The following is a 57,671-nucleotide window of genomic DNA, read 5'->3' as shown; positions in this document are numbered from 1 at the left end:
AATGTTTTCGAACTGCGCGAGCAGGCTCTGGCCCAATGTTTCGGCTGTGATGCCGGTGCCGTCGGAGATAAAGAAAGCAGATCGTTTCATTTGAGCCCTGGGCCTTAAGCTGATGGCGAATCTTGGATATGATAGGCGCGATTTTGCCGTCCCGCGGTGGGCCGCATTCTCACTTATTTTCCAGGTCCAGGCCACAAGCGCTGGCGAACGCTCCTACTGAGCAGCCGGCGTCCTGAGCTTTTCCAACACAGAAAGTGGAGAGATCACCTTGGTAGAGTACGTAGTTTCCCTCGATAAGCTCGGCGTCCATGATGTAGAGCACGTGGGGGGCAAGAACGCATCCCTCGGCGAGATGATCAGTAATCTTGCAGGCGCAGGTGTATCGGTGCCCGGTGGTTTCGCCACCACGGCCCAGGCTTACCGCGATTTCCTCGAACTGAGCGGCCTCAATGCTCAGATCCACGCCGCGCTGGACGCTCTGGACGTCGATGACGTCAATGCCCTCGCCAAGACCGGTGCCCAGATCCGCCAATGGATCATGGACGCCGAGTTCCCCGAGAAGCTCAACGAAGAAATCCGCACCGCCTTCGCCACCCTGTCGGCCGGCAACCCGGACATGGCTGTTGCCGTGCGCTCCTCGGCCACCGCCGAAGACTTGCCGGACGCCTCCTTCGCCGGCCAGCAAGAGACCTTCCTGAACATCCGCGGCGTCGAAAACGTGATTCGCGCAGCCAAGGAAGTCTTCGCCTCGCTGTTTAACGATCGCGCGATTTCCTACCGTGTGCACCAGGGTTTCGACCATAAGCTGGTGGCTTTGTCTGCCGGTGTACAGCGCATGGTGCGTTCGGAAACCGGCACTGCCGGCGTCATGTTCACCCTCGATACCGAATCGGGCTTCCGTGACGTGGTGTTTATCACCGGCGCCTACGGCCTGGGCGAAACCGTCGTACAAGGCGCGGTCAACCCGGACGAATTCTACGTACACAAACATACCCTTGAGGCCGGTCGCCCGGCCATCTTGCGCCGCAACCTGGGCAGCAAGGCCATCAAGATGATCTACGGTGACGAGGCCAAAGCCGGTCGCTCGGTTAAAACCGTTGAGGTGGACAAGGCCGAACGCGCCCGTTTCTGCCTGAGCGACGCGGAAGTCAGCGAGTTGGCCAAGCAAGCGATGATCATCGAAAAGCACTACAAGTGCCCGATGGACATCGAATGGGCCAAGGACGGTGACGACGGCAAGCTGTACATCGTGCAGGCCCGTCCGGAAACCGTGAAGAGCCGTACTTCGGCCAACGTCATGGAACGCTACCTGTTGAAAGAGACCGGCACCGTGCTGGTGGAAGGTCGTGCCATCGGCCAGCGCATCGGCGCGGGCAAGGTGCGGATCATCAAGGACGTGTCCGAAATGGACAAAGTCCAGCCAGGCGACGTTCTGGTCTCCGACATGACCGACCCGGATTGGGAACCGGTGATGAAACGCGCCAGCGCCATCGTCACTAATCGTGGCGGGCGTACCTGCCACGCGGCGATCATCGCCCGTGAGCTGGGGATTCCGGCCGTAGTGGGTTGCGGCAACGCCACCCAACTGCTCAAGGATGGCCAGGGCGTGACCGTGTCCTGCGCCGAAGGCGACACCGGCTTCATCTTCGAAGGCGAGTTGGGCTTCGACATCAAGCAAAACTCCATCGACGCCATGCCGGACCTGCCGTTCAAGATCATGATGAACGTCGGCAACCCGGACCGCGCCTTTGACTTCGCGCAGTTGCCGAACGCCGGTGTGGGCCTGGCCCGCCTGGAGTTCATCATCAACCGCATGATCGGCGTGCACCCCAAGGCCCTGTTGAACTACGACGGCCTGCCGCTGGATATCAAGGAAAGCGTCGACAAGCGCATCGCCGGCTACAACGACCCGGTCGGCTTCTATGTCGAGAAGCTGGTGGAAGGCATCAGCACCTTGGCGGCGGCGTTCTACCCGAAAAAAGTCATCGTGCGCCTGTCGGACTTCAAGTCCAACGAATACGCGAACTTGATCGGCGGCAAGCTCTACGAGCCGGAAGAAGAAAACCCGATGCTGGGCTTCCGTGGCGCCTCGCGTTACATCAGCGAAGCGTTCCGTGATTGCTTCGAACTCGAATGCCGCGCCCTCAAGCGCGTGCGCAACGAGATGGGCCTGACCAACGTCGAGATCATGGTGCCGTTCGTGCGCACTCTGGGCGAGGCGAGCCAGGTGGTCGACCTGCTGGCTGAAAACGGTCTGTCGCGTGGCGAAAACGGTCTGCGCGTGATCATGATGTGCGAACTGCCGTCCAACGCCATCCTGGCCGAAGAGTTCCTGGAATTCTTCGACGGTTTCTCCATCGGTTCCAACGACCTGACCCAGCTGACCCTGGGCCTGGACCGCGACTCCGGGATCATCGCGCACCTGTTCGATGAGCGTAACCCTGCGGTCAAGAAGCTGCTGGCCAATGCCATCCAGGCGTGTAACAAGGCCGGCAAGTACATCGGTATCTGTGGACAAGGCCCTTCCGACCACCCTGACCTGGCCAAATGGCTGATGGAGCAGGGCATCGAAAGCGTCTCGCTGAACCCCGATTCCGTGCTGGAAACCTGGTTCTTCCTGGCGGAAGGCCAAGCGTCCGTCTAAGGTCGTTACGTCAAAAGTGCCGGTCACCTCTCGAGGGTGACCGGCATTCTTATCTGTGCAGGGCGGAATTCCTTCCGGACGCCGCCCTTTTTTGTGCAAGAGCATTATGCAAAGCAGCAGCAACCTGTTTCCCGTCGCCCTGATCAGCGCTGAACGTCGTGGCGACCTGAGTGAAGATGTGTACCGCCTCAAACCCGGTAACAGCCCCGACGGTACCGTCGAACTGGCCGTTACTCGTTTGGGCTTGGCCGATGTCCCGGAAAACCGGGGCATCCCGGTTATTTTGTTGCATGGCAGTTTTTCCAACCGGCGCTTCTGGTACTCACCCAAGGGCATTGGCCTGGGGGCTTATCTGGCACGCCAGGGGTTTGATGTGTGGATCCCGGAAATGCGCGGCCATGGTTTGTCCAAGCGCAATCATGACTACGCCCGCAATCGCGTCGCTGACTATGCACGCTATGACTTGCCGGCGATTGGCGCGTTTGTGCGTGAGCAAAGTGCGCAGATTCCCCACTGGATCGGCCACTCCCTGGGTGGCACAAGCCTGGCTGCAGCGCTGGGTGGGCAACACCTTGGCGCGCCGGCAGTGGCTTCGGTGGCCTTGTTTGGTTGCCAGGTGAGCCGCACCCACTGGCCGTTGAAATTGCCACCGGTGGAGTGGACTGGCCGCTTGCTGCTGAAACGCTTCGGCGAACTGTCCGGCTCACGGTTCAAGCGTGGCCCGGAGGACGAGCCCGCGGGCGTGTTGATCGAAGCCATGCGTTGGAATGGTCTGTTCGGCCGCTTTGGCGAGGGTAAAAACGACTGGTGGAAAGGCTTGGCAAGTGTCGATGTGCCGTTGTTGGCGGTCAGCGCCGCCGGCGACCATCAGGACCCTGACTGGGCGTGTCGCAAACTGTTCGAGCAAGTCGGATCCGAGCACCGTCAATACCTGTGCCTGGGCCGCCAGCAAGGGTTTACCGAGGATTTCGGGCACGTGGAAATGCTGGTCAGCAAAGCCGCACAGGTTCAAGTGTGGCCATTGGTGGAGCAATGGTTGAAAGATCCGCTCACACCCTTGTTCGGTGTACAGGCCGAGGTGCTGGCCACGGTTTGAGGCAACGCTCTGCCAAGGGCGTTTCACTCGTGTGTGGTTGCGGCTAAGATATGACGCGTTAAACGCTTCTGGTCATATTCAGTCGCGCAGTGGCTATTGCGTTGCGGCGATGCGGATGGGATGTTTCGCCCCTGCTTGGGCTGGCGCTTCTTTCGAAAGACACCTCTTTGACAGAAAGGAATTTTTCAATGAACCATTACGTGACCCCTGACCTGTGCGACGCCTACCCGGACCTGGTGCAGGTGCTTGAGCCGATGTTCAGCAATTTCGGCGGCCGAGATTCCTTTGGTGGTGAAATTGTCACCCTCAAATGCTTCGAAGATAACTCCTTGGTCAAGGAACAGGCCGACCAGCCTGGCGCCGGCAAGGTGCTGGTGGTCGATGGGGGTGGTTCCCTGCGCCGCGCGCTGCTGGGCGACATGATCGCCGAGAAAGCCGCGAAAAATGGCTGGGAAGGCCTGGTGATCTACGGCTGCATCCGTGACGTCGATGTGATCGCCCAGACCGACCTGGGAGTGCAGGCCTTGGCGAGTCACCCGATGAAGACCGACAAACGCGGCATCGGTGACTTGAACGTGGTGGTCACGTTTGCGGGGGTGACGTTCCGTCCGGGTGAGTACATCTACGCCGACAACAACGGCGTGATCGTGTCGCCCAGCCCGCTGAAAATGCCTGAATAAACCGCAATAACCGACGGGGTGAGGATGTTCGAGGAAGAAAACGCGCAATGGGGGCTGGTGCATGCCCTGGTGCTGGACGGTAAAGGCGGTGCGCGTTCGATTGCCCGGACAGAGCTCGACGACTTGCAACTGCAACCTCAGGAAAGCCTGTGGTTGCATTGGGATCGCAGCCATCCGCAGACCCAGACCTGGCTGCGTAAATCCAGTGGGTTGAGCGAGTTCGCCTGTGACCTGTTGCTGGAGGAGAACACCCGTCCGCGTCTGTTGCCGTTGCCGGACGCGGAACTGCTGTTGTTTCTGCGTGGGGTCAACCTCAACCCAGGGGCTGAGCCGGAAGACATGGTGTCGGTGCGTATCTTCGCCGCAGCCAGTCGTGTGATTTCCCTGCGTTTGCGCCCGTTGCGCGCCACCGACGAGCTGCTGGTGCAGTTGGCGGACGGCAAGGGCCCGAAAACGGCCTCGGAACTTATCCTTTATATGGCGCAGTACCTGACCAATAAAGTGCAGGATCTGGTCACGGACTTGTCTGAAGTCGTCGATGCAGAGGAAGAAAAACTCGATACCGACGAACGGTATACGCCGGAACATGGCAGCGTTTTGCAGATCCGTCGACGCGCCGCTGGGCTGAAGCGATTCCTCGCACCGCAGCGGGATATTTTTGCCCAGCTCACGCGGATCAAATTGCCGTGGTTTTGTGACGACGATGCCGACTATTGGAACGAATTGAACAACAGCCTGACCCGCTACCTTGAAGAACTCGAATTGACCCGGGAGCGCGTGGGGCTTGTGCTTGAGGCCGAAGACCGGCGCTTGAGCGTACGCATGAACCGCACCATGTACCGGTTCGGGATCATCACCGGGATCTTCCTGCCGATGAGTTTTCTCACCGGGCTGCTGGGTATAAATGTGGGCGGGATTCCGTTCTCTGCCAGCCCCTATGGATTCATGATTGCGTGCCTGTTGATGGTCTCGGTCGCGCTTGGACAATGGTGGCTTTTTCGACGGTTGCGCTGGGTTTGAGCTGAATATGACCTGAACGTATGAAGGGTCCTATGTGACCTCAAGAATTTTACCCTCGTCTTTTAAATCACTTGCGAGAGGTCTTTATGCACGATCCGTTCGAACAGTCTTTGCGTGACATGCTCAATGCCTCGCCGTCCAACCGGGACGACGATGCCTGCCTGGGCCGCGTGTTGAAAACCGCCAACCGCCAGGTGGGTGCGGGTGACCTGTTCGGTCTGCTCGGCCGCTGGATGCCGGCGCTGATGATGGCGCTGAACAATGGTTCGGCCCACGTATCGCCTGTTTCCCGTCGTAAACCTCTTGCTCGCACTGCTGATAAGGCTGATTGAATATGGAACTTGATCTCTGGACGCAGAGCCTGGTCACCGCGATGACCGCATTGTGGACCAAGGTGGCGAATTTCATTCCCAACCTGTTTGGTGCGCTGGTGCTGGTGCTGTTGGGTTTTGTCGTAGCCAAGCTGCTCGACACCCTGCTGTCCAAATTGCTGGCAAAACTGGGCCTGGACCGGCTGATGGCAGGCACCGGCCTGACCAAGCTATTGGGCCGTGCCGGGCTGCAAGTACCGATTTCAACATTGATCGGCAAGATCGTTTATTGGTTTGTTTTGCTGATTTTTCTGGTTTCTGCGGCTCAATCCCTTGGACTTGAGCGAGTTTCAGCTACGCTCGACATGCTGGCGCTGTATTTGCCGAAGGTTTTTGGCGGCGCGCTGGTACTGCTGGTAGGCGTTTTGCTGGCGCAATTGGCCAATGGGCTGGTGCGCGGCGCCGCTGAAGGTGTGGGACTGGATTACGCCGCCGGCCTGGGGCGAATCGCTCAAGGGCTGGTGATCATCATCAGTATTTCGGTCGCGATCAGCCAGTTGGAGGTCAAGACTGACCTGCTCAACCATGTGATTGTGATCGTTTTGATTACCGTTGGTCTGGCAGTTGCGCTGGCCATGGGCTTGGGAAGCCGGGAAATTGCCGGTCAGATTCTTGCGGGAATCTATGTGCGTGAGCTGTATCAGGTTGGGCAACAGGTGCGTGTGGGCGAGGTCGAAGGGCAAATCGAGGAGATCGGCACAGTCAAGACAACGGTGCTGACCGATGACGGCGACCTGGTGTCGCTGTCCAATCGGATTCTCCTGGAGCAGCAGGTCAGTAGCCGCTAACCCGGCAAACCCTGCTAATGTACGCCGCCGCGAACCCGGCTGATCGGGCTGTGGCGGACATTGACCTGACTGTCGGCACGACTTGTTTTGAATAAAGCCCAAACGCTGTCCACGCGCTATGACCCCCGTGAGCTCTCTGATGAGGAGTTGGTCGCGCGTGCGCACACGGAGCTGTTTCACGTAACTCGCGCGTACGAAGAATTGATGCGCAGATATCAACGCACTTTGTTCAACGTTTGTTCAAGGTATTTAGGGAACGATAGAGATGCGGATGATGTCTGTCAGGAAGTGATGCTCAAGGTGTTGTACGGCCTGAAGAACTTCGAGGGCAAATCGAAGTTCAAGACCTGGCTGTACAGCATCACGTACAACGAGTGCATCACGCAGTATCGGAAGGAACGGCGAAAGCGTCGCTTGATGGACGCTTTGAGTCTGGACCCCCTTGAGGAGGCGTCTGAAGAAAAGGCGCCGGCACCCGAGGAGAAGGGCGGACTCGATCGCTGGCTGGTGTATGTGAATCCGATTGACCGGGAAATTCTGGTGCTACGATTTGTCGCAGAGCTGGAATTTCAGGAAATCGCCGACATCATGCACATGGGTTTGAGTGCTACAAAAATGCGTTACAAACGTGCTCTTGATAAATTACGTGAGAAATTTGCGGGCGAGACTGAAACTTAGTGCGTGGCAAATATCTCTTACGTGTAGGCAAGTTCTGTTAGACTTGTCGCCGAGTTGTCCCCCGGTTTGTGGGACTGCTTTACAATCACCAGATGGGGATTTAACGGATGAAACTGAAAAACACCTTGGGCTTGGCCATTGGTTCTCTTATTGCCGCTACTTCTTTCGGCGTTCTGGCACAAGGCCAAGGCGCAGTTGAAGGCGAGCTGTTCTACAAGAAGCAGTACAACGATAGCGTCAAGCACATCGAAGACGGCTTCAATCCTGGCGCTCGCATCGGTTACTTCCTGACCGACGACCTGTCCTTGAACCTGTCCTACGACAAAACCAACCACACCCGTTCGAACGACGGTACTGGTAACCAGAAGATCAAAGGCGATACCGGCAGCCTGGTTGCCCAGTATCACTTCGGTCAAGCTGGCGTAGACAGCCTGCGTCCATACGTAGAAGGCGGTTTCGGCCACCAGAGCCGTACCAACGTTCAGGCTGACGGCCACAGCGGTCGCGACCAGACTACCTTCGCTACCGTTGGTACTGGCGTGAAGTACTACTTCACCAACAACCTGTACGCTCGTGCCGGTGTTGAAGCTGACTACGGTCTGGACAACGGCAAGTGGGACTACTCCGCACTGGTCGGCCTGGGCGTGAACTTCGGCGGTAACGCTGGCGCAGCTGCTCCAGCTCCTACCCCAGCACCAGCTCCAGAGCCAACTCCAGAGCCAGAAGCTCCAGTTGCTCAGGTTGTTCGTGTTGAGCTGGACGTTAAGTTCGACTTCGACAAGTCGGTTGTTAAGCCTAACAGCTACGGCGACGTGAAAAACCTGGCCGACTTCATGGCTCAGTACCCAGCTACCAACGTAGAAGTTGCTGGTCACACTGACTCCGTAGGTCCAGACGCTTACAACCAGAAGCTGTCCCAGCGTCGTGCTGACGCTGTTAAGCAAGTCCTGGTTAAAGATGGCGTTGCTCCAAGCCGCATCACCGCAGTAGGTTACGGCGAATCCCGCCCAGTTGCTGACAACGCAACTGAAGCTGGTCGTGCTGTTAACCGTCGCGTAGAAGCGTCGGTTGAAGCTCAAGCTCAGTAATTACTGAGTGGTAGAAAAAAGCCCGGCTTAGGCCGGGCTTTTTTTCGCCTGCGATTTGCCTCAGGCGCGTACGGCTTCTGCGAGGTAGGCGGCCTGTTCGGCGGCGGCAACACGGCCGATCACCAGGATCGCGGGGCTCTTCAGGGCAAATGCCTGTGCATCTTCATACATCCGGGACAGCTCGCTGCGGCATTCCCTTTGTTGGGGCAGCGATGCGTTTTCGATCATCGCCACCGGCATATCCGCCGCCATCCCGCCGTCGAGCAATTGCTGACGGATCTCCTCCAGCTTCGCTACGCCCATGTACACCACCAAGGTGGTCCCGCCCTCTGCCAGTGCGCGCCAATTCAGGCTGCTGTCGTCCTGGGTGTGCGCTGTGACCAGGGTCACGCCGCGACTCACGCCGCGCAACGTCAACGGAACCGCGCAATTCGTCGCGCCCGCCAGCCCCGCCGTAATCCCGTTGACCAACTCCACTTCGACACCTCGTTCACGCAGCCAAACAGCTTCTTCGCCACCGCGCCCGAAAATGCATGGGTCGCCGCCCTTCAGGCGCACCACGCACTTGCCTTGACGGGCATAGCGCAGCATCAGGCGGTGAATAAAGTCTTGCGGCGTTGAGCGGCAGCCGCCGCGTTTGCCGACGGTGATCACTCGTGCCCCGGCGCAATGCTCCAGCACGGCCGGGTTGACCAGATCATCGATCAGCACCACGTCGGCTTCGTGCATGGCCCGTACGGCCTTGAGGGTCAACAGTTCTGGGTCACCGGGACCTGCGCCTACCAGCCAGACTTTCGCGTTCATGTGTTTTCCCTCGTGTAGAGATGACGTCAGCGGTGAAAGAGTGAATACAGCAGCACCAGATTGATCAGCAGCGAAGCCAGCGCCAGGGTCCGCCAGACTTTCAATGGCTCGCGCTCCAGCAAAGGCCTGGGCCGGATGCTCAGTTCCTGGCGGTCTGCCTGTTCCAGCACCCGCAACCATTCCTCGGCGGTTTCATATCGATGCTCAGGCTGGGCGGCCACGGCTCGCTCCAGGCTGAGCGGCAGCCAATCCGGCAAGTCGGGGCGATAACGGCTGGCGCTGACCGGCTGGGTAAACTTGGGGCGTTGGAAGGCCTCGATCTCACCGTAGGGGTAATGCCCGGTCAGCAGGTAATAGAGGGTGACGCCGACGCTATATAAATCCTGTTGAGCGGTAGGAGGGTCACCATTGAATGCCTCGGGTGCGATAAAGCTCGGCGTACCAGGCAGTACGTGAGCGCGGTCCTCCGAAAGGCCGGGGCAGTAGGCCAGGCCGAAATCCAGCACCCGCAGTTCACCGTCGTCCCCTTGCAGCAGGTTTTCCGGCTTAATGTCGCGGTGCAGGATTTGCCGTCGATGCAGCATGCCCACCGCCCGCAGCAAGCGCTCGGCAATGGACTGCCACTGCGCCAGGGGCAACGTACCCTGTTGCTTGAACACTTCAGCGAGGGTTTGCCCTGGGTATTCACGCATGACGTAGTACAAATGCTGACGCCCGCTGGCGGGATGGACTTCAGGAAAGGACCGCCCGGCGACGCGTCGTAAAAACCACTCCTCCGACAACAACGCCTGGCCGGCGTCGCTGTCATCGTCGCGGCTCAACGGCAGGGTTTTCAGCAGCCAGGGTTGCTGTTGGGCATCCCGCACTCGGTACAGCAACGACTGTCGGCTTTGCGCCAGCACGGTTTCTACCTGCCAGCCTTCAAAACGTTGTCCGGCCCTCAAGGCTGGCGGCAGTGGCCATTGCTGTAATTGCACCAGCGCATCGCCCAACGTGGCCGCGCCGAGGGTGTCCACGCGCACCAGCAGGGCGCTGGCGTTGTCCTGGCTGCCCGCCAGGTGCGCGGCGTTCACTAGCGTGTTGACCGCCAGATCCAAGTCCGTTTGTTCGCGCAGGATGGCGCTGATGCTGTGATCGCCCAGGGTTGCCCACACGCCGTCACTAAGCAGCAGGAAGCACTCGCCTTCGCGCAATTGGCCATCCAGGAAGTCCAGCACCAGGTGCTGGTCCAGGCCCAATGCGCGCTTCAGCACGTGTTGCATGCCCGGCTGTTCCCAGACGTGATCCTCGCTGATGCGCTGCAACTCACCGTCCAGCCAGCGATACGCCCGGCAATCCCCGACATGTGCCAGGGTAAAGCGCTGGCCGCGAAACACCAGGGCGCTGAGGGTGGTCAGCAAAGGCTGGCCACCCCCATTGGCTTGCAACCAGCGATTCTGTGCCAGCAGCAAACGTTCCAGGGCCTGGGCCACGCCCCAGGTTTGCGGCGTGGCGTAGTAATCCAAGGCCAGCGCCTGCAAGGTCGAGCGCGCGGCCAAGCCACCATCGGCACACTGGCTTACGCCGTCGGCGATGGCGCACAGGTAGCCTTTGCTGGCCGCCAGTTCGGCCACGGGCGTCACCACCCGCAGCGCGTCCTGGTTTTCCGTGCGTGGACCGATGGCACTGGCCTGGGCGACGCTCAGTTGCAGGCTCATCAGACGCGGGCAGCCGTCACAGCGGCCGAACCCCAGGTGGTTCTCCAGCGACGTTTCACGCCATGCAGGCCAAACCAGGCCAACACGCCCAGGCTGGCAAACAGCCACAGCGCCATTTGATAGCTGCCGGTGCTTTGTTTGATCGCACCCATGCCCGCCGCTAGCGCGAAGCCGCCGATGCCGCCGGCCATGCCGATCAGGCCGGTCATCACGCCGATCTCACGCCGAAAACGCTGTGGCACCAGTTGGAACACCGCGCCATTACCTGCCCCCAGGCCGAGCATGGTGCAGACGAACAGGGCCAGCGCCGCGTAGGAACTCGGCAGGTTGAAGCCCACCGCCGCGATGCAGATCGCCGCTACGCTGTACATGCCCAACAGGGTCCGGATCCCGCCGAAACGGTCCGCCAGGGCGCCGCCCAGTGGGCGCATCAGGCTGCCGCCGAACACGCACGCGGCGGTGTAGTAGCCGGCGGTCACCGGGCTCAGGCCGTACTGGTCGTTGAAATAGCCGGGCAGAGCGCTCGCCAGGCCGATAAAGCCGCCGAAGGTCACGCTGTAGAAAAACATGAACCACCAGCTGTCACGGTCGCCCAGCGCCTTGAAGTAGTCGGCCATGGACTTGGCTTTGGGCCGTTCAGGGGCGTTGCGGGCGAGCCAGGCAAAGACGATCAGGGTCAGCACCAGTGGGATCAATGCGAAGCCGAAGACGTTGCTCCAGCCAAATGCGGCGGCCAATACCGGCGCCAGCAATGCGGCGAACACCGTGCCGGAGTTACCTGCACCGGCGATGCCCATGGCTTTGCCCTGATGCTCGGCCGGGTACCACTGGGACGCCAGCGGCAGTGCAACCGCAAACGACGCGCCGGCCATGCCCAGGAACACGCCCAGCAACAAGGCTTGCTCGTAACTGTGGATGCCCAGTTTCCAGGCGCCGAACAAGGCGCAGATGACTATCACCTGTCCAATCATGCCGGCGGTCTTGGGCGAAAGTTTGTCCGCGAGCATGCCCATCAAGAAGCGCAGCACCGCACCGGCGAGAATCGGCGTCGCCACCATCAGGCCGCGCTGCTGGGTGGTGAGGTGCAGGTCGGCGGCAATTTGGATTGCCAGTGGGCCAAGCAGGTACCAGACCATGAAACTCAGGTCGAAATACAGGAAGGCGGCAAACAGGGTCGGGGTGTGCCCGGATTTCCAGAAGCTTGATTTCATCACGCACCTCAACGGTTGGGAGTCTTGTAAGAAGGCCTGGTGATGGAACAGCCGGCTAAGGCCGCCCCACCGGCCCCGTTTCCGGGGCCAAAACAAAAAAACGCCGCCACCGGGTTCGCGAGGGCAAACCGGGTGTGCGACGTCTTTGTCGTGGAGGGGCAACCGCCGTTGGCTACCTGTGATGTTTACTTAGCAAGAGCTGCGCCAAATCAGCCAAGCAACTCACTCATGGCGATAATCTGCTCCGCTACCTGGATCAGCTTCTGCTGGCGGCTCATGGCCTGGCGGCGCATCAGCGTGTATGCCTCTTCCTCGTTGCAGTCCTTCATTTTCATCAGCATGCCCTTGGCCAGCTCGATGCGCTTGCGCTCGGCGAGCTGTTGGTCCCGCGCCTGGAGTTGGGCGCGCAAGGCCTGGTCGCTTTCGAAGCGGGCCATGGCCACGTCGAGGATCGGCTGCAGGCGCTGGGCCTGGATACCTTCGACGATGTAGGCGCTGACGCCGGACTTGATCGCCTGGCGCATCACGTTCGGGTCGTGTTCGTCGGTAAACATCACGATGGGCCGAGGTTGATCGCGGCTGACCAGCACCACTTGCTCCATCACATCGCGGCCCGGTGACTCGGTATCGATCAGGATGACATCCGGGCGCACCGTTTCGACGCGCGCGGGCAGGTCGATGGTCAGGCCGGACTCATCGATCACCTCAAAACCGGCTTCGATCAGCGCTGCCCTGAGACGGCCGACCTTGCGCGGGGTGTCGTTGATTAACAGGATTCGCAGCATGGACGTCCTCCTGTCAGCGCAAGGCTTGGCGGTGGGTGTGATCGGCCAGGGCATGCAGGCGGAAGCTGCGGGCATAGCTGGCGGGGTCGGAGCCGTCCCAGATTTTGCCGTCGATCAGTTGGCTGCTGCGCATGTCCTGGTCTTTCGTGGTGATACCCAGCGCCTCGGCGGCCTGGCGATAGAGCCCAAGTTGCTGCACCTGGCGTGCGACACCGAGGTAGTCGGGGTCTTCGCGCAAGAGGCCCCAGCGTCGGAATTGGGTCATGAACCACATGCCGTCGGAGAGGTAGGGCAGGTTGACGTCACCACCGGCGAAAAACCTCAGGGCGTGCGGATCCTGCCACCGGTTGCCCAGGCCGTCGTCATAGGCGCCCAGCAGGCGCGGTTCGATGCAATCGAGCGGGGCGTCGAGGTACTCGCGGCCACTGAGCAATTGCGCGGTGGAGCGGCGGTTTTCGCTGCTCGCTTCGATAAACCGACTGGCTTCCAGAATCGCCATCACCAGTACACGCGCGGTGTTGGGGTACTGTTCGACAAACGCCTGGGTGCAACCGAGCACTTTTTCCGGATGATCCGGCCAGATCGTCTGGGTGGTTGCCAAGGTAAATCCTTGGTTTTGCTTTACCGCGCTGGCACACCAGGGTTCGCCGACGCAAAACCCATCGATGCGCCCGGCTTGCAGGTGCGCCAGCATTTGCGGTGGCGGCACCACCACGCTGTCCACATCCTGTAATGGATGAATCCCTTGGCTCGCCAGCCAGTAATAGAGCCACATGGCGTGGGTGCCCGTAGGAAAGGTCTGGGCGAAGGTCAGTTTTGTTCGGCTTTGGTGCACGTGACGGTCCAGCGCCTCAGGAGTGATCACCCCTTGCTGCTGCAAACCGTGGGACAGGTTGATGCTCTGGCCGTTCTGGTTGAGTCCCATCAGTACAGCCATGTCGGTGGGCGCGACGCCGCCGATGCCCAGGTGCACGGCATAGATCAACCCGTACAGGCTGTGGGCGGCATCCAGTTCGCCGCTGACCAGTTTGTCGCGCAGGTTGGCCCAGGACGATTGACGCTTGAGGTTCAGGGTCAGGCCGTAAGGTTGAGCGAACCCTTGGGTGGCTGCCACCACCATCGAGGCGCAGTCGCTCAGGGCCATGAAGCCGAGGTCGAGGCTGCTCTTTTCCGGGGCATCACTGCCGTTGACCCAGGCCAGCGGGTCGTTCATCGGGCTGTTGCCAACCGAATCGTTCATCTACACCTACCTTTTCATTCAAAAAAAAGCGTCGTTCCCCCAGATGGCGATGTAAGCCACTGCGAGTAACGACGCCTTTGTCTGTCAGCTCGCGCCGCCGTTGGTGCGTGCTCTGATACCGAGTTCATAGCAAGGCACATGCCACGGGCGGTGCGCCTCGGGCAGCCATCAACTTTCCATCAAGATTGAAACCGGGGGGCCTTTCAGTATGGCGGCACTCTCAATGCCAGACTGCCCAGGAATCCCCCCGGTGTACGCCGACTTCATTGCAACGATGCCCCGTCTCTGGCTGTGCCGTCGGTTGTTGTTTACCGTGCTGCTTGCCGTGCTGGTGTCGGAAAGTGCGCTCGTCTGGGGCGAGCTTTACCAGGCGCAGGACGAAAGCCTGCATACCGTGTTCACCGCCCTGTCGGAGCCGCTGGGGTTGCCCATCGTTGTCAGCGCCGCGGTGGCGCGCAAACGCGTCAGCGCAGCGCTTGATTTCGAGACGCCGCAGCCGGCCCTGGAGGCGCTTGCACTGCAACAAGGGTTGATCTGGTACAGCGACGGTCAAGCGCTCTATGTCTATGACGCTGACGAGGCGAAAAGCTCTGCGGTGACCTTGCGGCATATTTCCGTCGACAGGCTGCGTAGCCTCATGCGCCGATCGGGTCTCGATGAGTCACGCTATCCCTTGCGTGAAAGTGGAGTGCGCACATTTTATGTGTCCGGCCCACCAAACTATGTCGACCAAGTGCTGCGCCTGACCCAATTGATGGACCGGCAAAGGGCCGATCTGCGGGTGGGCAAGCAGGCTTTTGGCGTGGTGCAGGTGCTCAATACCGATGTGGCCGACCGACAGTACGGCACGAGCGACAGCCCGGTCACCCTACCGGGGATGGCGTCGATGATCGAAACCCTGCTGGCCACTGAGCACCAGGGGATGCTGGCCGACAAGAGCCTTGGCGTGATTGCCTACCCGGATAGCAACAGCCTACTGATCAAGGGCAAGCCGGCGCAGGTGAGTTTCATCCAGAAACTGGTGGCGGAACTCGACATACCCAAGCGATCGATCGAAGTCTCGCTGTGGCTGGTGGATCTGGAGCGCGACGAACTGAAGAAGCTGGGCATGGACTGGGGCGACGACACCAACACTTCGACCACGCGTGTCCTGGCGCCCGTGGACGACAGTCACTTGATGGCCAGCATCGGCGCATTGGAGCGTCGGCGGCGGGCGACGGTGGCGACATTGCCGGTGATTCTCACCCAGGAGAACGTACCCGCGGTGTTTCAAGATAACCACACGTTCTATATGCCACCTCCCGGAAGTGACCGAACTGACTGGAAACCTGTGCGTTATGGCACCCAGGTCAGCGTACTGCCGCGTTTTGCCGAGGCTAACCAGATCGAGATGCGCCTTGAGGTTCAGGACGGACGCCAGATGAGTGAGGCGCCGGGGCGTGAAAAAAACACGGCGGTGGGGCGAGTGGGTGTCAACAGTGTGGTGCGTTTACCTCCAGGCAGGCGCCTATGGCTGGGCGCGTTTAACCGCAAGTCAGAAGGGCGAGGGCGTCCGGCCCAAGTGCGGCTATTTGTGGTCCAGGCCAGAGCCGTGGGCGGCGAGTTGAAGGACGCGGTCGAGCGCGCAGGCCCACCCCCCTTGACGGCTGCGCAATACGACCGTGTTCAACGTGCATTTGTACGGCCGGAGCGTGATCTCGCACCTGCATCAGGTGAATAGCGAAACGTCTTACAACATGACTTTGAAAAGCGCTGCGCGTATGAGCCTTTTCCTAACGTGAGCGGCGAGGCAGGCTCTATATAGTCGTGACATCGGTACTTGAGCCAGAAATGGAAATGGGGACTTCAATGTCATTCGTCGGAGGTCGAGGTGGTAATGGCCGTCATGGATAATGGAGGGACGGCCATTACCCTGTTTTTTTCGCATTGGGCCTTGTATGACGATGGTCGCCTGATCGGCGAGGGGTCGGACGACCAGTTACCGCCCAAGGAACTGCAGGTGTTGCGATTGCTGCTGGAGTCCGAGGGCGTTTTGATGACCAAGGATCGGTTGTTGGAGCTGGCCTGGCCCCAGGGGGAGGTCGCCGAGGAGTCACTGACACGCTGCATATACTCGCTGCGCAAGTACCTTGGCGCCGACAAGGGGTTTATCAAGACGATATACGGTCGTGGCTACCGTTTTACCTGCCCGGTGAGCGTCGAAGGGCATGCGCCGGGTCATAGGGCGCATGTGTGCTCGGTATGCGGCCAAGTCAGCCATGGCGGGTTAAAGCGTGGTTCGGTAACCCGTGGCTAGGTTCTGGAGCAAGGGCTGGGTGTTGAGTGTGATGATGACCAGCAACCAGGCGCTGGCCTATTGCTGGGAGGAGGCGGCCAGTCACTACAATATCGAGCCGGAGTTACTGCAAGCGATCGCCGCCGTAGAGTCGGGTTATCGGGCGCAAGCGATGAATCATGCCAACCGTAATGGCACCCGAGACATCGGTCTGATGCAGATCAACAGTATCCACTTGCCTCGCCTGCTCAAGCAGGGCATTACCGAGGATCGGTTGCTCAATGAGCCCTGCCTGTCGGTGGAGGTGGGGGCTTCGATTCTCGCCGAGTTCATCCAGCGCTTTGGCTACAACTGGACAGCGGTAGGGTCATATAACGCAGGGACGGGGGCCGGGCCCGAGCGTGAGGCGTTGCGCATGCAGTATGCACAGAAAATCTGGGCGTATTATGAGCAACTGGTTGCGCATCGCTACTGACGATTGAGGTTCACGCCTCGCACGCTCCCTATCACCCCGGCTATAATCGCCGCCACCTTTCGCCGCCATCCGAGTCTAGCCCGCCCATGTATACCCTGGCCCGCCAGCTGTTGTTCAAACTCTCCCCGGAAACCTCCCACGATCTGTCCCTGGACCTGATCGGTGCCGGTGGTCGCCTGGGGCTCAATGGCCTGGTTTGCAAGGCACCGGCAAAGGTGCCGGTATCGGTGATGGGGCTCGATTTCCCCAACCCGGTCGGGCTCGCGGCTGGCTTGGATAAAAACGGTGCGGCCATCGATGGTTTTGCACAGTTGGGTTTCGGCTTTGTCGAGATCGGCACCGTGACCCCGCGACCACAACCGGGCAACCCCAAGCCGCGTATCTTCCGCCTGCCGGAAGCCGAGGCGATCATCAACCGCATGGGGTTCAACAACCTGGGCGTTGATCATCTGTTGTCGCGGGTTCAAGCGGCAAAGTACCAGGGCATCCTGGGCATCAATATCGGCAAGAATTTCGATACCCCGGTTGAGCGTGCAGTGGATGATTACCTGATTTGCCTGGACAAGGTTTACGCCCACGCCAGCTATGTCACCGTTAACGTCAGCTCACCCAATACCCCGGGCCTGCGCAGCCTGCAGTTCGGCGACTCGCTCAAGCAATTGCTCGAGGCTCTGCGCCAGCGCCAGGAAGACCTGGCCGTGCGCCATGGCAAGCGCGTGCCGTTGGCAATCAAGATTGCCCCGGACATGAGCGACGAAGAAACCGTACTGGTGGCCCAGGCCCTGGTCGATTCCGGCATGGATGCAGTCATCGCCACCAACACCACCCTCAGCCGCGTCGGTGTCGAAGGCCTGGCCCATGGCGACGAAGCGGGCGGCCTGTCGGGTGCGCCAGTGCGTGACAAGAGCACGCATATTGTCAAGGTACTGGCTGCCGAGCTGGCCGGGCGCTTGCCGATCATCGCGGTCGGCGGCATTACCGAAGGCAAGCACGCGGCGGAGAAGATTGCTGCCGGCGCGAGCCTGGTGCAGTTGTACTCCGGCTTTATCTACAAGGGGCCGGCACTGATTCGCCAGTCGGTGGATGCGATTGCAGCCCTGCCCAAAGCCTGAGAAACCCTAAACAGCGCCCATTAAAAAGGGCTCCTCAAAAGGAGCCCCTGGGCCGAAGCCCGCCGCCTGGATAGGGCGTGCGTGGTTAAGTCGTTACATATTCGTGGTGGTGTCGGAATTTATTGCCCTTGATTAGCCGACGGCGTGAAGTTCGTTGAGTCTGTGGATGCCCGCAGTGCCAGTCATACCGTCCCAGTTGTCGCCGCGTCCTTCTCGCCAGCCGTTGATCCAGGCTTGGCGTACCGACGGTAGAGTAAATGGGCAAAGCTCACGGGATTTGCCATGAACGCCATATTGATATCCGCGTAAAAATGCTCTTTCCAACGGATCACGCTTAAGTCTTCTCATAGGGTGTTTCCCTCACTTGTTGACTGTCTTGATATCCTTCGGCCTCGTCTGAGGCCGGGCAGAGTTTTTCTGCCGTTGGTGGGCTCGCTGCCGGCGTGGCGAGCCTAGGTGTCGGCGTCGTTACGGCGCCAACCTGTGTTGAGTTCTAACCAATAGGTCACATGGATTCAATGATCGTTTTGTCATAAGCACGTAACGATAACGATGCTATAGCCATAAGCTGGGATGGCTTTTCGCCCCTTTTATTGGGCAAAGCCAGCTATGATGCACCCTGCAAAGAGGATGGGTTTAATCCTTTAGTGAGAATGTCCGCCCGTTGCGGTCGGTTATTATTCGACGAAGGGTCGGAATATTTCTTTTTGTTGCTGCAAATTCTCTCTCTGCCCCGTCGATAAAGGCCCAAGGGCTCGTTAGACGGGGTGGGACGGCACATTCGTGCCACGCGAGCACTCTTCAAGAAAAGTGCTTGATTGAAAACCGAGCCGGCGATGCGTCGCCCGTTCATTTATTGCTGAAAAGCCTGGATTGCCCCATGTCGGACCGTTTTGAACTCTTCCTCACTTGCCCCAAGGGCCTCGAAGGCCTGCTGATCGAGGAAGCCGTCGGGCTTGGCCTTGAGGAAGCCCGCGAGCACACCTCGGCCGTGCGCGGCATGGCCGACATGGAAACCGCCTACCGCCTGTGCCTCTGGTCGCGACTGGCCAACCGCGTGCTGCTGGTGCTCAAGCGCTTCCCGATGAAGGACGCCGAAGACCTCTACCACGGCGTACTGGATATCGAGTGGGCCGACCACATGGTGCCGGATGGCACCCTGGCGGTTGAGTTCAGCGGCCACGGTTCTGGCATCGACAACACCCACTTCGGTGCGCTGAAGGTCAAGGATGCGATCGTCGACAAGCTGCGCACCCCGGCCGGCGAGCGCCCGTCCATCGACAAGATCAACCCGGACCTGCGCATCCACCTGCGCCTGGACCGTGGCGAAGCCATCCTGTCCCTCGACCTGTCCGGCCACAGCCTGCATCAGCGTGGCTACCGCCTGCAGCAGGGCGCGGCACCGTTGAAGGAAAACCTGGCCGCCGCGATCCTGATTCGTTCGGGCTGGCCGCGCATTGCTGCCGAAGGCGGCGCGCTGACCGACCCGATGTGCGGCGTCGGTACCTTCCTGGTCGAAGGCGCGATGATTGCTGCCGATATGGCGCCCAACCTGAATCGCGAACTGTGGGGCTTCACCACCTGGCTCGGTCACGTCCCGGCGCTGTGGAAGAAGCTGCACACTGAGGCGACTGAGCGCGCGGCCATCGGCATGAACAAGCCGCCGCTGTGGGTGCGTGGCTATGAAGCTGATCCTCGGCTGATCCAACCCGCGCGCAACAACATTGAGCGCGCCGGCCTGAGCCACTGGATCAAGGTGTACCAGGGCGAAGTCGGTACCTTCGAGCCGCGCCCGGACCAGAACCAGAAAGGCCTGGTCATCTGCAACCCACCGTACGGCGAGCGCCTGGGTGACGAAGCCAGCCTGTTGTACCTCTACCAGAACCTCGGCGAGCGTTTGCGCCAAGCGTGCATGGGCTGGGAGGCGGCGGTGTTCACCGGCGCGCCGGACCTGGGCAAGCGCATGGGCATTCGCAGTCACAAACAGTATTCGTTCTGGAACGGCGCGTTGCCGTGCAAATTGCTGCTGATCAAGGTCAACCCTGACCAGTTCGTCACTGGCGAGCGTCGCACCCCGGAGCAGCGCCAGGCCGAGCGTGAGCAAGCCGCTTACGATCAAGCCCCGGTCGAGCCGCAAGAGCGTCAGTACAACAAGAACGGCAACCCGATCAAACCCGCCCCGGCACCGGTGGTCGAGCAGGCGCGCCTGAGCGAAGGCGGGCAGATGTTTGCCAACCGCCTGCAGAAGAACCTCAAGCTGCTGGGTAAGTGGGCCAAGCGTGAAGGCGTGGATTGCTACCGTGTGTACGACGCCGACATGCCGGAATATTCCATGGCCATCGACCTGTACCACGATTGGGTCCATGTACAGGAATACGCCGCACCGAAGTCCATTGACCCGGAAAAAGCCTCCGCGCGTATGTTCGATGCCTTGGCGGCGATTCCCCAGGCGCTGAACATCGACAAGAGCCGTGTGGTGGTCAAGCGTCGCGAGCGTCAGAGCGGCACCAAGCAGTATGAGCGCCAGAGCGCCCAGGGCAAGTTCACTGAAGTCAGCGAAGGCGGCGTGAAGCTGCTGGTCAACCTCACCGACTACCTGGACACCGGCCTGTTCCTCGACCACCGTCCGATGCGCATGCGCATCCAGAAGGAAGCGGCCGGCAAGCGCTTCCTCAACCTGTATTGCTACACCGCCACCGCCAGCGTGCACGCGGCCAAGGGCGGCGCGCGCAGCACTACCAGCGTCGATTTGTCCAAGACTTACCTGGACTGGGCGCGTCGCAACTTCTCCCTCAACGGTTTCTCCGACAAGAACCGTCTGGAGCAGGGTGACGTGATCGCGTGGCTGGAGGCCAGCCGTGATGAGTTCGACCTGATCTTCATCGACCCGCCGACCTTCTCCAACTCCAAGCGCATGGAAGGCATCTTCGACGTACAGCGCGACCACGTGCAGTTGCTCGACTTGGCCATGGCCCGCCTGGCGCCGGGTGGCGTGCTGTACTTCTCGAACAACTTCCGCAAGTTTGTGCTCGAGGACAACCTCAGCGAGCGCTATGCGGTCGAGGAAATCAGCGACAAGACCCTCGACCCGGATTTCGCGCGTAACGCGAAGATCCACCGGGCGTGGAAAATCACCGCGCGCTGATCGCCGTCACCCAAAGCCGCAAGCCTGGATTATTCCGGCCTTGCGGCTTTTTTACGCTGGTCAAACGCTGGGTCGGTAGCTATAACTTAAGGCCTAGCCAAAGTGACACCCCCCCGCAGGCTGGCGTTGTGAGTGTTGCCTATGCCGTTGCAAGCCGTTCGCCCGAAAATCCTAGGCTTTATCAGTGAGCAGGCGTCGGCTTGGCTGGTGGCATTGGTGGTGTTGCTGGCAGGGTTTACCCTGACGGCAATCGTCGCCTGGGCCGCGTCCGACCTTTATCAGCAACAGGTGCGCCAGCGCTTTCAGTTGCTGGTCAACGAGCGTTATACCCGCTTGCAGGAACGCTTCGAAGACCAGGAGCAACGCCTCAACAGCCTACGGCGTTTCTTCGTCAATTCCGACGAGGTGTCCCGTGAAGAATTCGACGGGTTTGCCCTGCCCTTGTTGTTGCGCGCCCGCGCTTACTCCTGGGCGCCCCGCGTGTATCGCGAGCAGCGCGAGCAATTTGAGCAGACGGTGTCCGACCAGCGCGGCACACCCTTTGTTATCCGTGAATTGAATTCGGCCGGTGAACTGGCGCCTGCGCCCGAGCGCGATGAATACGTGCCGGTGCTGTACAGCCAGACTCAAAGCTTGCTGGGGGCGCCGCTGGGCTTTGATCTGCTGGCCCAGCCGGTGCGGCGCTCGGCCCTTGAGCGTGCGCAGAAGACCGGCAAGCTGGCGGTCTCTCAGCCGATGCAATTAGTGGGGGTCGAGCCGGCTTATTCCACCGGGGTTTTACTGGTCGCGCCGGTGAGCCGCCTGCCCACATCCGAACAGTCCCAGAATGAGCCCTATGGCTACGTGATGGCGGTGATCAGCATGCGTCAGCTGGTGGCCGACGGTTTGCCCAAGCCCGACCGGGACAACCTGACGATGCAGATAGTCGATACCTCCGACCTGCAAAAGCGCGTGCTCTTCGAGTCCGGCACGGTTGTGTCCGACAGTGACCTGGTCGGCGCGCGTCGTCTCACCTTGGGCGATCACGTGTACGCCTTGAGCCTGCGTCCGAGCCAGGTGTTCGACCAAGCGAACCACTCTTCGCTGTCCACCGTCTTGACCATGGGCGGCCTGCTCAGCCTGCTGCTCAGCGCCTTGCTCTATATGCTGGTGAGCCAACGCCAGCGCGCGTTGAAATTGGTTGAGCAACGTACCGTACAACTGCGTCTGCGCGAGCAGGAATTGCGCGGTGCCCATGGTCAGTTGCGCAGCGTGCTCAACGCGGCCACGCAGGTGGCGATTATTGCCACCGACCTGCGCGGCATCATCAACACCTTCAATGCCGGTGCGGAACAGATGCTGGGGTTCCAGGCCGAGCACGTGGTGGGGACATATACCCTGGAAAGCCTGCACCTGGCGACGGAGTTGGAAGTGCGTGCGGCCAGCTTGAGTGTGGCCTTGGGCAAGCGTATTCCGGCGAGCCAGGCCATGCTGGTGGAAAGCCCTGACAACCTGCACGAAGCCCGTGAATGGACCCTGATCCGCCAAGACGGCAGCCCGTTGACGGTGAACATGTTGGCCACGGTGTTGCTGGACGACCACGGGTTGTGGATCGGTCACCTGGCGATTTACCTGGACATCACCGAACAAAAGCGCGCTTACGAGGCCTTGGCTGCCAGGGATCGCCTGCTCAAAAAACTCAGCGCCCATGTCCCCGGCGGAATCTTCCAGTTCACCCTGGAGCCCCAGGACAACTGGAAATTCATCTACGCCAGCGATGGCATGCGCGACATCTATGAAATCGAGCCCGGTGTGTTGCAGCAGGATGCGAAGAAGGTCTTCGAGCGTATTCACCCGCTGGACGCGGAACGGGTACGCGCCTCGATTCGCTTGTCGGCATTGCAGTTGAGTCATTGGCGCGAGGAGTACCGGGTGCAGTTGCCGCAACGCGGCCTGCGCTGGATTCGTGGCGAGGCGACGCCGGAAGAGTTACCCGCAGGCGGCACGTTGTGGCATGGCTACGTGTCGGATATTTCCGATCTCAAACGGGTGGAGGAGGAGCTACGCGCGCTGTCCATCACCGACTCATTGACCGGCATCCACAACCGCCGCTATTTCCAGGATCGCCTCAAGGCCGAGATGGTGAGGCTCAACCGCACCTCGGGGGCATTGTCGGTGATCATGCTTGATATCGATCACTTCAAGCGTATCAACGATCAGCACGGGCATGCCGTTGGCGATGGGGTGTTGCAGGAGCTGTGCAAACGCATCAGCCAGCGCCTGCGCCGCACCGATGTGTTCTGCCGCCTGGGCGGTGAGGAATTCATGGTGCTGTGCCCTCACACGGACGGCGACCAGGCCTACAGCCTGGCGACGGAGTTGTGGGCGTCGCTGCGCAGCGCGCCGATGGAGCCGGTCGGCATTGTCACCGCCAGCTTTGGCGTGGCCAGCTGGCGGGTGGATGAAGGTATCGACGGGCTGTTGCTGCGCGCCGACTCGGCGGTGTACGTGGCCAAGCAGGGCGGCCGCGACCGGGTCGAAGCGCCCCCGGTTTGCTGACCGGCCCTGTTGTGTGATGCGCGGGATTGTTGTGGTGCTCGGGATTGTGTGTGATGCACTGGATTGTGGTGGTGAGCGGGCTTGCCCCGCGCTGGGCTGCGCAGCAGCCCCACAACAGGCGCTGAGAAAAACCTGATTCACCGCAGTGTTCTTATTGGGGCCGCTTCGCGCCCCAGCGCGGGGCAAGCCCGCTCACCACAATAAGTCCGCTCACTACAATAAGCGGGCTCACCACAGTTGCTCACTCGGTTTCAGAGGACCGGAGCGGCCGCCACTGCCTTTGGCTGGCGATATAAATCCAGCAGCACCTGATCCAGCACCGACGAAGCACCCCATGGCTTCGGATCGTTGAGGATCGCCACCACGGCCCAGGTGTTGCCGTTGTTGTCACGGCTGAACCCGGCGATGGCGCGCACGGTGTTCAAGGTGCCGGTCTTGACGTGGGCTTCGCCGCGCATGGCGGTGGTTTTCAGGCGTTTGCGCATGGTGCCGTCAGTGCCGGCAATCGGCATCGAGCTGATGTACTCCGCCGCGTAAGGGCTTTTCCACGCCGCTTGCAGCATGGCGGCCATCTCGCGGGCGCTGACCCGTTCGGCACGGGACAGGCCGGAGCCGTTCTCCATCACCAGGTGCGGCGCGGTGATGCCTTTTTTCGCCAGCCACTGGCGCACTACGCGTTGCGCGGCCTTGGCATCGTCGCCGTCGGCATCGTTGCGAAACTGCGCACCCAGGCTCAGGAACAGCTGTTGGGCCATGGTGTTGTTACTGTATTTGTTGATGTCGCGGATGATTTCCGCGAGGTCCGGCGAAAACGCCCGAGCCAGCACTTTGGCATCCTTGGGCACCGGCGCCTGGATGTCACGGCCCTGGATGGTACCGCCCAGTTCCTTCCAGATCGCCCGGACGGCACCGGCCGTGTAGGTGGCGTGATCCAGCAACGACAGATAGGTCTGCGAACTGCAGCCATCGGCCAACTGGCCGCTGACCGTCACCGTCACGCTGCCATCGGCGGCGGTGACCGGGTTGTAACGTACGTCGCCGGTGCACTGCTTGGCGTTGGAGACCTTGACCTGGTTGTCGATGCGAATGCTCGCGATCGGTGGCTCGACCGACACCAGCACCCGGCCGGAATCATTGCGGGTCACAAAGCGCAGGGCCTTGAGGTTGACCAACAGCGCGTCCGGCTTGACCAGGAACGGTTTGTTCTCGTCGTTGCCATCGTCATTGAATTCGGGCAACAGCGGTTGGTTGAAGAAGCTGCGGTCCAGCACCAGGTCACCGGTGACCTGCTGCACGCCGTTGGCGCGCAGGTCGCGCATCAGCAGCCAGAGTTTTTCCATGTTCAGCTTGGGGTCGCCGCCGCCCTTGAGGTACAGGTTGCCGTGCAGCACGCCACCGCTGAGGGTGCCGTCGGTGTAGAACTCGGTTTTCCACTGGTGGTTGGGGCCGAGCATTTCCAGGGCCGCATAGGTGGTAACCAGCTTCATGGTCGAGGCCGGATTCACCGACACGTCGGCATTGAACACGGTCGGCGTGCCGGGGCCGTTCAGGGGGATCATCACCAGGGACAGCGCGGTGTTTTGCAGCTTGGCTTTCGCAAGCGCCTGCTGAACATTCGGTGGCAGGGTGTTATTGACGGGGGCAGCGGAGGTGGAAAAAGCCAGTGGAAGGAGGAAACCGGCGAGTAGTACGGAGCGCAAAGATTTAATCATAAGAAGTAAAACCCTACTGCTGAGGAGGGTGAAAAAGGCGAGGGGTATATAAGAAAATCCCTCAATGGTCATGAAAGTGTCGGCATTATGCCCCAAGGCGTAGCCACTTGTAGCTGAACGATAGCGGGTTATGGGCGTTTTTTTTACCGGTAAATGGCCGCCTGTCCCAGAGAGTCGGGCAATCGCCGCCTTAAACTGCTAAAGTGCCGCCCGTTATTACTTATGAGGATTGTTCCAATGGCGACTAACCGTTCCCAGCGTCTGCGCAAAAAACTGTGCGTTGATGAATTTCAAGAGCTGGGTTTCGAACTGAACCTGGACTTCAACGAAGGCCTGAGTGAAGAAGCTACCGATGCTTTCCTCGAAGCATTCATCAAAGAAGCCATGGAAGCCAATGGTCTGGGCTATGTCGGCGGCGATGACTTCGGTCTGGTTTGCCTGCAGAAGCGTGGCTCGGTCAACGAAGAACAGCGCGCAGCTGTTGAAAGCTGGCTCAAAGGCCGCAGCGAACTGAAAAGCGCTGAAGTCAGCCCGCTGCTGGACGTTTGGTATCCGGAAAAGCCGATCAACGCGGCTAAGTGATACTAAAAAAACGGCGACCTCAGGGTCGCCGTTTTTTTATGCCTTGCGCCCATTCAGAATCAGCAGCGTCAACACCCCCGCCACAATCCCCCAGAACGCCGAGCCGATGGAAAACAGCGTCAAGCCAGACGCCGTGACCATAAAGGTGATCAGCGCCGCTTCCCGTTCCTTCGGCTCATTCATGGCGATACTCAAGCCATTGATGATCGAGCCAAACAACGCCAACGCTGCAATCGACAGCACCAGTTCCTTGGGCAAGGCCGCGAACAAGGCCGCCAAGGTCGCGCCGAACACCCCTGCAATCCCGTAGAACACCCCGCACCACACCGCCGCGGTATAGCGCTTGTTACGGTCCTCATGGGCATGCGGCCCGGTGCAGATCGCCGCGCTGATCGCCGCGAGGTTGATGCCGTGGGAGCCGAAGGGCGCCAGCACCAGGGAGGCCAGGCCCGTGGCGGTGATCAAGGGTGAGGCGGGCACGTTATAGCCGTCGGCCCTGAGCACCGCGACGCCGGGCATGTTCTGCGACGTCATCGCCACCACAAACAACGGGATGCCGATGCTGATGGTCGCCGCCAACGAGAAGTGTGGCGTGGTCCATACCGGCGTCGCCACTTCCAGGTGAAAAGCGCTGAAGTCCAACAGCCCCATCAACCCCGACAAGGCGGTGCCGATCAGCAGCGCGGCCAGCACCGCATAACGCGGCGACAGACGCTTGATCACTAGGTAGGTGAAGAACATCCCCAGCACCAGCCCGGTGCGATGCTGCGCGGCGACGAAGATCTCGCTGCCGATCTTGAACAGAATCCCCGCCAGCAAGGCGGCTGCCAGCGATGCCGGGATGCGCTTGACCAGTTTTTCAAAGCTGCCGGTCAACCCGCAAATCGTCACCAGCACGGCGCAGGTAATGTAGGCACCAATGGCCTCGCCATAACTCACACCGCCCAGGCTGGTGATCAGCAGCGCTGCGCCCGGCGTCGACCAGGCGATGGTGATGGGCGTGCGATAGCGCAGCGAGAGGCCGATGCTGCACACCGCCATGCCGATGGAAATCGCCCAGATCCAGGAAGAAATCTGCGCCGTGGTCAAACCGGCGGCTTGTCCGGCCTGAAACATCAGGACCAGGGAGCTGGTGTAGCCGGTCATCATGGCGATGAAGCCGGCGACGACGGCCGACGCAGAAGTGTCGGCCAGCGGGCGCAAAGGCGCTTGGGTGGCGTCGGTCATGGAGCGGTGTTCCTTTTACCTGGAAGTTTGCCGGTGGCGGCACGGATTCAAGCCTAAACTCAAACCTGACAAGTCATTGCAATACAGCCGGCGCCGCAAACAGCCGTACAGTGTGTTGGCGCATCCGGTTGTGTACAATGTGCCCTGTTTTTAGGTGATACTTGCCAGCGACACGCCGTTGCCGTATTACCGTTAATTCGCCGCCGTTCTCCAAACCCGAGTGCCCATGAACGAACAGTTGCAACCTCTCAAGAAACAACCGCGAGCCGGCAAGGCCGGTCGCAGCGGAACCCAGGACGATATCGTCTACGCGCATATCTTCGAGGCGATCCTCGAACAACGCCTGGCACCCGGTACCAAGTTGAGTGAAGAGGCTCTGGGCGAAATTTTCGGCGTCAGTCGCACCATCATTCGCCGCGCCCTGTCGCGCCTGGCCCATGAAGGCGTGGTGTTGCTGCGGCCCAATCGCGGTGCGGTGGTGGCCAGCCCGAGCGTCGAGGAAGCGCGCCAAGTGTTCCTCGCGCGGCGTCTGGTGGAGCGGGCGATCACTGAATTGGCGGTGCAGCACGCAACGGCCGAACAACTGGCCGAGCTGCGTCAGATGGTCAATGACGAGCGCGACAGCTTCTCCCGTGGCGATCGCGGTGCCGGTATTCGCCTCTCCGGCGAATTCCACCTCAAGCTGGCCGAAGCGGCGAAGAACGCGCCGTTGATCAGCTTCCAGCGCAGCCTGGTGTCCCAGACCTCATTGATCATCGCCCAGTACGAAAGCGGCAACCGCTCGCACTGTTCGTACGATGAACACACCCAATTGATCGATGCGATCGAAGCACGGGATGCGGCGCTGGCGGTGAACCTGATGATGCACCACATGGACCATATCGACAGCAAGCTCAACCTCGATGAGGAAAGTGCGTCGGATGATTTGCATGCGGTGTTCTCGCATTTGTTGCAGACCAAGAAGCCGGGGCGTTCGTCCATAAAGTTGTAAATACGACCAACAATGTGGGAGGGGGCTTGCCCCCGATAGCGGTGCATCAGTCAATTAATCCAGAGACTGACACTCTGCTATCGGGGGCAAGCCCCCTCCCACATTTGTTTTGGGGTGTTTGTGGAATTAGCGCTGGTGCACCAATTGCCCGGCTGCATACGTCTGCAACACCGTCCGATCATCCCCCAGCGTCATCAACACAAACAACGTCTCGGCAATGTTCTTCGCCTGCTTCAGGCGGTAGCTCAGCAGCGGCGTGGCGTTGTAGTCCAGCACCAGAAAGTCCGCATCCGTGCCCGGTTGCAACGTACCGATCTTGTCTTCCAATCGCAGCGCCCGCGCGCCACCCAGGGTGGCCAGGTACAGCGATTTGAACGGGCTCAACCGTGCACCCTGCAACTGCATGACCTTGTACGCTTCGTTCAGGGTTTGCAGCAGCGAAAAACTGGTACCGCCGCCCACGTCAGTGCCCAGGCCCACATTCAGTTTGTGTTTCTCAGCCATCGGCAGGTTGAACAAACCGCTGCCGAGGAAGAAGTTCGAGGTTGGGCAGAACGCGATCGCCGAACCTGTTTCCGCCAGCCGTGCGCATTCGTCATCACACAGGTGCACGCCATGGGCAAACACCGAGCGCTCGCCCAGCAGTTTGTAGTGGTCGTACACATCCAGGTAGCCCGTGCGCTCCGGGAACAGTTCCTTCACCCATTCCACTTCCTGCTTGTTCTCACTGATGTGCGTCTGCATGTACAGATCCGGGTATTCGCCCAGCAGTTGCCCGGCCAGCGCCAGTTGCTCCGGCGTGCTGGTCGGCGCAAAGCGTGGCGTCACCGCATAGTACAGGCGGCCCTTGCCGTGCCAGCGCTCGATCAGTGCTTTGCTTTCCTGGTAGCCGGATTCGGCGGTGTCGGTGAGATAGTCCGGCGCGTTGCGGTCCATCATCACCTTGCCGGCGATCATGCGCAGGTCGAGCTTTTCGGCCGCTTCGAACAACGCATTCACCGATTGCGGATGCACGCTGCCGAATACCAACGCGGTGGTGGTGCCGTTGCGCAGCAGTTCCTTGATGAAAATATCCGCGACTTCTTCGGCGTGCGCCTTGTCGGCGAACTGGCTTTCGCACGGGAAGGTGTAGGTGTTGAGCCAATCCAGCAACTGCTCGCCATACGCGCCGACCATGCCGGTTTGCGGCAGGTGGATATGGGTGTCGATCAGGCCGGGGGTGATCAGCGCGTCCTGGTAATGGGTGATATCGATATCGGCGGGCAGGGTCGGCAGCAAGTCGCTGGCGTGGCCGACGGCGCTGATCTGGCCGTTTTCGATGACCAGCAGGCCGTCTTCGAAATACTCGTAGGAGGCTTCGATGCCCACTTCAGCGGGGTCGGCGAGGCTGTGCAGAAGGGCGGCACGGTAGGCTTTGCGGGTCAAAGGCATGGTCGTCTCAATTCTTGGCAAAAGAAGTCAAAGCTTGGCTTCGGCGCGAAGCCACAAGCAGTTTGGCAATGGGTTCGGCGCCGGCAGTGTGCTGGCCGAAATTCGCGTTATAAGTGGCGATGATTTCGCCGGCGATGGAGATGGCGATCTCCACCGGCAACTTGCCCTTCACCTCGGTGAGGCCCATGGGGCAGCGCATGCGTTGCAATTGCGCGGCGTCGAAGCCACGGTCGCGCAGGCGGTGTTCGAACTTGACGCGTTTGGTCTTCGAACCGATCAGGCCGAAGTAGGCAAAGTCATTGCGCTTGAGCAGGGCGGCGGTCAGTTCGAGGTCCAGCGCGTGATTGTGGGTCATGACGATGCAGTAACTGCCCACCGGCAAGTCGGCAATTTCGTCGACCGGTTCTTCGCTGACGATTTTACGCACGCCTTGCGGGATATGTTCCGGAAACTCCTGGTCACGCGAATCGATCCAGCGCACTCGGCACGGCAGGCTTGCCAGCAACGGCACCAGCGCACGCCCCACGTGGCCGGCGCCAAACACGGCAATCTGCGCTTGCACTTGGCCCATGGGTTCGAACAGCAACACGGTCACGCCACCGCAGCACTGGCCCAGGCTCGCGCCCAGGCTGAAGCGCTCCAGGTGGGTGTTCTGCTGGCCACGCACGAGCATGTCGCGGGCGATCTGCATCGCCTTGTACTCCAGGTGCCCGCCGCCGATGGTGTCGAAGGTCTGGGTGGCGCTGATCACCATCTTAGAACCGGCATTGCGCGGTGTGGAGCCGAGCTCTTCGATGATGGTCACCAGGACACAGGGTTCGCCGCTGTTTTGCAGGTCGGCGAGGACGCTGATCCAATTGTTCATGTTTACCTCAACATTTCTGTTGTCAGTTCGGCCGTCATCGGGAGCAAGCCCCCTCCCACATTTAAAGCTGCGAATACATTCCAGTGTGGGAGGGGGCTTGCCCCCGATGGCAGCGCCTCGATCTAAAGCGAAGCCATCTCGGTATCAGCCTCAACCACCTTCGCCACAGTCAATTGGCGCATTTGTTCGCAACCCCACAACACCCGCTCCGGCGTCGCCGGCGCATCAATCTTGGGCTGATGGCGATACTCACCCAAGCTCGCCACCGCATCCTTGATCGCGCACCACGATGCAATCCCGAGCATGAACGGCGGCTCGCCCACGGCCTTGGAATGGAACACCGTGTCTTCGGGGTTCTTGCGGTTTTCCACCAGCTTCACCCGCAGGTCCAGCGGCATGTCTGCCACTGCCGGGATCTTGTAGCTGGCCGGGCCGTTGGTCATCAGCTTGCCCTTGTTGTTCCACACCAACTCTTCCATGGTCAGCCAGCCCATGCCCTGGATAAAGCCGCCTTCGACCTGGCCGATGTCGATGGCCGGGTTCAGCGAGGCGCCCACGTCGTGGAGGATGTCGGTGCGCAGCATCTTGTATTCGCCGGTGAGGGTGTCGACGATCACTTCGCAGCACGCCGCGCCGAACGCGTAGTAATAGAACGGCCGACCCCGTGACTGGCTGCGGTCGTAGAAGATTTTCGGGGTCTTGTAGAACCCGGTGCTCGACAGCGAGACCTGGGCGAAATACGCCTGCTGGATCAGCGCCTCGAAGGACAGGATCTGCTCACGCACTCGCACATGACCGTTGCGGAACTCCACATCGGCTTCGCTCACGTCGTATTTGCGGGCGGCGAACTCCACCAGGCGTTGCTTGATGGTTTCGGCGGCGTTCTGCGCGGCCTTGCCGTTCAAGTCGGCACCGCTGGACGCCGCGGTCGGCGAGGTGTTGGGCACCTTGTCGGTGTTGGTGGCGGTGATCTGCACGCGGTCGATTTCGACCTGGAACACCTCGGCCACCACCTGCGCGACCTTGGTGTTCAAGCCCTGGCCCATCTCGGTGCCGCCGTGGTTCAAGTGGATGCTGCCGTCGGTGTAGATATGGATCAACGCGCCGGCCTGGTTGAGGAAGCTGGCGGTAAACGAAATACCGAATTTCACCGGGGTCAACGCCAGGCCTTTTTTCAGGATCGGGCTGTGGGCGTTGTACCGGCGGATGGCTTCGCGGCGCTCGGCGTATTGGCTGCTGGCTTCCAGCTCGGCGGTCATCTCTTCGAGCATGTTGTGCTCGACGGTCTGGTAGTAGTGAGTGACGTTGCGCTCGGTCTTGCCGTAATAGTTGGCCTTGCGCACCGCCAGCGGGTCGAGCGCCAGGTGACGGGCGATGGCGTCCATCACTTCCTCGATGGCAACCATGCCTTGCGGACCGCCGAAGCCGCGATAGGCGGTGTTGGAGGCGGTGTTGGTCTTGCAGCGATGACCGTTGACGGTGGCATCACCCAGGTAATACGAGTTGTCGGCGTGGAACATCGCGCGGTCGACAATCGAGTTGGACAAGTCCGGTGAACAGCCGCAGTTACCCGCCAGTTCCAGGTTGATTCCGTGCAGGCGGCCGCTATCGTCGAAGCCCACGTCGTATTCGATGTAGAAGGGGTGGCGCTTGCCGGTCATCAACATGTCTTCGACGCGCGGCAGGCGCATCTTGGTCGGCTGGCCGGTCAGGCGCGCCACCACCGCGCACAGGCATGCCGGGCTGGCGGCCTGGGTTTCCTTGCCGCCGAAACCGCCGCCCATGCGGCGCATGTCGACCACAATCTTGTTCATCGACACGTCCAGCACTTCGGCCACCAGCTTCTGCACTTCGGTGGGGTTCTGCGTGGAGCAGTAGACGATCATGCCGCCGTCTTCGGTGGGCATCACCGAAGAGATCTGGGTTTCCAGGTAGAAGTGTTCCTGGCCGCCGATGTGCAGCGTGCCCTGGAGACGATGTTTCGCGGTCGCCAGTGCGCCGGCCGAATCTCCGCGCTGATGGGTGTGGCTGTCCAGCACGAAATGTTTGTTGCGAAAGGCCTCGACCACGTCCAGCACCGGTTCCAGGTCTTCGTATTCGATCACTGCGGCCATCGCGGCCTTGCGTGCGGTTTCCAGGTCGCGGGCGGCCACCGCCAGCACCACCTGGCCAACAAACTGCACGGTGTCGATGGCCAGCAACGGATCGCCGGGCATCAACGGGCCAATGTCTTTCAGGCCCGGCACATCTTCATGGGTGATGACAATGCGCACGCCATCGAAGGCGTAGCAGGGCGCAGTGTCGATGCTGATGATTTTCGCGTGGGCGCGGTCGGACATGCGCGCATACAGGTGCAACTGATTGGGGAATTCCAGGCGGTCATCGATGTACTGCGCTTCACCGGACACGTGTTTGGCGGCGCTGTCATGCTTGACGCTGCGGCCGACCCCGGAGGTAAGGTCCTGGGCGAACAGCTCGGCAAGCTCGGCCTGGGTTTTAACGACGGCGTGATGGTTAGACATAAGCGGTCACCCGAGTCTCGATGTGCGGCGTTTGCAGTTCGATGAAGTATTTGCGCAGCAGGTTCTGCGCGCTGAGCAGGCGGTATTCCTTGCTGGCGCGGAAGTCCGACAGCGGGGTGAAATCCTCGGCCAGGGCGGCGCAGGCTATCTCCACGGTGGCGCTGTTCCACGTGGCGCCGATCAAGGCGGCTTCGCAGCTTTTGGCGCGTTTGGGCGTGGCGGCCATGCCGCCGAACGCAACGCGGGCCTCGCGGATCACGCCGTTGTCGATCTTCAGGTTGAACGCGGCGCAGACGGCGGAAATATCATCGTCCAGGCGCTTGGACACCTTGTAGGCACGGAACAACGCGTGGCCCTTCGGCACGATGATCTTCTCGATGAACTCGCTGTCCTGGCGGGCGGTGACGCGGTAGTCGATGAAGTAGTCTTCGAGCGCCAGGGTGCGGCGTGTCTCGCCCTTGCACAGCACAATCTGCGCGCCGAGAGCGATCAGCAGCGGCGGCGAATCACCAATCGGCGAAGCGTTGCCGATGTTGCCACCGAGGGTGCCCTGGTTGCGGATCTGCAGGGAGGCGAAGCGGTGCAGCAGTTCGCCGAAGTCCGGGTAGGCGTGGTGCAGCGCGGTGTAGCAGTCGGAGAGGGCGGCGGCGGCGCCGATTTCCAGACGGTCGTCGAAGTGTTCGATGCGCTTCATTTCTTCGATGTTGCCGACGTAGATCATCACCGGCAGCGTGCGGTGGAACTGGGTGACTTCCAGCGCCAGGTCGGTGCCACCGGCCAGCAGGCGGGCTTGCGGGTAGGCGTCGTAGAGGTCGGCCAGGTCAGCGACGGTGAGCGGCACCAGGCAGCGTTTATCGCCGCTGTTGAGTTCACCGGTTTGCGTCGGCGCGATGGCTTTAAGGCGGGCGATGGTCTCAGCTTGCCGGCTGTCGAACTGGTCCTGGGGCTTGTTGCAGCAGGCCTGCTCGGCGGCGGCGAGAATCGGGCGATAACCGGTGCAGCGGCACAGGTTGCCGGCCAAGGCTTCATGGGCTTTCTGGCTGTCGGGGGCGTCACTGTTCTTTTGCAGGGCAAACAATGACATCACAAAACCGGGGGTGCAAAAGCCACATTGCGACCCGTGGCACTCGACCATGGCCTGTTGCACGCTGTGCAGTTGGCCCTGGTGCTTGAGGTCTTCGACGCTGATCAGTTGTTTGCCGTGCAGCGATGACACAAAGGTCAGGCAGGAATTGAGGCTGCGATAACGAATCTGCTCGGTGCCTTGGTCATCCGTGTGCAGTTCGCCGACCACCACAGTGCACGCACCGCAATCGCCGCTCGCGCAGCCTTCCTTGGTACCGGATTTGCCCAGGTGCTCACGCAAATAGTTGAGCACGGTCAGGTTGGGGTCCAGGGCGTGCTCGCTACGGAGTTCCTGGTTAAGTAAAAACTGGATCACGGAAGGCCTCGCAGACTCATTATTGTTGTTAACCGCTTTGCGCCGAATCTAGTCATGTCTGACTTTTCGGTCAATGGTTTTCTGACTTAAGGGTCAAGAAAATGCAGTCACAACACTTTCAATTATGGTTCAGTCTTCTGGAACCGGTGTTTTTAAAGGCTTTTGGGTGTTCAACGTTGCTTATTTCATGCCAAATTCGCCGCCGTGGGCGTAGCGCCATCAGCGGGCCAATGCGCTACACTGCCGCGCTTGTACCGATAGAAGATTTTGAAGGGAAAACATGACGTTCAAGGCGCCGGACAGTCTCGCCGAGCAAATTGCTCACCACCTCGCCGAACGCATCATTCGCGGCGATCTCAAGCCTGGGGAGCGGATCCAGGAGCAAAAGGTCACGCTGGCACTCAATGTCAGCCGTGGTTCCGTGCGCGAAGCCTTGCTGATCCTCGAGCGCCGTCACCTGATCGCGATCCTGCCGCGCCGTGGCGCCCACGTCACCGAACTCACCGCGCACAAAGTGCAGAGCCTGTGCACCTTGATGAGCGAGTTGTACATCCTCCTGGGCAATGCGGTTGCCCAAGGCTGGCAAACCCAGGTGGACATGGCGCCCTTTGTGCAGATCCAACAGCGCCTGGTGACCAATTTCGAGCGCCAGGACATCCGCGCCTTCGTCGAAGAGTGCTTCAATGTGATGCGCGCCGCTTACCCCTTCGCCAACAACCCGTATCTGCAAGAGACAGTCGAGAACCTGCAGCCGGCGATGAACCGTGCTTATTACCTAGCCCTGGATCAACGCAAGGCGTCCATGAGCGAGTACCTGGCGCTGTTCGAGCAACTGCTCGCCGCCGTACTCGCCCGTGACCTGCCGCAGATTCGCCTCGTGCTGTCGGCTTACTGCCAGCGCAGTTCCTCGCTGGTCATCGCTGCGTTGGCGGACGCCTAAGCGTGCGGCTCAAGTGCATCAAACTGGCGGGGTTTAAATCCTTCGTCGACCCGACCACGGTCAACTTCCCCAGTAACATGGCGGCGGTGGTCGGGCCCAATGGTTGCGGCAAGTCGAACATCATCGACGCCGTACGCTGGGTGATGGGCGAGAGCTCGGCTAAAAACCTGCGTGGCGAGTCGATGACCGACGTCATCTTCAACGGCTCCACCAGCCGCAAGCCGGTGAGCCAGGCGAGCATCGAACTGGTGTTCGATAACTCCGACGGCACGTTGATCGGCGAGTACGCGGCCTACGCGGAAATTTCGATCCGCCGCAAAGTGACCCGCGACAGCCAGAACAGCTACTTCCTCAACGGCACCAAGTGTCGCCGTCGGGACATCACCGATATCTTCCTCGGCACCGGCTTGGGCCCGCGCAGCTACTCGATCATCGAGCAGGGCATGATCTCCAAGCTGATCGAAGCCAAGCCCGAAGACCTGCGTAACTTTATCGAGGAAGCGGCCGGTATCTCCAAGTACAAGGAGCGCCGCCGCGAGACCGAAAACCGTATCCGCCGCACCCACGAGAACCTCGCCCGCCTGACCGACCTGCGTGAAGAGCTGGAGCGCCAATTGGAGCGCCTGCACCGCCAGGCCCAGGCCGCCGAGAAGTACCAGGAATACAAAGGCGAAGAGCGCCAGCTCAAGGCGCAACTCTCGGCCCTGCGCTGGCAGGCGCTGAATGATCAGGTGGGGCAGCGCGAATCGATCATTGGCACCCAGGAAATCAGCTTCGAAGCCTTGGTGGCCGAGCAGCGCAATGCTGACGCCAGCATCGAGCGCCTGCGTGACGGCCACCATGACCTGTCCGAGCGCTTCAATCTGGTGCAAGGCCGTTTCTATTCGGTGGGTGGCGACATTGCTCGCGTGGAGCAGAGCATCCAGCACGGTCAGCAGCGCCTGCGCCAATTGCAGGATGACCTGAAGGAAGCCGAGCGCGCGCGCCTGGAAACCGAATCGCACCTGGGCCACGATCGCACGTTGCTGCTGACCCTCGGCGAAGAGCTGGACATGCTCACGCCCGAGCAGGAACTCACCAGCGCCGCCGCCGAAGAAGCCGCCGCCGCCCTGGAAGAAGCCGAAACCACCATGCACGGCTGGCAGGAACAGTGGGACACCTTCAACCTGAAGTCCGCCGAGCCACGCCGCCAGGCCGAGGTGCAGCAGTCACGCATCCAACAGCTGGAAACCAGCATGGAGCGCCTGGCCGAGCGCCAGCGTCGTCTGCAGGAAGAGCGCGTGTTGCTCGCCGCCGACCCGGAAGACGCGGCGATCATGGAGCTGAGCGAACAACTGGCCGAAAGCGAAATGACGCTGGAGGAACTGGAAGCCAGCGAAGAACAACAAGTGGAGCGCCTTGAGCAATTGCGTCAGCAACTGCAACAAGCGACCCAGGCTCAGCAACAGGCCCAGGGGGATTTGCAGCGGCTCAATGGCCGCCTGGCATCCCTTGAGGCGTTGCAGCAAGCCGCTTTGGACCCAGGCACCGGTACCGCCGAATGGCTGCGCGACCAGCACCTGGCCGAACGCCCGCGCCTGGCTGAAGGATTAAAAGTTGAAGCCGGTTGGGAGCTGGCGGTAGAGACCGTTTTAGGCGCCGACCTGCAAGCCGTACTGGTGGACGATTTTGGCGGTTTTGACCTGGCCGGTTTTGCCCAGGGCGATTTGCGTTTGCTCAGCCCGGCCGCTGACGGCGCGCGGGTGCCGGGCAGTTTGCTGGATAAAGTTGAGGCGGCGATTGATCTGTCGCCGTGGCTCGGCCAAGTCAAACCGGTCGAATCTCTTGAGCAGGCCCTGGCCCAACGTGGCCAACTGGCGGCCGGCGAAAGCCTGATCAGCCGCGACGGCTATTGGGTGGGTCGCCATTTCCTGCGTGTACGGCGCGCCAGTGAAGCGGAAAGCGGTGTTCTGGCCCGTGGCCAGGAAATCGTCAACCTGATCGCCGAGCGTGAAGAGCGCGAAGCCACGTTGGAGAGCCTGGAAACCGAACTGCAAACCTTGCGGGCCACCCAGCGCCAGCAAGAGACCGGTCGTGAACACCTGCGCCGCCTGTTGCAGGACGAAGCGCGCCAGCAAGGCGAATTGAAAGCCCAGCTTTCCGCGAGCAAAGCCAAGGTCGAGCAACTGACCCTGCGCCGCACCCGTCTGGACGAAGAAGTTGCCGAGATGGGCGAGCAACGCGCCCTCGAACACGAACAGATCGGCGAAGCGCGCCTGCAGTTGCAGGAAGCCCTCGACAGTATGGCGCTGGACACCGAGCAGCGCGAATTGCTGCTGGCCCAGCGCGACAGCCTGCGCGAGCGCCTTGACCGCGTGCGTCAGGAAGCGCGGCAGCACAAGGACCACGCTCACCAGTTGGCGGTACGCTTGGGGTCGCTCAAGGCCCAGCACGCGTCCACGGCCCAGGCCCTTGAGCGCCTGGAGATGCAGTCCGAGCGCCTGACCGAAAAGCGCGAGCAACTGAGCCTCAACCTGGAAGAAGGCGAGGCGCCGCTGGAAGAGTTGCGCCTCAAGCTCGAAGAGTTGCTCGACAAGCGCATGACCGTCGACGAGGAACTCAAGACCGCACAGATCGCCCTGGAAGACGCCGACCGCGAACTGCGCGACGCCGAAAAACGCCGGACCCAGGCCGAGCAGCAATCCCAGCTGATCCGCGGCCAGCTCGAACAACAGCGCATGGAATGGCAAGCCCTGACAGTGCGCCGCAAGACCCTGCAAGACCAATTGCTGGAAGACGGCTATGACCTGCACGGCGTGCTTAACACCCTGACCGCCCAGGCCAACGAGAAAGACGCCGAAGAAGAACTTGAGCGCATTGCTGCACGTATCCAACGACTCGGCGCGATCAACCTCGCCGCCATCGACGAATACCAGCAGCAATCCGAGCGTAAACGTTATCTGGACGCCCAGGACGCCGACCTGGTGGAAGCCCTGGACACCTTGGAAAACGTGATCCGCAAGATCGACAAGGAAACCCGTAACCGCTTCAAAGATACCTTTGATCAGATTAATGGCGGTTTACAGGCCTTATTCCCAAAAGTTTTCGGCGGTGGCAGCGCTTACTTGGAACTGACGGGCGAAGATCTACTCGATACAGGGGTAACGATCATGGCGCGGCCTCCGGGCAAAAAGAACAGCACCATCCATTTGTTGTCCGGCGGCGAGAAAGCCCTGACCGCATTGGCCCTGGTATTTGCCATCTTCAAGTTGAACCCGGCGCCGTTCTGCATGCTCGATGAAGTTGACGCTCCGCTGGATGACGCTAACGTTGGACGGTACGCGCGGTTGGTCAAAGAGATGTCCCAGACCGTGCAGTTCATCTATATCACCCACAACAAGATCGCCATGGAAATGGCTGATCAGTTGATGGGGGTAACGATGCATGAGCCGGGCTGTTCGCGTTTGGTGGCCGTGGATGTGGAAGAGGCGATGGCGATGGTGGAGTCTTGAACCCTGTCGCGAGAGAATTTTTTTAGCGCACCGTAAGACGGTTTACCGGTCTGGCGAAAGTGGCAAATGGACATATTTGTTCAAGGCATTTTGACAGACGGTGTAAAGTTACCTTTGGTCGTGCTAGTTTAATGTCAATTTTTCGTATGCGTGGGCAAAACGTCAGTCAGAACATAGAGTTGGCGCCACGTTTTAAAGCGGTTTGCACGGTGCTAAACCCCTTATTTTTCAGCATTTTTTATTAGAGGCACGGGATTACATGGAAATCGGTCTGCGCGAGTGGCTGATCGTCATCGGCATTATTGTCATTGCCGGTATTCTTTTTGATGGCTGGCGCCGAATGCGCGGTGGCAAGGGCAAGCTCAAATTCCGTCTGGACCGCAACCTGTCCAACTTGCCCGACGACGACGGCAGCGCCGAGCTGCTGGGGCCGCCCCGCGTGCTGGATACCCATAAAGAACCCCAACTGGACGAGCACGACTTGCCGTCGATGAGCGCGCCAGTGCGTGAAGCCCGCGAGCCGTCCTCCAAGCGTGGCAAGCGCGCCAACGCCGGCGTGGCCGAGCCGCATCAGGGTGACCTGAACCTTGACGTCGATGAAGGCCCGAGCTTCAGCAGCCGCGATGATGATTTCCCGGATGAAAACGCGGGCAAGAACGCACCGCGCCAGTCCGTGAACGATCAGCCGCCCGCCGAAGAAGTGCTGGTGATCAGCGTGATCTGCCGCGACGCCGCCGGTTTCAAAGGCCCGGCCCTGTTGCAGAACATCCTGGAAAGCGGCCTGCGGTTTGGCGAGATGGATATCTTCCACCGTCACGAAAGCATGGCGGGTAACGGCGAAGTGCTGTTCTCCATGGCCAATGCGGTCAAGCCGGGCACGTTCGACTTGGACGATATCGACCTGTTCAGCACCCCGGCCGTGAGCTTCTTCCTCGGCCTGCCAGGCCCGCGTCACCCGAAACAGGCGTTCGACGTGATGGTGGCGGCAGCCCGCAAGCTGTCCCAGGAACTGAACGGCGAGCTCAAGGATGACCAGCGCAGCGTCTTGACCGCGCAAACCATCGAACACTACCGTCAGCGCATCGTCGAGTTCGAGCGTCGCGCCCTGACACAGAAACGCTGAGGTTCGATCTTAAGCGTTGTCTGTAGAATCCGTGCACTAACATATTGAGCAGCTTCGGCTGCTCTTTTGCTTTATGAGAGAACACCCATGACCGCCGCCCACACCCGCATCCTCGAACTGCGCGCTGAACTGGATCAGCACAACTACCGTTACCACGTCCTTGACGAGCCGAGCATTCCGGACGCCGAGTACGACCGGCTGTTCCACGAGCTCAAGGCCCTGGAGGCCGAGCACCCGGACCTGGTCACGCGTGATTCACCGACGCAGCGGGTCGGCAGTGCGGCGTTGTCGGCGTTCACCCAGGTCAAGCACGACATTCCGATGCTCAGCCTCGGCAATGCCTTCGATGAAACCACTATGCTCGAATTTGATCGCCGGGTGACCGAAGGGCTCGACCTGCCGGTGGGCGATCTGTTTGGCGGCGGGGCAGCGGTGGAGTACAGCTGCGAACCGAAGCTCGATGGCCTGGCGGTCAGCCTGCTGTATCAGGACGGCGAGCTGGTACGCGGCGCCACCCGTGGCGACGGCACCACCGGCGAAGACATCAGCGTCAACATACGCACCGTGCGCAATATTCCGTTGAAGCTGCACGGCAGCGGCTGGCCGGCGACCCTGGAAGTGCGGGGTGAAGTGTTCATGTCCAAGGCCGGTTTCGAACGGCTCAATGCCTCGCAACTGGAAGTCGGCGGCAAGACCTTCGCCAACCCGCGTAACGCCGCTGCCGGTAGCCTGCGCCAGCTGGACTCGAAGATCACTGCCAGCCGCCCGTTGGAATTCTGCTGCTACGGTGTGACCACCGACATCAGTGATACCCATATCGGCAACCTGCAACAACTGAAGAAGTGGGGCATGCCGATCAGCCACGAGCTGAAACTGGCCAAGGGTATCCAGGATTGTCTGGATTACTACCGCGACATCGGCGAGCGGCGTAACAGCCTGCCGTATGAAATCGACGGTGTCGTATTCAAGGTCAACAGCATCGCCTCTCAGCGCGAGTTGGGGTTCCGCGCCCGCGAACCGCGCTGGGCCATCGCGCATAAATTCCCGGCCATGGAAGAACTGACCGAACTGCTCGACGTGGAATTCCAGGTCGGTCGTACCGGCGCCGTCACGCCGGTCGCGCGACTTAAACCAGTCAAGGTCGCGGGTGTGACCGTGTCCAACGCCACGTTGCACAACATGGATGAAGTCGCGCGCCTGGGCCTGATGATCGGCGACACCGTGATCATCCGCCGCGCCGGTGATGTGATCCCGCAGGTCGTGTCGGTCGTCCCCGAGCGCCGCCCGGAAAATGCCCGCGCGGTGCAGATCCCCGAAAGCTGCCCGGTGTGTGGCTCCCATGTGGAGCGCACGCAACTGGTCAAGCGCAGCAAGGGCAAGGAAACCGTCAGCGAAGGCGCGGTGTACCGTTGCGTCGGCCGTCTGGCCTGTGGCGCCCAGCTTAAGCAGGCGATTATCCATTTCGTTTCGCGCCGCGCCATGGACATCGACGGCCTGGGCGACAAGACCATCGAGCAACTGGTGGATGAAAAGCTTATCGGCTCGCCGGCCGACCTCTACACGCTCAAGTACGAGCAGATCATCGACCTGGAAGGCTTTGCCGATATTTCCAGCAAAAAGCTGATCACCGCCATCGAAAACAGCAAGACCCCGACCCTGGCGCGGTTTATCTACGCCTTGGGCATTCCCGACGTAGGCGAGGAAACCGCCAAGGTGCTGGCGCGCTCCCTGGCGTCTCTGGAGCGCGTGCAAAAAGCCTTGCCGGAAGTGCTGACGTACCTGCCGGACGTGGGCCTGGAAGTGGCGCACGAGATTCACAGCTTCTTCGAAGACAGCCACAACCAGGACGTGATCGGCGCGCTGCTGTCGCCGCAGGCATGCGGCCTGCAATTGCAAGATCAGGGCGAACTGAGCGCCGAATTCGCCGCCAGCACCACCTTGGGTGGTTTGCTCGACAAGCTCCACGTGCCCAGCGTCGGCCCTGGCGCTGCGCAGAAGCTGGCGGACAAGTTCGTTACCCTGGAAGGCGTGATCAAGGCCGACTGGCTGGATATGCGTCAGGCACTGCCCGAGAAGCAGGCCAAGGCTGTGCGCGAATTCTTCGATAACGCAGACAACGCCAACCACGCCCTGGCCATCGAGCAGCAGCTCAAGGATTTTGGCATGCATTGGGACAGCGAGAAGAAGGTAGTCGAAGGCTTGCCCGAGGCCGGGCATACCTGGGTGCTCACCGGCTCGCTGGAGCTGATGAGCCGTGACGTGGCCAAGGATAAACTTGAAAGCCTGGGCGCCAAGGTGGCGGGTTCGGTCTCGGCGAAAACCCACTGCGTGGTGGCGGGGCCGGGTGCCGGTTCCAAGCTGGCCAAGGCCAGTGAATTGGGCCTGAAGGTGTTGGATGAAGAAGCTTTCGTCGCCTTCCTCGCCAAACACAACATCCCCGTCTGATTCGGGACCTTTGTGGTGAGCCCGATTGCTGTGGTGATCGGGCTTGTTGTAGTGAGCGGGCTTGCCCCGCGCCGGGCTGCGAAGCAGCCCCCACACAGACGCTGAGGTGTTTCAGATAGACCGAAGTGCCTGGATCTGGGGCAGCTTCACCACCCAGCGCGGGGCAAGCCCGCTCACTACAATAATGTGGAACGATTTCGGCGGCGAAATGATCTAGTCTCAGTCACCCTGGGAGAGATCGCCATGTTCCGCTACTTCGAGCAACTCAGTTCGCGTATTGATGCGCCCTTCGCGGCCGGCCCGTCTCGCGACAGCAAGGTATGGCAGTGCCGCTGCGGCCAATCCCTGTTCTTTCGCAACAGCCAGTGCCTGGCTTGTCAGGCACTGCTGGGTTATCAACCGCAACAAAGTCGACTCGCGTCCCTGCAGCCCGGCCCCGTAGAAGGCACGTGGCTGCAAGATGACAATCTCGACGCCGGCGCCTTCCGCCGCTGCGCCAACCTCGACACGCCGGCTGCCTGCAACTGGCTGATCCCGGCCCACAGCACTGCGCCGCTGTGCGTGGCGTGCAGCCTCAACCGCACCATCCCCGACCTGTCGATTCCGGAAAACCATGAGCGCTGGCGCAAAGTAGAAACCGCCAAGCGCCGCCTGGTCGCGCAATTGATCAGCCTCGGCCTGCAAGTCGTGCCCAAAACCGCCGACGAAGACAACGGCCTGGCCTTCGACTTCGTCGGTATCGACCTGGAAGGCAATGCGCCGATGACGGGCCATGCGAATGGCTTGATCACCCTCGACATCAAGGAAGCCGACGATGCCCACCGTGAAAAAGTCCGCGTACAGATGCGCGAACCCTATCGCACCCTGCTCGGCCATTTTCGCCATGAAGTCGGCCATTACTACTGGGACCGCTTGATCGCCGATACCCACTGGCTTGAAGCCTTTCGCGCCCTGTTCGGCGATGAACGCGCCAGTTACGCCGAGGCGCTCGACCAGTACTACCAGAACGGCCCGCGCCCCGACTGGCAGCAAACCTGCGTCAGTGCCTACGCCACCATGCACCCTTGGGAAGACTGGGCCGAAACCTGGGCCCACTACCTGCACATGATGGACGCCGTCGACACCGCCCTCGGCTTTGGCATGAGCGGTCGCGAGATGGACCTGGATTACCAGCCATTCCCCCTCAGCACGCTCTACGACCCCGAGCACCCTGGCGGCGCGGCGTTCCTATCGTTCGTCAACGCCTGGATCGAACTGGCCGGTATGCTCAACGAACTGTCGCGCAGCATGGGCCAGCCAGATTTCTATCCCTTCGTGCTACCACCGGCGGTGATCGCCAAGCTGCACTTTATTCACTTGGTGATCCAGGAAGAGGGCGGAAGGGCAGATGAGGTCGTGCACGCACAGTGATGAGCCAAGGTGGGAGGGGGCTTGCTCCCTCCCACAGGAGAACACGCCAATCTCCAGAGCTATGACAAGTACTTGAACCCCCTCATTTTTTAATCCGGCCCCAACGGTTGTAACTTCCGATGAGATCGGTACAATGGCCCCGCTTGCCGAGAGGCCAGCGTCGTTATGGTGACCCCATCGGTCCCCCCGCAACGATTACCCGTGAACCTGGTCAGAGCCGGAAGGCAGCAGCCACAGCGGGAACATTGTGTGCCGGGGTGTGGCTGGTGGGGTTGCCTCCATAACGCTCTTCCTTGCATCACCTCTTAAATTTCACTTCAAAAATGCTTTCACGCCATCTGCCATCGGGCGGTCCATGGCGGCATACTCCAGTGCCTGGCATCCGGAGACAACACACGTGGAAAAAGTCGACGACCTCACTCGCGAAAAACTGCGGGAGTGGCAGATGCGGCGCCTGGAGATCAAGGACCGTATTCAATCGCACCCTGAACAGACCCTGGAATTAGCGAGGGTGCTGGACCTGATGGATGACGAGCACGCGGAAATCCTCAGCCAGGCGCAAATGATCCAGGTTGCGCAGGTGGCCGATGAACCCGCGCCGCCCGCCGAGCCCGCGTCGCCGTCACTCACGGGTGCCTGCACGCTGCAGTTGAATGTGGCCGCACAGAGTGCCGAGGACTTGCGCAGGCTGCTGGAGATGGCGGTGTTCGAACTCCAACAGCAGATCAATGCGATGGCCTCTACGCCGCACGTGCATCCTCATAGCGGCGGCATGTCGGGGTCTCTTGGAGAATATCGGTTTGAGCTGGGCGGTCAGGGCAATGCCTGATTGCCTGGCTGCGAGGAACTATGCAACCGGAACACTTTGATTTATCCAGCCCCGTCTTCCTGCCCGTGACGGATGAGACCTGCACGGCCCTGCTGGGCACGGACGGTGCCACGGCCCTTGCCGGCCTGACGGACCCGGAGTTGGCCGCCGTGCTGGTCATCCAGAACCTGGCCCAGACCGCAGAAAAAGACCTGACCTGCATGGGCGCCGAGCGCATCCTGACCAAGCTGATCGACTGGGCGGTGGACACGCAGGCAGAAGGCACCGCGAGATTACTGTCCGAAGCCCAGCGGCTGTTCGATCCGCGCAAACTGTACTTTGGCTTCAATGCGCTCAAAACGGTCAACCTGCGGCTGCTGTCGGCTGAAGAAGTCGCGGCGCGGGATTACCTGCTGCCTTCGGGCAAATGGGATATCGGCTACAAGGTCCGCCACCTGCGCAGCAATGACCCGTTCAGCCAGCAGATGATCACGCCCCGGCACCGCGAACGCTGGCTCAGTCCGGCCCAGGACAAGCTGGTGCGCACCTTTCGCGCCAACCTGAACGAAGACCTGCATGTGCAAGGCTATGCGGGCATCGGCAAGAGCCACTTGCTCGGCGCGTTGATGGAGTGCCTGCGGCCCGCCCAGACCCTCGTACTGGCGCGCACGGGGGCAAAGTTGGCGACGCTTCGCGAACGTATGGGGTTGGCGCGTGACAGCAAGGCCGGCTCGACGTTTGCCGCCTTCGCCAAGGCCCTGTTGCAGGGGCCACGGCCCTCCGCGCAGATTTCGCCGGTGAGGTTGCCCGGCAAGCACGATGTGTCCCAGGCCCTCAATATCCATGGCTGGCGGGGGCACGATGGTGCGGCGACACTCGATATCTGTCTGAAGGTGCTCGAAAGCTATTGCCACTCCAACCATCACAGCCTGTCGGCGAGGCACTTGCCGCATTTCAAGCAACCGCTGTCCAGCGTCAACGCCCAAGCGTTGCTGGAGTATGCCAGCCGCGTTTGGACCTACCTGGAAGCCAACCCGCAATGGGCCAACCAGACCGGCTTCGCGGCGCTGTGGCTGATCAAGCGTGCGAGCCTCGAAGGGTGCGTGGTGCCGCCCCGGTACACCCATGTACTGATCGACGAAAGCCAAGACATCCCGCCGTCGTTGCTGCAGATTATCGAGCGCGGCCGCCAGGTGCTGATCACCCTCGGCGATGAATACCAATTGGCCAGCGGTGTGATGGTCCGGAGAAAGCGTGAGGTCCGGCACACTGACATCAGTTACTCCGTCCGCTCAGGCCGCAACGTCGAGCGTCTGGTCAATCCGTTGATCAGCGTGCACTCGCAGAAGGGCAAGACGCCCTTTGAAGGCGCCCGGGATGCCGATGTCGGCATCGAGCATTACCCCCAAGGCTTTGTGCCGCCGGAAGGCTGCGTGGTGCTGACCGCCTCCCATTGGGACACCATGAAATGGGCGATTCAGTTGCAGCAGGCCAACTGCCCCTTTGGTCTCCTCGACAACGCCGCGCAGCAGGACCTTGAGCGCTTCATGATCAGCGCCGTCGCCTTGTTCAAGCCGGAGTTCTACAGCAACGAGCACAACGACAACGGCCCGCATGCGTATTTCAGCGACATGGACGACTGGCAGCAGGTGCGCGATGCCGGCCAGTTCGATGAATCGTTCCTGTGGGTCGAGAGTGAATTGGAAAAAGGCTTCAACGTCGCCGACATTACCCGTTTGAACCGGTTGAGCGGCGTCCCCGGCAAGCGCTGCCTGCTGATGCTCGCGGAAGAGGCGGGCGGCATGGAGTTCGACCGCGTATTGCTCACGCCTGAGCTGCTCACCAACGTTAAGTTCAAGGATGCCTACGCGTTCGATCAGCGACTGTGCGCGGTGTACATCGCCATTTCCAGGGCTCGCGCGCAGCTGTACCTGCCTTACGACGTGGTCGAGTGGATTGATTTCCACACGTATCAGAAAACCCGAGAGTTTCACGGTTACTGATCAAATATATTCGGCTGTTTCACAACTTTTACCGGTCGCTCTGGACAACCCCAAACCTCCTTGTTAGTTTCCGCCAGCCACTTGTTTCAGAGTATGACAAGGTGGTGGAGTTGATATTGAAGTGCCACTACTTCTTTAACTAACAAGGATGTCTGTGATGAAAAGCCTGCAAGGGTTGCCCCGTCTTATCAGTGCTTCGGTGGGCGCCCCCGGTAAAGCCCGTAACTTGCCCGCCGATGTGCAGTGCATCCAGTATCTATTCAATTTGATCATTCCCAAGCTGGGGTTTCCGCTGGCCGAAAACGGCAAGTGCGACGGCCAGTTGGTGCAGTGCATCAGCCAGTACCAGTTTCGCCACCTCAAATATGCCCACCCCGATGGTGTGATCGACCCTACCGGTAAAACCTTCAACAGTTTGATCGAAGAGGCGGTCAAGGTGCCGGTGAAGGCCTTCCCGACCCTGCGTATTCCGAGCTTTCTGAATACGTTCGGCAATAACCAGGGGGATGCGGTGCAAGCCACGGTCAATGTGTACCTGGACCGCATGCGCGCGGTGATCGAGGCCGAGCGGCGTAACCGCCAATTGATGCTCCAGGCCACGTGCGACGGGGGCATGACCCTGAGCGAGAGCGATTTTCAGAACGCCGCTACGCAGTTAGGCAGTGGCATTTCGGTGAATATCATCAAGGCTTTCGCCACGGTGGAGTCCGGCGGGCGTTCGGGGTTCGGGCCGGCTAAGTTGCCGGTGATCGCGTTTGAAGGGCACCTGTTTCAGCGGTACACCAAGCACATCTACGACCAGGCGCACCCGCTGCTGTCCTACACCTATAAGAAAAAGGCCGGGCCCCAGTGGCAGATTAACAACAAGGACCAGACCAAGGCCTGGGAAACCATGGCCACCGCCTTCGCCCTGGATCAGGAAGCGGCCTTGATGTCGGCGTCGTGGGGCATGTTTCAGATCATGGGGTTCAACTTTGCATCCTGTGGTTACAAGACCGTGTTTGAGTTTTCTGCGGCATTAAAAGTGAATGCGGGCAATCAACTAAAGGCGTTTCTCGGGTTTTGCAGTAAGAGCCCGGCGTTGATGAAGGCCATGAAGACTAAAGATTTTACCGGCATGGCGCGTAACTATAACGGTGAGGACTACGGCAACTACGACGTCCTGATGCAAAAAGCCTACGAGAAACTTGAAGGGAAAAAATAAGATGATCCGTTTTCTAGCACTGGGTGTGTTGTCGTTGTGCACCGTAGCGCCTGCCTTTGCCGGTTCGCCCGCGTTGCATTCAGGCAAATACGAAGGGCTGATGCTCGCGGTGACGCCTGAGCACCAGGTCGAAGGCTACTACTCGGAACAGATGGGCGAAGGCGTGACACGCGGCTGCACGTTTTACTTGCAAGGCCAGCCCGCCGCGCTGACCACTTGGCTCGACGAGTCTTACCCCGGCAGCGTGGCAGCGTCGTCTGACGGCGTGACCCTCACCGTGGCAGAAGGCCGCCAGCATCCGGGTTGCCTCAATGTGCTGATGCCGGAGATTGCCACTGGCCTGGACCTGACCCAGACCGCCAGCAAAAAATGGATCGGCTTGGTGAAGGTGTCCGCCGACAAGGCTTACCTGCTGAAAAACCCAAGTGCCAAGGCGGCGAAACGGCCGTACATCGTCAAGAATGACGTGGTCGGTGTGCTGGCCTTCAAGGATGGCTGGGCCCAGGTCGAGTTCATCAATGCGGATGATCGCTCGTTTACGGGGTGGATCAGCCAGGATCAGTACGCGCGGTTGGCGGCCCCCAAAGGCTGATCTCGACAACGATAAGCGTCTAAATCTGGACGCGGGCGTGTTGTGGGGAATGGGGCTTTTTGGGGTGAGCGGGGCTTGACCCCCTGCGGGTTCACTGTAGATCTGATGGGGCTGCTTCGCAGCCCGGCGCGGGGCAAGCCCGCTCACTACAAAAAACCGTACATCACAAAGAGTCCCATTTACCCCAACAAGCCCACACCCTCATTTTGGATCTTCATCCGCCAAAGGTTTCACGCAACAAGTCGGCAAACGCATCCCGCGCCAAGTGCCGCTGGGTGTCCTTGTGCCAGAACAGCAGGTTGTCCACTGCCTGCCATTCCTCAAAGCGGTACGACGCCAGCTGATTGGCCTGCTCGTAGCGGGCCAGGATGCCTTCCGGCGCCAGCGCCACGCCAATCCCGGCACTCACGCAACCGATGATCGTGCCCCAGCTGGCATAGCTGGCAATCGCCGGTTTGAAGGCGTGGGGCTTGACCCAGTTCTCCAGCGCCGCCCGATAAGGGCAGCCCGGTGGCCACACCAGCAAGGTGCGGCCAGCCAGGTCTTCGGCGCTGTGGATCGGGTCGCTGGAGGCGCTGGCGATCAGCACCAGGCGTTCGCTGTAGACCACGCTGTGTTCGAGCTTCGCGCGTTTGTTGCCGGCGGCCACCAGCGCCACGTCCAGGCGGTGGTGTTGCAGGTCGTCGAGCAGCTCGCCCCAGGCACCGGTCACCAGTTCCAGGCTGACGTCCGGGTAGCGCCGGTGATACTCGGCCAGCAGGGGCGGCAGACGCCCGCTGGCGCTGGACTCCACGGCGCCGATACGCAGGGTGCCACGGGGAATGGCGTTGGCGTCCACGGCGCGTTTGGACTCGTCCACCAAGGCCAGGATGCGTTCGCAATACTCCAGGAAGATCTCACCGGCAGCACTGATCACCAGCCCACGCCCGGCGCGAATAAACAGTGGCGTGCCCAACTCGCTTTCCAGCTGCTTGATGCGCGTGGTGATGTTGGACGGCACGCAATGCAATTGCACGGCGGCCTGGGCCACGCTGCCGGTTCGCGCCACGGCTCGCACCATGTTCAGTTGGGCCAGTTCCATTGCTCAGTTCCCGTGATTTCAGAAGTCAGAAACGGTTAATTGTCCTATGCCTTGCCTGGGCCAAGACTGACGGCATTCCTTCTCAGTTTTCGGATGGCCGTCAATGAATACCCCGTCACCCCTGAAGCTTACGCTAGTCATCGCCAGCGTCATCCTCTGTTGGGCCTATTCACCGATTGGCGTGCATATGGGCCTGCACAGCTACAGCCCTGGCCAGCTCGCGCTGCTGCGGTTCTTGATTGCGTCAGTGTTCATGGCGGGCGTGGCGCTGGTGCTGGGCATCGGTCGACCCCGCGTGCGGGATCTGCCGTGGCTGCTGGTGTTGAGTTTTTTCGGCGTGTTCCTGCACCACACCAGCCTCAATTACGGGCAGCAATTCGTGACCGCTGCGGCGTCGAGCGTGCTGGCGCAATCGGCGCCGCTGTTCAGTGTATTGCTCGCGTTTTTCTGCTTGAAGGAACGGGTCAGCCTCTGGCGCTGGAGCTGCGTGTTGCTGGGCTTGCTCGGCGTGCTGGTGGTGATCTGGGGCGATCACGGTGTGGGCGATATCGACCCGCGCGGCTTGCTGATCCTGCTCGCGGCCGTGTCGTGGAGCTTGTACTTCGCCATCCAGAAACACTATGCGCACCGCTACAGCCCGCTGACGATGGCGTGCTACATGGTGTGGGCGGGCACCTTGATGCTCTGCGTGAATCTGCCAGGTCTGCCCTCGGCGGTGATGAAGGCGCCGTTGCCGGAAAACCTCGCGGTACTGGTCCTCGGGATTTTTCCCAGCGCCTTGGCGTACCTGGCCTGGGGGTATGTGTTGAAACATGTCGAGGTCAGCCGCGCCTCAGTGGCGATGTACCTGATCCCGCCGGTGGCGATGACGATGGCGGCAACGCTGCTGGGCGAGCACATTGCCCTGCAAGTGGTGCTGGGCGGCGTGATCGTGTTGGCCAGCGTGGCCGCCATCAGCCTGGAAGGGCGTTGGCGGTCAATCGTTCAGGCAGAACGCGCGCAGCCGGTGACCATCGAGGTCCTGGGCGACGAAGGTGTAGCCGAAGTCCAGGGCGGTCGGTGACTGGATGATCGTCGCACCGCGCTCGACCCACAGGGCGTGCAAGGCATCCACGGCGGCCTTGTCGGCCAGGGACACGCCCACTTCACCGCCACCGCCCGTGAGCTGGGCCGCCGGCTCTACGGTATGGCGCGACCACAGCCCCAGTTTTACCCCATTGTCGAGAATGAACAGGGCGAAGGTCGGGTTGAGCTCCACCGGTGGCTTGTCCAGCAGACGGCTATAGAAGTTGGCGCTGGTGGCCGGGCTGTCGACGTACAGCAGGAAATAGTGGGCAATGGTGTTCATGCGGGCTCCTTGGATATGCGTGTTTGGGGAGCCGAGTCTATAAGGCGGTGCTGTCAGTTCCTGTCAGGAGTCTCACCGGTGTAGAGCTGGATGAGTTGATCGATCTCGCCCGACAGCTTCATCCGCAATAAGGTGCGCAGGATCTGCTGCACCGGCACATCCGGGTCGTTGCGTACGGCGCAGCCCAGGTGCTGTTCATCCATCACTGCCACCTTGTGCAGCCGTTTGCCGACCGGCATCCGTTGGTTGAAACGGTCGAGTATCCATTCATTGGCCACGGCGAACTTGAAGCGCCCGGCCACCAGTTTGTGCAGCACTTGCTCCTCGCTGCGTGCATCGTCGCGGCTGAGCTGGCCACTGGCAAACAGCGGGTCGAGGGTGGCGTAGCGGTAATTGAGCACCGTGCCGATGGCTTGCGGCGCGAGTGTGCTGACGTGTACCGGCTGAGCGGGGATGTGGGTGCTGACCAGCAGGTTGCGCTGCACCATCAGCGGGATGCTCCAGCTGTAGTCGTCGGACAGGTTGTCGACCCAGGCCTGGGTGACATAACAGCGCACATCAATGTCGCCATGCTCCATGGCGCCTGAGATGCGCGCCCGCGCCAGCACGTGGAATTCGGCCGGTCGGCCAACTTGGGTGGCCAGGCTCAACATCAGGTCATACAAAATACCCTGGGTCGGCCGGCCGTCCTCCAACTGCACCACGGGCATGGCCCAGCTGTCGGAGACCGAGAAGCGCAAGGGGGCGGGGGCTGCAAGGCAAGCCGAGGTGATCATCCATAAAGCGCCCAGGACTCCGCGCATACACTCTCCGGGTTCAGGCCTTTTTGGGGCCAATCAGGCAAGCTTAGTCAGATTAGGCGAGCGTGCCGGATGCAATTTCCCCCTTGCTCCGCTAGCATTACCGGCTTCCGCTTCCCAGTTGCGACGGTTTTCGATGAGTTATCAGGTTCTTGCACGTAAATGGCGTCCGCGCTCGTTCCGCGAAATGGTCGGCCAGACCCATGTGCTCAAGGCTCTGATCAATGCCTTGGACAGCCAACGGCTGCACCACGCCTACCTGTTCACCGGTACTCGGGGGGTGGGCAAGACCACCATTGCGCGCATCATCGCCAAATGCCTGAACTGTGAAACCGGTATCACTTCGACGCCCTGCGGCACGTGCTCGGTGTGCAAGGAAATCGACGAAGGGCGTTTCGTCGACCTGATCGAGATCGACGCCGCGAGCCGCACCAAGGTCGAAGACACCCGCGAATTGCTCGACAACGTGCAGTACGCGCCAAGCCGCGGCCGCTTCAAGGTCTACCTGATCGACGAAGTGCACATGCTCTCCAGCCACTCCTTCAACGCCTTGTTGAAAACCCTGGAAGAGCCGCCGCCCTACGTCAAATTCATCCTGGCCACCACCGACCCGCAGAAACTTCCTGCAACGATTCTGTCGCGGTGCCTGCAGTTCTCCCTGAAAAACATGACCCCTGAGCGGGTGGTCGAGCATTTGTCCCACGTGCTGGGCGTCGAGAACGTACCGTTCGAAGACGATGCCCTGTGGCTGCTCGGCCGCGCCGCCGATGGTTCGATGCGTGACGCCATGAGCCTCACCGACCAGGCCATTGCCTTTGGCGAGGGCAAGGTCATGGCCGCCGACGTGCGCGCCATGCTCGGTACCCTGGACCACGGCCAGGTATTCGACGTGCTGCACGCGCTGATCGAAGGCGACGCCAAGGCCCTGCTCGAGGCCGTGCGCCACTTGTCGGAGCAAGGCCCCGACTGGAATGGCGTGCTCTCGGAAATCCTGAATGTGCTGCACCGCGTTGCCATCGCCCAGGCGCTGCCTGAGGGTGTCGACAACGGCCATGGCGACCGCGACCGCGTGTTGGCCCTGGCCCAGGCGTTGCCGGCCGAAGACGTGCAGTTCTACTACCAGATGGGCCTGATCGGTCGCCGCGACCTGCCCCTGGCCCCCGACCCGAGGGGCGGCTTTGAAATGGTGCTGCTGCGGATGCTGGCCTTCCGGCCCGCCGACTCGGCAGACGCGCCGAGACAGCCGCTAAAGCCAGTGGGGATCAGCCAGGCCACAGTTGATTCCGCCAAACCAGTGGCTGGCGCGGCGGTGGTTGCGCCAGTGGTTGCTGCACCCACGCCGGTTGCTTCGGTGCCTGCGCCTGAACCTGAGCCTGAACCAGTGTCTGCTGCGCCGGCGGTTGAGCCGGAACCGGTCAGCGCGCCTGAGCCGGTCGTCGACCTGCCTTGGAATGACCCGGTGGAGGCTGACGCCGACGTCGAGCGGGTGCCTGCCGTAGAGCCCGTGCTGGAAACCATCGGCGAGCAGCCCGAGCTGACGCCGATGCCCACGCCGACCCCGGACAGCGTGGTGCCGGATGCCCCCGAGTGGGTGTCCGCGCCGGTCCCCGAGCCTACCGTGGCCCAGGTGGAAGCTGCCACGCCGGGCATCGACCTCGACGACGAACCGCCGCTGGACGAGGACTACATCGAGCCGGACATGGATTCGGCCTACAGCTACCTGGACGACCTTGCCAGCGAACACACCGCCGAGCCGGCCCCCGAGCCCGAGGCGGAACCCGCTGCGGCCCCGGCCACCGGCCTGGCCCTGCAATGGCTGGAGCTGTTCCCGAAACTGCCGATTTCCGGTATGACCGGCAGCATTGCCGCCAACTGCACACTGATCTCCATTGAGGGCGACCACTGGCTGTTGCACCTGGACCCGGCCCACAGCGCCCTGTTCAACGCGACCCAGCAACGCCGCCTCAACGATGCACTGAACCAGTATCATGAGCGCCCGCTGACCATCACCATCGAGCTGATCAAGCCCGAGCAGGAAACCCCGGCCCAGGCCGCGACCCGCCGGCGTATCAACCGCCAGCGCGAGGCCGAGGATTCGATCCAGGGTGATCCACTCATCCAGCAAATGATGCAACAGTTCGGTGCGGTCGTCCGTCACGATACTATTGAACCCGTCGAAGCCCCGGTGCCTCAGGCGTCATAACACCGGGCTACTAATTGATCCACGTACTTTGAGGTGATTCCCATGATGAAAGGTGGCATGGCCGGCCTGATGAAGCAGGCGCAGCAGATGCAGGAAAAGATGGCCAAGATGCAGGAAGAACTGGCCAACGCCGAAGTCACCGGTAAAGCCGGTGGCGATATGGTCAGTGTGGTGATGACCGGTCGTCACGACATCAAGCGCGTTAGCATCGACCCAAGCGTCCTGCCGGGCGTTGGCGAAGATGACCTGGAAATGCTCGAGGCGCTGTTCGCCGCGGCCGTTAACGACGCCGTGCGCAAGATCGAAGCCAACAGCCAGGAAAAAATGGGCGGCGTGACCGCCGGCATGCAACTGCCACCGGGCATGAAGCTGCCGTTCTGATCGATGTGTTTTAGCTACACTCCACTGCCAGGCCACGTGCCTGGCATTTTTTTGTGTGCCAATTGGATCGAACCCTGGTACGCCACGCAGGGTCTGCACCCTATACCGATACATTCGATAAAGGAGCCCCTTCATGCCTCAAGAACCGATCCTGAACCAGCGCATTGTCCTGGTCTCACGCCCTAAAGGCGCACCGACCCCGGAAAATTTCCGCCTGGAGCGTGTGAATCTGCCTGACTTGGCTGACGGCCAAGTCCTGCTGAAAACCCTGTACCTGTCTCTCGACCCCTACATGCGCGGACGTATGAGCGATGCGCCGTCCTACGCAGCTCCGGTGGAAATCGACGAAGTGATGACCGGTGGCGCTGTCAGCCGTATCGAACAGTCGCGTAACCCGAAATTCGAAGTGGGCGACCTGGTCGTCGGCGCTACCGGCTGGCAGAGCCATAGCATTTCCGATGGTCGCAACCTGATCCCGGTGCCTGGCGGCCTGGCGAGCCCGTCCATGGCCTTGGGTGTGCTGGGCATGCCGGGTATGACCGCCTACATGGGCCTGATGGACATCGGGCAGCCCAAGGCGGGCGAAACCCTGGTGGTGGCCGCAGCGTCCGGCGCGGTGGGCTCGGTGGTGGGGCAGGTGGCCAGGCTCAAAGGCTTGCGTGTCGTGGGCATCGCAGGGGGCGCCGACAAATGCCGCTACGTGGTGGACGAATTGGGCTTTGATGCCTGCGTCGACCACAAGAGTGCGAATTTTGCCGATGACTTGGCCCAAGCGTGTATCAACGGTGTGGACATCTATTTTGAAAACGTCGGCGGCAAGGTCTTTGATGCCGTGATGCCGCTGCTTAACCCCAAGGCGCGCATTCCGTTGTGCGGCCTGATCGCCGGCTACAACGCCCACGAGGCGCCCAGCGGTCCTGACCGGTTGCCGGCACTGCAGCGTACGTTGCTGACCAAGCGTGTGCGCATCCAGGGCTTTATCGTGTTCGATGACTACGGTGATCGCCAGCCGGAGTTCCTCAGCGCCATGGCGCCTTGGGTGCGCGATGGCAAGATTAAATTCCGCGAGGACGTGGTCGACGGCCTGGAGCAGGCACCCGAGGCCTTTATCGGTTTGCTGGAAGGGCGCAACTTCGGCAAGTTGGTGGTGCGCGTCGCGCAGGATTGAGGATTTGACGCTAATCCGGGGCGCGGGTATAAACCGCGTCTCGTTGTTTTGTCGGACCATTGCCCATGAGCTTCAGCCCCCTGATTCGCCAACTGATCGACGCCCTGCGCACATTGCCGGGTGTCGGCCAGAAAACCGCCCAGCGTATGGCGCTGCAATTGCTCGAGCGTGATCGCAGCGGCGGCACCCGGTTGGCCCAGGCCCTGAGCCAGGCCATGACCGGCGTGGGCCACTGCCGCCAGTGCCGCACCCTCACCGAGGAAGAGCTGTGCCCGCAATGCGCCGACCCGCGCCGCGACGACACATTGCTGTGCGTCGTGGAGGGGCCGATGGATGTCTACGCGGTAGAGCAGACCGGCTATCGTGGGCGCTACTTTGTGCTCAAGGGCCACCTGTCGCCGCTGGACGGCCTTGGCCCGGAAGCCATCGGCATTCCGCAACTGGTGGCGCGCATCGAAGAGCAGGGCACCTTTACCGAAGTGATCCTGGCCACCAACCCGACGGTGGAAGGTGAGGCGACCGCGCATTACATCGCCCAATTGCTGACCAACAAAGGCCTGATCACCTCGCGCATCGCCCACGGCGTGCCGCTGGGTGGCGAGTTGGAGTTGGTGGATGGTGGGACGCTGGCGCATTCCTTCGCCGGGCGTAAACCCATCGCCCTCTAAAGACCACCGCACTACAAATGTGGGAGCTGGCTTGCTGTGGTGAGCGGGCTTGCCCCGCGCTGGGCGGCGAAGCAGCCCCATTAGATTTGCTGGGAGACTGGCTCCTTCACCACAGCAAGCCCCCTTCCACACTGGGTTTGTGCCATTAGCAATCGCTGAGTACGGCTTGATAACCAAGCAAGCGCTTGGTAATTTCCCTCCACCCCCCCGTGGAGTTTGCCGATGTCTGCCTACCTGGACTACTTCGACCCCAACCACCAATTGGTCCGCGACAGCGTGCGTCGCTTTGTCGAGCGTGAGCTGTTGCCCGGCATCGAGCAGTGGGAGGAGGCGGAAAGCTTTCCCCGCGAGCTGTACCTCAAGGCCGGCGCGGCGGGGATTCTCGGCATCGGTTATCCCGAAGCCCTGGGGGGTAGCCATGAAGGCGATCTGTTCGCCAAGGTGGCCGCCAGCGAGGAGTTGATGCGCTGCGGCTCTGGCGGTGTCGTGGCGGGGCTGGGGTCGTTGGATATCGGCCTGCCGCCCGTCGTCAAATGGGCCCGGCCCGAGGTGCGCGAACGGGTGGCGCCGCAGGTGCTGTCGGGTGAAAAGATCATCGCCCTGGCGGTCACCGAACCGGGCGGCGGTTCCGATGTGGCCAGCCTGCAGACCCACGCCACTCGCGACGGTGACCATTACCGCGTCAGCGGCAGCAAGACCTTCATCACCAGCGGCATCCGCGCCGATTTCTACACCGTGGCCGTGCGCACCGGCGGGCCGGGCTTTGCCGGTATCAGTCTGCTGCTGATCGAAAAAGACACCCCCGGTTTCAGCGTCGGCCAGCCGCTGAAGAAAATGGGCTGGTGGGCGTCGGACACGGCTGAATTATTCTTCGACGATTGCCGCGTGCCCGTAGGCAACCTGATCGGCGCCGAGAACATGGGCTTTGCCTGCATCATGGGCAACTTCCAGAGCGAACGCCTGGCCCTGGCCCTGATGGCCAACATGACCGCGCAGATGGCCTTGGAGGAAAGCCTCAAATGGGCGGCCCAGCGCGAAGCGTTCGGCAAGCCTATCGGTAAATTCCAAGTGCTCAAGCATCGCCTGGCAGAGATGGCCACTGCCGTGGAAGTCTCCCGCGAATTCACCTACCGCCAGGCGGCAAAAATGGCCGCAGGTATCAGCGTGATCAAGGAGATTTCGATGGCCAAGAACCTGGCCACCGACACCGCCGACCGCGTCACCTACGACGCGGTGCAGATCCTCGGTGGCCAGGGGTATATGCGCGGCAGCCTGGTGGAGCGGCTGTACCGTGACAACCGCATCCTGTCCATCGGTGGCGGTACGCGTGAAGTGATGAATGAGATCATCAGCAAGCAGATGGGGTTGTGATGTGCTGTGCTGCGGATGGCCTCATCGGGGGCAAGCCCCCTCCCACATTTAATTGGGTTCACACATTCATATCTGTGAATACGATCAAATGTGGGAGCAACTGTCTTGATGGTTTTCATCAAGCCATTTTTTCCAGAGGCGGCAACGCTCCCACGGCTGTACTCCGTGTAACTGCTTTAGGTAATAGCTACCGCAGGATTTTAGGCGGCGTGCTCTT

Annotated in this window: 47 protein-coding genes and 1 other RNA gene (1 of these 48 running past the window's edge); 32 read left to right on the top strand and 16 right to left on the bottom strand. The window is 60.9% G+C overall.

The window, feature by feature from the left end; genetic code table 11:
- Positions 1–90, bottom strand: the 5' portion of a protein-coding gene (gene ppsR, locus K7431_RS21915) for a posphoenolpyruvate synthetase regulatory kinase/phosphorylase PpsR (RefSeq protein WP_003193298.1). The gene continues 729 nt to the left of window position 1, outside the view; only the first 90 of its 819 coding nucleotides appear in the window; its start codon is at positions 88–90; the stop codon falls past the left edge of the window.
- Positions 91–268: 178 nt separating this feature from the next.
- Between ppsR and ppsA the strand changes: the two genes are divergently transcribed.
- The 8 genes from ppsA (at position 269) to K7431_RS21875 (ending at position 8,365) form a co-directional block, all read left to right on the top strand.
- Positions 269–2,644 carry a phosphoenolpyruvate synthase gene (gene ppsA / locus K7431_RS21910; RefSeq protein ID WP_015885351.1) on the top strand — a complete coding sequence of 792 codons (2,376 nt, stop codon included), beginning with the start codon at positions 269–271 and terminating at the stop codon, positions 2,642–2,644.
- Between the two features lie 106 nt (positions 2,645–2,750).
- Positions 2,751–3,740, top strand: a complete 990-nt coding sequence (locus K7431_RS21905) for an alpha/beta fold hydrolase (protein WP_015885350.1) — start codon at positions 2,751–2,753, stop codon at positions 3,738–3,740.
- A 188-nt stretch (positions 3,741–3,928) separates the two neighbouring features.
- On the top strand, positions 3,929–4,420 hold the full coding sequence (gene rraA, locus K7431_RS21900) for a ribonuclease E activity regulator RraA (protein WP_015885349.1): 492 nt from the start codon (positions 3,929–3,931) through the stop codon (positions 4,418–4,420).
- 24 nt (positions 4,421–4,444) lie between these two features.
- Positions 4,445–5,440 (top strand): zinc transporter ZntB, encoded by a 996-nt coding sequence (locus tag K7431_RS21895; protein ID WP_015885348.1) that lies wholly within the window; start codon positions 4,445–4,447, stop codon positions 5,438–5,440.
- An 86-nt stretch (positions 5,441–5,526) separates the two neighbouring features.
- Positions 5,527–5,772, top strand: a complete 246-nt coding sequence (locus tag K7431_RS21890; RefSeq protein WP_015885347.1) for a hypothetical protein — start codon at positions 5,527–5,529, stop codon at positions 5,770–5,772.
- A gap of 2 nt (positions 5,773–5,774) precedes the next feature.
- Positions 5,775–6,599 (top strand): mechanosensitive ion channel family protein, encoded by an 825-nt coding sequence (locus K7431_RS21885; RefSeq protein WP_003175519.1) that lies wholly within the window; start codon positions 5,775–5,777, stop codon positions 6,597–6,599.
- An 87-nt stretch (positions 6,600–6,686) separates the two neighbouring features.
- On the top strand, positions 6,687–7,277 hold the full coding sequence (sigX, locus tag K7431_RS21880) for an RNA polymerase sigma factor SigX (protein WP_003175518.1): 591 nt from the start codon (positions 6,687–6,689) through the stop codon (positions 7,275–7,277).
- A 107-nt stretch (positions 7,278–7,384) separates the two neighbouring features.
- Positions 7,385–8,365, top strand: a complete 981-nt coding sequence (locus K7431_RS21875; RefSeq protein ID WP_015885346.1) for an OmpA family protein — start codon at positions 7,385–7,387, stop codon at positions 8,363–8,365.
- A gap of 60 nt (positions 8,366–8,425) precedes the next feature.
- On the opposite strand, the gene cobA is transcribed toward K7431_RS21875, so the two are convergent.
- From cobA to K7431_RS21850, 5 genes are all read right to left on the bottom strand, one after another.
- Positions 8,426–9,169, bottom strand: coding sequence for a uroporphyrinogen-III C-methyltransferase (cobA, locus tag K7431_RS21870; protein ID WP_015885345.1), 744 nt, complete (start codon positions 9,167–9,169; stop codon positions 8,426–8,428).
- Positions 9,170–9,195: 26 nt separating this feature from the next.
- Positions 9,196–10,866 carry a bifunctional protein-serine/threonine kinase/phosphatase gene (locus K7431_RS21865; RefSeq protein WP_015885344.1) on the bottom strand — a complete coding sequence of 557 codons (1,671 nt, stop codon included), beginning with the start codon at positions 10,864–10,866 and terminating at the stop codon, positions 9,196–9,198.
- Positions 10,866–12,077, bottom strand: a complete 1,212-nt coding sequence (locus K7431_RS21860; RefSeq protein WP_043205751.1) for a nitrate/nitrite transporter — start codon at positions 12,075–12,077, stop codon at positions 10,866–10,868. The genes K7431_RS21865 and K7431_RS21860 overlap by 1 nt, the downstream gene beginning before the upstream one ends.
- A gap of 209 nt (positions 12,078–12,286) precedes the next feature.
- Positions 12,287–12,862 (bottom strand): ANTAR domain-containing response regulator, encoded by a 576-nt coding sequence (locus tag K7431_RS21855; RefSeq protein WP_015885342.1) that lies wholly within the window; start codon positions 12,860–12,862, stop codon positions 12,287–12,289.
- A 13-nt stretch (positions 12,863–12,875) separates the two neighbouring features.
- On the bottom strand, positions 12,876–14,102 hold the full coding sequence (locus K7431_RS21850) for a CmpA/NrtA family ABC transporter substrate-binding protein (protein WP_043205750.1): 1,227 nt from the start codon (positions 14,100–14,102) through the stop codon (positions 12,876–12,878).
- A 274-nt stretch (positions 14,103–14,376) separates the two neighbouring features.
- On the opposite strand from K7431_RS21850, the gene sctC reads away from it, so the two are divergent.
- The 4 genes from sctC to K7431_RS21830 all read left to right on the top strand — a co-directional run bounded on the left by sctC (position 14,377) and on the right by K7431_RS21830 (position 17,964).
- On the top strand, positions 14,377–15,822 hold the full coding sequence (gene sctC / locus K7431_RS21845; RefSeq protein ID WP_015885340.1) for a type III secretion system outer membrane ring subunit SctC: 1,446 nt from the start codon (positions 14,377–14,379) through the stop codon (positions 15,820–15,822).
- A gap of 156 nt (positions 15,823–15,978) precedes the next feature.
- Entirely contained in the window at positions 15,979–16,398 is a 420-nt protein-coding gene (locus K7431_RS21840; protein WP_043205749.1) for a winged helix-turn-helix domain-containing protein, read from the top strand.
- Between the two features lie 31 nt (positions 16,399–16,429).
- Entirely contained in the window at positions 16,430–16,852 is a 423-nt protein-coding gene (locus tag K7431_RS21835) for a transglycosylase SLT domain-containing protein (RefSeq protein ID WP_279615280.1), read from the top strand.
- An 86-nt stretch (positions 16,853–16,938) separates the two neighbouring features.
- Positions 16,939–17,964, top strand: coding sequence for a quinone-dependent dihydroorotate dehydrogenase (locus K7431_RS21830; RefSeq protein WP_015885338.1), 1,026 nt, complete (start codon positions 16,939–16,941; stop codon positions 17,962–17,964).
- Between the two features lie 132 nt (positions 17,965–18,096).
- On the opposite strand, the gene rmf is transcribed toward K7431_RS21830, so the two are convergent.
- Positions 18,097–18,312 (bottom strand): ribosome modulation factor, encoded by a 216-nt coding sequence (gene rmf, locus K7431_RS21825; protein ID WP_002553055.1) that lies wholly within the window; start codon positions 18,310–18,312, stop codon positions 18,097–18,099.
- Between the two features lie 532 nt (positions 18,313–18,844).
- Here rmf and rlmKL point away from each other — a divergent pair.
- Both rlmKL and K7431_RS21815 read left to right on the top strand, forming a co-directional pair.
- Positions 18,845–21,109, top strand: coding sequence for a bifunctional 23S rRNA (guanine(2069)-N(7))-methyltransferase RlmK/23S rRNA (guanine(2445)-N(2))-methyltransferase RlmL (gene rlmKL / locus K7431_RS21820; protein ID WP_043205747.1), 2,265 nt, complete (start codon positions 18,845–18,847; stop codon positions 21,107–21,109).
- A gap of 141 nt (positions 21,110–21,250) precedes the next feature.
- Positions 21,251–23,647, top strand: coding sequence for a sensor domain-containing diguanylate cyclase (locus tag K7431_RS21815; protein ID WP_043205745.1), 2,397 nt, complete (start codon positions 21,251–21,253; stop codon positions 23,645–23,647).
- Positions 23,648–23,898: 251 nt separating this feature from the next.
- Here the strand turns inward: K7431_RS21815 and dacB are convergent, their stop codons facing one another.
- Entirely contained in the window at positions 23,899–25,359 is a 1,461-nt protein-coding gene (dacB, locus tag K7431_RS21810) for a D-alanyl-D-alanine carboxypeptidase/D-alanyl-D-alanine endopeptidase (RefSeq protein ID WP_015885335.1), read from the bottom strand.
- 237 nt (positions 25,360–25,596) lie between these two features.
- Here dacB and K7431_RS21805 point away from each other — a divergent pair, with 237 nt between their 5' ends.
- On the top strand, positions 25,597–25,941 hold the full coding sequence (locus K7431_RS21805) for a YggL family protein (protein ID WP_015885334.1): 345 nt from the start codon (positions 25,597–25,599) through the stop codon (positions 25,939–25,941).
- A gap of 36 nt (positions 25,942–25,977) precedes the next feature.
- Here K7431_RS21805 and K7431_RS21800 read toward each other — a convergent pair whose 3' ends face one another.
- On the bottom strand, positions 25,978–27,168 hold the full coding sequence (locus tag K7431_RS21800; RefSeq protein WP_015885333.1) for a benzoate/H(+) symporter BenE family transporter: 1,191 nt from the start codon (positions 27,166–27,168) through the stop codon (positions 25,978–25,980).
- 226 nt (positions 27,169–27,394) lie between these two features.
- Here K7431_RS21800 and K7431_RS21795 point away from each other — a divergent pair, with 226 nt between their 5' ends.
- Complete coding sequence (locus tag K7431_RS21795) at positions 27,395–28,159, top strand: GntR family transcriptional regulator (protein ID WP_015885332.1); 765 nt, start codon at positions 27,395–27,397, stop codon at positions 28,157–28,159.
- Between the two features lie 126 nt (positions 28,160–28,285).
- Here K7431_RS21795 and guaD read toward each other — a convergent pair whose 3' ends face one another.
- From guaD to xdhA, 4 genes are all read right to left on the bottom strand, one after another.
- A complete protein-coding gene (gene guaD, locus K7431_RS21790) occupies positions 28,286–29,590 on the bottom strand; it encodes a guanine deaminase (RefSeq protein ID WP_015885331.1) in 1,305 nt (434 codons plus the stop codon).
- A gap of 7 nt (positions 29,591–29,597) precedes the next feature.
- Complete coding sequence (gene xdhC, locus K7431_RS21785; RefSeq protein WP_015885330.1) at positions 29,598–30,455, bottom strand: xanthine dehydrogenase accessory protein XdhC; 858 nt, start codon at positions 30,453–30,455, stop codon at positions 29,598–29,600.
- A gap of 122 nt (positions 30,456–30,577) precedes the next feature.
- A complete protein-coding gene (xdhB, locus tag K7431_RS21780) occupies positions 30,578–32,977 on the bottom strand; it encodes a xanthine dehydrogenase molybdopterin binding subunit (protein ID WP_015885329.1) in 2,400 nt (799 codons plus the stop codon).
- Positions 32,970–34,418, bottom strand: coding sequence for a xanthine dehydrogenase small subunit (gene xdhA, locus K7431_RS21775; protein WP_015885328.1), 1,449 nt, complete (start codon positions 34,416–34,418; stop codon positions 32,970–32,972). Before xdhA ends, xdhB begins: the two co-directional genes overlap by 8 nt.
- 280 nt (positions 34,419–34,698) lie before the next feature.
- Between xdhA and K7431_RS21770 the strand changes: the two genes are divergently transcribed.
- The 10 genes from K7431_RS21770 (at position 34,699) to K7431_RS21725 (ending at position 48,434) form a co-directional block, all read left to right on the top strand.
- Complete coding sequence (locus tag K7431_RS21770) at positions 34,699–35,358, top strand: GntR family transcriptional regulator (RefSeq protein ID WP_015885327.1); 660 nt, start codon at positions 34,699–34,701, stop codon at positions 35,356–35,358.
- A 2-nt stretch (positions 35,359–35,360) separates the two neighbouring features.
- Positions 35,361–38,849, top strand: a complete 3,489-nt coding sequence (smc, locus tag K7431_RS21765; protein WP_015885326.1) for a chromosome segregation protein SMC — start codon at positions 35,361–35,363, stop codon at positions 38,847–38,849.
- Between the two features lie 259 nt (positions 38,850–39,108).
- A complete protein-coding gene (zipA, locus tag K7431_RS21760; protein WP_015885325.1) occupies positions 39,109–39,972 on the top strand; it encodes a cell division protein ZipA in 864 nt (287 codons plus the stop codon).
- Positions 39,973–40,059: 87 nt separating this feature from the next.
- Positions 40,060–42,417 (top strand): NAD-dependent DNA ligase LigA, encoded by a 2,358-nt coding sequence (gene ligA / locus K7431_RS21755; RefSeq protein WP_015885324.1) that lies wholly within the window; start codon positions 40,060–40,062, stop codon positions 42,415–42,417.
- Between the two features lie 243 nt (positions 42,418–42,660).
- Positions 42,661–43,827, top strand: a complete 1,167-nt coding sequence (locus K7431_RS21750; protein WP_015885323.1) for a zinc-binding metallopeptidase family protein — start codon at positions 42,661–42,663, stop codon at positions 43,825–43,827.
- Positions 43,828–44,002: 175 nt separating this feature from the next.
- An RNA gene (ffs, locus tag K7431_RS21745) (signal recognition particle sRNA small type) lies at positions 44,003–44,099 on the top strand.
- A 125-nt stretch (positions 44,100–44,224) separates the two neighbouring features.
- Positions 44,225–44,656 (top strand): hypothetical protein, encoded by a 432-nt coding sequence (locus K7431_RS21740; protein ID WP_043205742.1) that lies wholly within the window; start codon positions 44,225–44,227, stop codon positions 44,654–44,656.
- Between the two features lie 20 nt (positions 44,657–44,676).
- Positions 44,677–46,638, top strand: a complete 1,962-nt coding sequence (locus K7431_RS21735; protein ID WP_015885321.1) for an ATP-binding protein — start codon at positions 44,677–44,679, stop codon at positions 46,636–46,638.
- 157 nt (positions 46,639–46,795) lie between these two features.
- On the top strand, positions 46,796–47,842 hold the full coding sequence (locus K7431_RS21730; protein ID WP_015885320.1) for an N-acetylmuramidase family protein: 1,047 nt from the start codon (positions 46,796–46,798) through the stop codon (positions 47,840–47,842).
- Position 47,843: 1 nt separating this feature from the next.
- Positions 47,844–48,434 carry a hypothetical protein gene (locus K7431_RS21725; protein WP_015885319.1) on the top strand — a complete coding sequence of 197 codons (591 nt, stop codon included), beginning with the start codon at positions 47,844–47,846 and terminating at the stop codon, positions 48,432–48,434.
- Between the two features lie 214 nt (positions 48,435–48,648).
- Here K7431_RS21725 and K7431_RS21720 read toward each other — a convergent pair whose 3' ends face one another.
- Positions 48,649–49,515, bottom strand: a complete 867-nt coding sequence (locus tag K7431_RS21720; RefSeq protein ID WP_043205739.1) for a LysR family transcriptional regulator — start codon at positions 49,513–49,515, stop codon at positions 48,649–48,651.
- A gap of 103 nt (positions 49,516–49,618) precedes the next feature.
- Here K7431_RS21720 and K7431_RS21715 point away from each other — a divergent pair, with 103 nt between their 5' ends.
- Positions 49,619–50,578 carry a DMT family transporter gene (locus K7431_RS21715; protein ID WP_015885317.1) on the top strand — a complete coding sequence of 320 codons (960 nt, stop codon included), beginning with the start codon at positions 49,619–49,621 and terminating at the stop codon, positions 50,576–50,578.
- On the opposite strand, the gene K7431_RS21710 is transcribed toward K7431_RS21715, so the two are convergent.
- Together K7431_RS21710 and K7431_RS21705 are read right to left on the bottom strand one after the other, a co-directional pair.
- Positions 50,492–50,863 (bottom strand): VOC family protein, encoded by a 372-nt coding sequence (locus tag K7431_RS21710; RefSeq protein WP_015885316.1) that lies wholly within the window; start codon positions 50,861–50,863, stop codon positions 50,492–50,494. The two genes, K7431_RS21715 and K7431_RS21710, sit on opposite strands and share 87 nt — an antisense overlap.
- Before the next feature lie 53 nt (positions 50,864–50,916).
- Complete coding sequence (locus K7431_RS21705) at positions 50,917–51,666, bottom strand: substrate-binding periplasmic protein (RefSeq protein WP_015885315.1); 750 nt, start codon at positions 51,664–51,666, stop codon at positions 50,917–50,919.
- A 133-nt stretch (positions 51,667–51,799) separates the two neighbouring features.
- Between K7431_RS21705 and dnaX the strand changes: the two genes are divergently transcribed.
- The 5 genes from dnaX (at position 51,800) to K7431_RS21680 (ending at position 57,454) form a co-directional block, all read left to right on the top strand.
- Positions 51,800–53,866, top strand: a complete 2,067-nt coding sequence (dnaX, locus tag K7431_RS21700; RefSeq protein WP_015885314.1) for a DNA polymerase III subunit gamma/tau — start codon at positions 51,800–51,802, stop codon at positions 53,864–53,866.
- A 42-nt stretch (positions 53,867–53,908) separates the two neighbouring features.
- Positions 53,909–54,247, top strand: a complete 339-nt coding sequence (locus tag K7431_RS21695; RefSeq protein WP_003175481.1) for a YbaB/EbfC family nucleoid-associated protein — start codon at positions 53,909–53,911, stop codon at positions 54,245–54,247.
- A gap of 133 nt (positions 54,248–54,380) precedes the next feature.
- Positions 54,381–55,415 carry an NADP-dependent oxidoreductase gene (locus K7431_RS21690; RefSeq protein WP_015885313.1) on the top strand — a complete coding sequence of 345 codons (1,035 nt, stop codon included), beginning with the start codon at positions 54,381–54,383 and terminating at the stop codon, positions 55,413–55,415.
- Positions 55,416–55,480: 65 nt separating this feature from the next.
- Positions 55,481–56,083 (top strand): recombination mediator RecR, encoded by a 603-nt coding sequence (gene recR, locus K7431_RS21685; protein WP_015885312.1) that lies wholly within the window; start codon positions 55,481–55,483, stop codon positions 56,081–56,083.
- Positions 56,084–56,305: 222 nt separating this feature from the next.
- A complete protein-coding gene (locus K7431_RS21680) occupies positions 56,306–57,454 on the top strand; it encodes an acyl-CoA dehydrogenase family protein (protein ID WP_015885311.1) in 1,149 nt (382 codons plus the stop codon).
- Positions 57,455–57,671 lie beyond the last annotated feature (217 nt).

This window comes from Pseudomonas fluorescens group sp., assembly GCF_020093335.1.
GTDB classification, from domain to species: domain Bacteria; phylum Pseudomonadota; class Gammaproteobacteria; order Pseudomonadales; family Pseudomonadaceae; genus Aquipseudomonas; species Aquipseudomonas petroselini.
This window is presented reverse-complemented; position numbering and strand designations above follow the sequence as displayed.

What these genes read in the sequence shown, in the direction of transcription:
- K7431_RS21905 (WP_015885350.1), top strand. Translation starts at nt 2,751, where the DNA reads ATGCAAAGCAGCAGCAACCTGTTTCCCGTCGCCCTGATCAGCGCTGAA.
- rraA (WP_015885349.1), top strand. Translation starts at nt 3,929, where the DNA reads ATGAACCATTACGTGACCCCTGACCTGTGCGACGCCTACCCGGACCTG.
- K7431_RS21895 (WP_015885348.1), top strand. Translation starts at nt 4,445, where the DNA reads ATGTTCGAGGAAGAAAACGCGCAATGGGGGCTGGTGCATGCCCTGGTG.
- K7431_RS21890 (WP_015885347.1), top strand. Translation starts at nt 5,527, where the DNA reads ATGCACGATCCGTTCGAACAGTCTTTGCGTGACATGCTCAATGCCTCG.
- K7431_RS21885 (WP_003175519.1), top strand. Translation starts at nt 5,775, where the DNA reads ATGGAACTTGATCTCTGGACGCAGAGCCTGGTCACCGCGATGACCGCA.
- K7431_RS21875 (WP_015885346.1), top strand. Translation starts at nt 7,385, where the DNA reads ATGAAACTGAAAAACACCTTGGGCTTGGCCATTGGTTCTCTTATTGCC.
- cobA (WP_015885345.1), bottom strand. Translation starts at nt 9,169, where the DNA reads ATGAACGCGAAAGTCTGGCTGGTAGGCGCAGGTCCCGGTGACCCAGAA.
- K7431_RS21865 (WP_015885344.1), bottom strand. Translation starts at nt 10,866, where the DNA reads ATGAGCCTGCAACTGAGCGTCGCCCAGGCCAGTGCCATCGGTCCACGC.
- K7431_RS21860 (WP_043205751.1), bottom strand. Translation starts at nt 12,077, where the DNA reads ATGAAATCAAGCTTCTGGAAATCCGGGCACACCCCGACCCTGTTTGCC.
- K7431_RS21855 (WP_015885342.1), bottom strand. Translation starts at nt 12,862, where the DNA reads ATGCTGCGAATCCTGTTAATCAACGACACCCCGCGCAAGGTCGGCCGT.
- K7431_RS21850 (WP_043205750.1), bottom strand. Translation starts at nt 14,102, where the DNA reads ATGAACGATTCGGTTGGCAACAGCCCGATGAACGACCCGCTGGCCTGG.
- sctC (WP_015885340.1), top strand. Translation starts at nt 14,377, where the DNA reads ATGCCCCGTCTCTGGCTGTGCCGTCGGTTGTTGTTTACCGTGCTGCTT.
- K7431_RS21840 (WP_043205749.1), top strand. Translation starts at nt 15,979, where the DNA reads ATGGCCGTCATGGATAATGGAGGGACGGCCATTACCCTGTTTTTTTCG.
- K7431_RS21835 (WP_279615280.1), top strand. Translation starts at nt 16,430, where the DNA reads ATGATGACCAGCAACCAGGCGCTGGCCTATTGCTGGGAGGAGGCGGCC.
- K7431_RS21830 (WP_015885338.1), top strand. Translation starts at nt 16,939, where the DNA reads ATGTATACCCTGGCCCGCCAGCTGTTGTTCAAACTCTCCCCGGAAACC.
- rmf (WP_002553055.1), bottom strand. Translation starts at nt 18,312, where the DNA reads ATGAGAAGACTTAAGCGTGATCCGTTGGAAAGAGCATTTTTACGCGGA.
- rlmKL (WP_043205747.1), top strand. Translation starts at nt 18,845, where the DNA reads ATGTCGGACCGTTTTGAACTCTTCCTCACTTGCCCCAAGGGCCTCGAA.
- K7431_RS21815 (WP_043205745.1), top strand. Translation starts at nt 21,251, where the DNA reads ATGCCGTTGCAAGCCGTTCGCCCGAAAATCCTAGGCTTTATCAGTGAG.
- dacB (WP_015885335.1), bottom strand. Translation starts at nt 25,359, where the DNA reads ATGATTAAATCTTTGCGCTCCGTACTACTCGCCGGTTTCCTCCTTCCA.
- K7431_RS21805 (WP_015885334.1), top strand. Translation starts at nt 25,597, where the DNA reads ATGGCGACTAACCGTTCCCAGCGTCTGCGCAAAAAACTGTGCGTTGAT.
- K7431_RS21800 (WP_015885333.1), bottom strand. Translation starts at nt 27,168, where the DNA reads ATGACCGACGCCACCCAAGCGCCTTTGCGCCCGCTGGCCGACACTTCT.
- K7431_RS21795 (WP_015885332.1), top strand. Translation starts at nt 27,395, where the DNA reads ATGAACGAACAGTTGCAACCTCTCAAGAAACAACCGCGAGCCGGCAAG.
- guaD (WP_015885331.1), bottom strand. Translation starts at nt 29,590, where the DNA reads ATGCCTTTGACCCGCAAAGCCTACCGTGCCGCCCTTCTGCACAGCCTC.
- xdhC (WP_015885330.1), bottom strand. Translation starts at nt 30,455, where the DNA reads ATGAACAATTGGATCAGCGTCCTCGCCGACCTGCAAAACAGCGGCGAA.
- xdhB (WP_015885329.1), bottom strand. Translation starts at nt 32,977, where the DNA reads ATGTCTAACCATCACGCCGTCGTTAAAACCCAGGCCGAGCTTGCCGAG.
- K7431_RS21770 (WP_015885327.1), top strand. Translation starts at nt 34,699, where the DNA reads ATGACGTTCAAGGCGCCGGACAGTCTCGCCGAGCAAATTGCTCACCAC.
- zipA (WP_015885325.1), top strand. Translation starts at nt 39,109, where the DNA reads ATGGAAATCGGTCTGCGCGAGTGGCTGATCGTCATCGGCATTATTGTC.
- ligA (WP_015885324.1), top strand. Translation starts at nt 40,060, where the DNA reads ATGACCGCCGCCCACACCCGCATCCTCGAACTGCGCGCTGAACTGGAT.
- K7431_RS21750 (WP_015885323.1), top strand. Translation starts at nt 42,661, where the DNA reads ATGTTCCGCTACTTCGAGCAACTCAGTTCGCGTATTGATGCGCCCTTC.
- K7431_RS21735 (WP_015885321.1), top strand. Translation starts at nt 44,677, where the DNA reads ATGCAACCGGAACACTTTGATTTATCCAGCCCCGTCTTCCTGCCCGTG.
- K7431_RS21730 (WP_015885320.1), top strand. Translation starts at nt 46,796, where the DNA reads ATGAAAAGCCTGCAAGGGTTGCCCCGTCTTATCAGTGCTTCGGTGGGC.
- K7431_RS21725 (WP_015885319.1), top strand. Translation starts at nt 47,844, where the DNA reads ATGATCCGTTTTCTAGCACTGGGTGTGTTGTCGTTGTGCACCGTAGCG.
- K7431_RS21720 (WP_043205739.1), bottom strand. Translation starts at nt 49,515, where the DNA reads ATGGAACTGGCCCAACTGAACATGGTGCGAGCCGTGGCGCGAACCGGC.
- K7431_RS21715 (WP_015885317.1), top strand. Translation starts at nt 49,619, where the DNA reads ATGAATACCCCGTCACCCCTGAAGCTTACGCTAGTCATCGCCAGCGTC.
- K7431_RS21710 (WP_015885316.1), bottom strand. Translation starts at nt 50,863, where the DNA reads ATGAACACCATTGCCCACTATTTCCTGCTGTACGTCGACAGCCCGGCC.
- K7431_RS21705 (WP_015885315.1), bottom strand. Translation starts at nt 51,666, where the DNA reads ATGCGCGGAGTCCTGGGCGCTTTATGGATGATCACCTCGGCTTGCCTT.
- dnaX (WP_015885314.1), top strand. Translation starts at nt 51,800, where the DNA reads ATGAGTTATCAGGTTCTTGCACGTAAATGGCGTCCGCGCTCGTTCCGC.
- K7431_RS21695 (WP_003175481.1), top strand. Translation starts at nt 53,909, where the DNA reads ATGATGAAAGGTGGCATGGCCGGCCTGATGAAGCAGGCGCAGCAGATG.
- K7431_RS21690 (WP_015885313.1), top strand. Translation starts at nt 54,381, where the DNA reads ATGCCTCAAGAACCGATCCTGAACCAGCGCATTGTCCTGGTCTCACGC.
- recR (WP_015885312.1), top strand. Translation starts at nt 55,481, where the DNA reads ATGAGCTTCAGCCCCCTGATTCGCCAACTGATCGACGCCCTGCGCACA.
- K7431_RS21680 (WP_015885311.1), top strand. Translation starts at nt 56,306, where the DNA reads ATGTCTGCCTACCTGGACTACTTCGACCCCAACCACCAATTGGTCCGC.